This is a genomic window from uncultured Gelidibacter sp., assembly GCF_947500795.1.
Lineage (GTDB): Bacteria > Bacteroidota > Bacteroidia > Flavobacteriales > Flavobacteriaceae > Gelidibacter.
In genome coordinates this window covers 57,672-115,342 of the sequence record NZ_CANMTE010000007.1, presented here as the reverse complement: position 1 = coordinate 115,342, position 57,671 = coordinate 57,672, and the positions used below count along the sequence as shown (strand labels likewise).

The following is a 57,671-nucleotide window of genomic DNA, read 5'->3' as shown; positions in this document are numbered from 1 at the left end:
GGATTGTACTGTCCCGTAACAGGTTCATCACTTGTCCCGATAATGGACATCTTAATTTTACTGCCTTTATATGGATTGTTTGAAGGGAAGTAGGATAAGTAGTTCCAAGAATCCAATTCTGTAACACATCTGTGATATGTGGTTTTAGAGCCAATTTTCGAAGCTCTCATCAAATCCCTTCGGTTCACATAAAGTTCATCCGCAAAACGACTGCTGTTCCATTCCTGAAATAGCGCCATATACAAACTGATATGGGTAGGATTTAGGCGGTCATCGAAATAGAACTTTTCAAAAGCCGCATTAAGTAGCTTTATGTAGTTCATCTTTTAAGAATTTAGGCCGTGCTGCACACGGTTGGCATCCATAACTTTTTGAATTTCCTCTGCGTCATAGTAGATGATGCCACCAACTTTGTTGTAGGGTAAAGTACCATTGATACGAAGATTCTGTAAAGTGCCTGGACTTACTTGAAGTAAATCCATAACCTCGGAAGATTTGAGATATTTTTTAAGTTTTCCTGTTGCATGTTTGGATAATAATTTTTTGATGTCATCGAGCAATTCCATTTTGAATTCCCGAAGGTCGTCTGTGGTAATAATACTTGTTGGCATAATAGAGCGATTTTAATGGTAAAAGGCTATCGCATTGCTTTCAACTAATTTGATAGCCCCTGACCTGATTTGACTTTCGTTCTACAAATTTGGATAATATTATTGGATTTTTTCCCCCATGTCAACCGTACTACGGTCAAAATTTAACATTTTGAAATTTGATGCGTTTTGCGGTTATTTACTTGTTGTTTCTTCAGAGTCCATCATCAAATAGGTATAAATAAAATGGAAACAGCAGTGAAAAGATGATAACGGTAGGTCGACAGTACTACTGTCTTTTTAGAAGTCGAAAATAGGGACATATTAATACTATTCATGACTTTTTTTAATTTCTAATAATAAGGCTGAGCAGAGCGAATCTAAAAATAGGGTTTTACTGTTTTTTCGGTATTTAATATGCTGGAACGTTTTGTAAAGATCTTTGGGAATATAATCAAAAGTTTGTTGCAATGCTTTTGACACTTTTCTGATATTTAAATTGTTATTATGTGAGAGTCCGGCAAAGTAAATTGCATAAACTAGTTCCACCCAATCAGTGTTAGTAAATGGCCATGCCAATTTTTTCAGCTTATCACTAGTGTTCTCAGTACTTGGCAAAGTTAAAGTTAAATTCGCTAAGCGATTTTCAAGATAAATAAGAAACCAACCATACGCTCTAAATTTACCCAAAAGCAAATCTCTGGGGGTTGAAAATTTTGAATCTTGAAAATAGACTTTAGAAGTGACTATGTGGTAATTATCCAGAAACTCACGTGTATAGTATTCTCGATCAAAATGGTGGTAATCTGAATCTGTGTATTGTATAAAGTCCAAATTATAAATGAAAAATCGATTGATATTTTGAATTTTTTTTCTTGTAAATTTTCGTTGAATAACCTTATCGGCCTTTGGAAATTGAAGTTCAAATGAGAGTATTTCAGAAAAGTAGATTAAATGCTGTAAAGGCATTTGCTTTGTGAATTGGAAAAAATAAATTTCCTCGGGAACAGAGCTAAACCCATTTTTATTAATTTCTCGCTGAAATAGTTGTAAAAGTTTATTGCAAGCTACTATGGACCGTTTGCACCTTTCAATAATCGTATTTGAATTTTCATCAATATCCAGTAATTCTTGTTCTAAATTCTGTGTAAGTAGTTCTAAATCCATATCATATCTATTTAGAGTTTTAGGAGACTATAAATAGAGTCAATATTGAATAGTTGAGAGAATTTAGGAAGATGACACGCTATAAATAGTTGTATGAAAGAGATTACAAAAAGCATGCCTAACTATAATAACTTATTGATTTACATTATTTTGAGACTCGCTACATATCTCTAATTCTTTAGATTTTAGGATAGCCGAAATTTTCATTACCAACAAAGAACAAATGTAGGTAGTGGTTGAAGTTAAGATTAATGGCAGTGGAGTACAATAGTCTGGATATGAAAGCAGATAATACCGTGATAATTCATATTTGGAACCAAAATAGGTTCCACGAAACATTTTAAGTGCTTTTATTAATATTAAGTATGGTTAATTGATTCTATTTAGTATTTTTGCACCAGACGAAATCAAATTGTACCATAACCCACGTGTTTAAGGTCACAAATCGTCAACATAGAAAAAGAGATTTAACAAGAGTGTTGATATGGTTGGGATAATTGAACAAAGTTCGAGTCCCGTCCAGACCGCAATAATGCTAGGAAGCTCTAAAGAAATTTGGAGCTTTTTTTGGCGCCTTAAAGAAGTTGTGTTGTTTCCTAATCCCGATAATAATTGGGACGGAACGTAGTGATACCGAAGTGATTTGGTATTCCGATGAGAAGCTTTCCTTTTCTGTTTATAACAGAATCGGGATGCTTTTTTGTTTTAGGGGTGGTTTGTAAATCCCCATTTTTCTTCAAATAACTATTGCAAAAAGGTTTAGTATCTGGTAGTAATTGTTTGGATACCAGAAGCTAGTATTCTCCTTTTGTCTCTGACCGGCCGATTTCCACTATGTTTATAAGAATTATACCTGAATTTGGCTTTTAGTCGGATTTTTAACGCATTATATCCAATAAAAAGTTTTGTTTATAACTTTTTTATAATATATTTGTAGCTCTTATTGACTGATTAACAACCAATAAGAATATTTTAATCCATTTTATTGAAGACGTTATTGCAAGTCTTATTCTTCCCTCACTAAAAATTTGCAATGCTAGAGTGTAAAGCTCAAAAAATTAATAATCCATTCTTCCCTCGAATGGCATTTTAAATGCCCAAATTATTAATTAACTAAACTATTCATAATTCTTAAAATCGATTAAAATGAAAACCCTAAAAATTACTTTGTTACTAGCCTTATTTTTAACTGTTTCTAGCCAAACAGACAAAACACCTACTAAAAAAGAAGCAAATTCCTACGTGCCTGCTAAAACGCAATACGATTTGTTAGCCCACTCAAGAACGGGAATCCGTATTCCTTCTCAATCATAAAAAAAGTAGTGTTGAAAAAACATGAAGCCCTTATTTTAATTAATAAGGGATTTTGGTGTTGAATTAAATTAAACCTACTAGATTAAAGAATTTATCCTAAATTTGAGAATAACAACAAATCCAATCTAGTGTGTTGAGGTTACCTTTATCAGTCATACTCTTACTGTTCTTTTGCACAACTACTTATTCTCAAAATAAGTTAAGGTCACCTGAATACGATAGTGTTGTAAAATTTCGATTGCTTAGTAATGATCCCAAACGGTCTTTAGATAATCAAATCAGATTTGCTAAAAAGGCTGTCACCTTTTCTGAGCGATTGAAAATTGATTCCGTCATTATTAAATCCAACCAAATTTATTCTGGACTTTGCATTTATACGGGTAAATTCGATGAATTCAGACGGGTTAATTTTAAAAATTTAAGGCTATCTATTAAAGCCAATGATTCATTAGCATTGGCTATCGCTAATCATAATTTGGGATGGTATCATCATCGGAGTAGAACCCAAAACGATAGCGCCTATTACTACTACTCTAAAGCCTATAAAATTTCAGAACAATTGCAATTGGATTCTCGGCAGGTTGAAATTTTAATCAATATTTCAGAAATCCAAAAGCTTGAAAAAGATTATATCGGCAGTGAAGAAAGCGCCATTAAAGCGATAAAACTATCTGAAAACTTACCTAAAACCGATTATAACCTAGAGAGTTTATGGTTGCTCTACACGAGAATTGGTGACGGTGCCGTGACTTTAAAAATGTTTGACAAAGCCATTGAATATCATGAGAAAGCTTATGATATGGCCAAAAAAATGAATGACGGCTTTTTATTGCAACTGTCATCAGAGAACAATATAGCCTACGTATACAAGGAGAAAGGGGATGTAACAACCGCACTTACCATTTATGAAGGTATTTTAAATCAGAAGTTGCTATTTGATTTGGATCCTAATTTTTATGCGCTTGTTTTAGATAATGTCGCTTACGCCCGATTTCTTAATGGAAATGCCGATTACAATTCTTTAGAGAAAATGTTCGAACGCGCTTATCGTATTTCTGATAGTTTGGACGATGCAATTAATAAGCTAAATGTCTCGATTGATCTTTCAAAATTTTATAAGGGACAAGGGAAGCGGGATCAAGCTTTGCGTTACGCTGAGGAGTCTTATCAGTTAGCTGGAGAGATTTCTTCTAATGATATTTTATTGGAAGCGATGATTATTCTTTCTGAACTTAAAGGCGGTGAAGAGGGAAGCGCTTATTTAAAGGAACATATCAGATTAAGTGATAGTTTGCTGGCAAATGAACGGAGAATCCGAAATAAATTCGCTCGTATAGAGTTTGAAACGGATCAGCTTGAGTTAGAAAAAGAACGGATTGCCACTGAAAAAATGTGGTGGATTATCAGTTCAATTGTGCTTTTGCTAACCTCCTTGTTGCTGTACATCATCATTACACAGCGTAATAAAAACAATGAATTAAAGTTCAAAAGAGATCAACAGGAAGCCAATGAAGAGATTTACAATCTCATGTTGTCGCAACAAGACAAGGTTGATGGTGCAAGGGCTGAAGAGAAGAAGCGTATCTCTCAAGAATTGCATGATGGTGTTTTGGGAAGATTGTTCGGAACACGATTAAGTTTGGATAGTTATAATTTTAATGAAGGTAAAGAAGCGGTGCAAGTGCGCGCAAAGTATATTGCGGAGCTCAAAAACATAGAAAATGATATCCGAAAAATTTCGCATGACCTGAATGCTGATTTCGTGTCGGGTTCTGGCTTTATGGATATTTTATCTGAATTGATAGACAAACAGACCCAGGCGTATCAATTGGAATATCAGTTTGATTTTACTGATGACATTAATTGGGAAACCATCTCCAATAAGACCAAGATTAATATTTATAGGATGGTTCAAGAATCGCTTCACAATATTTATAAGCATGCCAAAGCTAAACATGTCAAAATTAGTATTGAACTAAAAAAAGCTGTAATTTGGTTATCTATTACTGATGATGGCGTCGGTTTTGATCTGAATAAAAGTAAAAAAGGTATCGGTCTTAAAAACATTAATTCTAGAGTACACGAACTTGATGGGACTGTAGAGTTCCAATCGGTAATAGACAACGGTACCACCATACTAATAAAAATTCCATACACAACTTAAAAAAACTATGCAGCACATTCATATTTTAATGGTAGATGATCATCCTATTATTATTGAAGGTTATGAAAATACTTTAATGGCCACTAAGCAAGGAGATCAAGTTTTGCAGATAGAAACTGCAAATGATTGTGATACTGCTTATGAGCTGTTGCAACGTGCTTCTAATGAAAAGCCATACGACATTTGTTTTTTTGATATCAGTTTACCGAGTTCATCAAATGGTAAATTTAACTCCGGCGAAGATTTGGCGAAGTTGACACGAGACATTATGCCCAATGCCAAAGTGGTTATTTTGACCATGTTTAATGAGTCGTATAGAGTGCACAATATCATCAAAGAAATTAATCCTGACGGATTTTTAATCAAAAGTGATATGACCTCCAGTGAACTTGCAGAGGCTTTTCAACATATATTAACATCGCCACCATATTATAGTAATACGGTGAGCAATTATCTTAAAAAATCAATCTCTGCCGATATTTATGTGGATGATATCAACAGGAAAATTCTACACCTTCTTTCTCAGGGCATCAGAACAATTACCTTGCGTGAGCACATTAATTTATCGATGAGTGCCATCGAAAAACGTAAAAGACAATTGAAGCTGTTGTTCTCTGTTGAAGATGGAAAGGATGAAACACTGATTGAAGAAGCAAGGAAAAAGGGATTTGTTTAATTAAGTGTTAAATTTTCGCATTTTAAGGCAATTCCAAAATGCGCTTATCCTTGACTATAGTTGTATTCTACGGTTTTGCCGTAAAAAGTTTACGGATATCCCGTAACTTTAATTCATTTCCTTTATTTAATTTTATCGAGTCAACAACAATTAATTAATCCCTCTAAAGTTATTTGTTGCGCTAATAGCACAATGGAATAAACCTAATAACTGCCCCAAATCTGGATGTTATTAGGTTTTATTTTTTTATAACAACCCTTCTTTTGTAAAATTTATAACTAAAAAATTAGTTTGAACTAATATTTTAGTTATATTAGCGTATGAAAGTGAGTGAGTTGCAAGATTTCCTACTCTTATTTCTAAAAAACATTATTCATATTAAACTAAAAACTACTGCAGCAAATTTGCCTGTCGGCAGACGCAGTTTTAAAGATGAAACAACTTACAAAAGCAGAAGAGGAGATTATGCAAGTGCTATGGCAACTAAAAAAAGCTAATGTAAAACAGATTATTGAGGAGCTGCCAGACCCAAAACCCGCCTATAATACCGTGTCTACTATTGTGCGGATATTAGAAAGCAAAGGTTTTGTGGATTATGAAAAGCAAGGTAAGAGCCATATTTATTTTCCCATTCTTTCGAAAACGGACTACAGCAACCAAAGCATTAATATGCTGGTGAATAATTATTTTCAAGGGTCATTTAAAAGTATGGTGTCATTTTTTGTCAAAAAGAATGATCTCAGCCTGAATGACATGGAATCTATACTCAAGGAGATTAACAAAAAAGAGGACTGATTATGCTGCACTACATTTTACAAATCGTTGCATTTCAGATCTTCTTTCTGATTATTTACGACGTTTTCTTAAAGAAAGAAACTTTTTTTAATTGGAATCGTGCGTATTTAATAGGTACAGCACTCTTGTCAATCATCTTGCCATTTATAAAATTCGAAAGTTTTAGAGCTATGGTCCCAGAGCCCATGGTGGTCCGATTGCCCGAAGTTATCATTGGAGAGGTGTCGTCAGACGTTAGTTATAGTGCCGAAATGATGCCTGTAGTGCAAATTTCTGAGCAGGGTATCAACTTTTCTTGGACACACCTTTGGATATTAGGTGTTATTGTAACTGCGCTAATTTTAGGATATAAAATTTTCAAGATTAGCAAGCTGTATTATGCAAACCCAAAACGATGGCAAGGTGATGTGCTTATTGTGTATTTATGTAACAGTAGTGCTGCCTTTTCATTTTTTCATAATATTTTTTTAGGAACCGATATTCAGGAAGAAAAGAAGGAACACATTGTACAGCACGAATTGGTTCATGTTAAGGAAAAGCACAGTATCGATTTATTAATTTTTGAAGTGTTGCGCATCGTTTTTTGGTTTAATCCAATGGTGTATATGTATCAAAACAGGCTTTCCAATTTGCACGAGTTCATCGCCGATGCAAAAGCTGTAAAGTACAAAGGCAAATCGGCCTATTATCAAAGCTTGCTGTCCCAAGTTTTTGAGACCCAGCACATCTCATTCATCAATCCATTTTTTAAACAATCATTAATCAAAAAACGAATCGTTATGTTAAGCAAATCAAAATCAAAACAGATCCATCTTGTCAAATACGCACTATTAATTCCTATGGTGATAGGAATGTTGTTGTACACCTCGTCTTACGCCAGTGAAATTAGTGAATCATTGCCGTTAGAGCACAATGACGTGGTAGCCCAGGAAACGCCTTTTACAGAACTTGTAAATAAGTATTACAATGCTGTTATGGGCCTAAATGATCTTCCTGACGATTATTACAAAGCCTATAAAAACTATGGCGACATCGGTGAGAATTATATGCAAAGTAAGCATGATGTCGCGAAAGCCCAAGCGCTTATAAAATACAAACACACAAAGTTAATGGAGAAAAAGAAGGCCAATGGAAAGCTTAATGAGGAAGAGAAACGTGATTTGGAATTTTATGGACAAAAACAATATAATTATGACGACTATGTAGCCTATAAAAAAACACAAAAAGCTAAAGACGCTTGGGAAAATTCCGCAGGAGATGGAGAACTCCGGTTGGTGGTTGAGGATATGAAAAATTTATCAGAAGCAGAACAAAAGGCGCGGAAGCAAAAAATAGCTTTAATAACAAAAAGTAACCAATTTAAGGTGCTAAAAATCACGGATGGTAAAATCACCACTTTGTTAGATACGGATACGAATATCTCCAGGATTAGTCTACAAGATAACGAATCTTCCAAAGTGCAGGAAGAAGCTGATATTGAGGTGCCATACGCCGTAATTGATGAGGTGCCATTATTTGAAGGATGTGAAGCAACTGGATCTAAGGGTGATGACAAAGGATGCACCACTAATCAGGTAGCGAGGTTTGTCAATAAGAATTTTAATGTGGAATTAGCAACTTCCTTAGGATTGATTGGGATACAGCGGATCAGCGTTGTCTTTAAAATTGGTAAGGATGGAAAAGTTAAAGATGTCATGGCAAAAGCGCCACATCCAGTCTTAGAAGCTGAAGCTATAAGAGTCATTAAAGCAATGCCAGATTTCACACCTGGGAAACAAAGAGGTAAAAACGTGACCGTACCATATAGTTTGCCGATATTGTTTAAGGTTCAATATGAAGAAGAAGAGATTGTTGAATCTAAAACAACGGATAAAGAGATACCCGATAATGCAAAAGAGATTAAGGAGATTATATCGGAGCGCCCAAATTATCCTGATGGTTCTGAAGTCCCTTTTGCTCATGTTGAGGCAGCCCCATATTTCCCATCTTGTAGCGACATAAGCGCTGAGAAGGATCGAAAAAAATGTACTTCGGATGAAATCAGTCAATTTGTAAACAAAAATTTCAACGTTGATTTGGCCAATGATTTGGGCTTAAAAGGAATGCAACGTATTGTGGTTATGTTCAAAATAGGCAAAGACGGCTCTATTACCGATATAAAATCGAAAGCGCCGCATTCAGAGTTGGAAAAAGAAGCCATTCGTGTAATTGAACTATTGCCAAAAATGAAACCGGGCAAACAAAGAGGGAAAGCTGTAGATGTACCGTATAGTTTACCTATTTTTTTCCAGGTATATGAAACGTCACCAAAAGCTAAAAACTAATTCATACCCATATGCCCAAATCCTTTAGGTTTTTAATTGTGGCGCTGCTCACATGGTCTATACAGGCACAGGATGCCAGCTTAAAACGCGCGGACAGCTTGTATGCACATGGCAACTATGCGCAAGCTATAACTGTCTTCAAATCTCTTGAGCAGCAAGAGCAAGTCTATGAAAAATTGGCCAAAGCCTACATGGCGCTTGGTAATTACGACGAAGCTTTAAATAACTATGAACGTGCATCACAGGAATTTCCTGAGGATGCACTTCTTAAATATGATTATGCAAAGCTACTGGCTAGGAGCAAAAAATTAAAAGTCGCAGAGGCCTTATTAAATGAGTTGGCATCTCAGGATGATAAAAACCCAAATTACCATTATGAACTTGGATTGCTTTTAGAACAACAAGGAGATTCTACAGCTATGAAGAGGTTTCAATCCGCCTTTCAACTTGATTCTACGCATCAAAAAGCCATATATAAAATAGCCAAACACTTATTGGTAAAGCGCAACCATGAGGCTTCTTTACAATATATCAACACTGGATTGGAGAGTTATGGGAATAATACAGAATTGATTAACCTAAAAGCACTGAATTACTATTGGAAGAAAGATTATGAGTCTGCTGTACAATGGTTCGAAAAGCTGTTGGGTTTAGGCGAAGATTCACAGTTTATACACGAAAAATTAAGTTTTTGCTATGCTGAGCAGATGGCGTATGAAAAAGCTATTGTCCATGCCAAGCGTGCCGTAAATTTCGATCTTAAAAATGCAACCAATCTTTACATTTTAGGCCAATTGTATGAAAAGATAAATGATTTCGCTTCCGCAGAAGAATGGCTCACCAAGGCATTAGACATTATGGATCAACCATTAATTGTAGAATATACAACTTTGGCAACGGTGCTAAATCAACAGAAAAAACACAAGGAAGCCATTATCGCACTTCAAAATGCCATAAAGGAAAATCCTAAAGATGAGCGGGCGCAGTTCTTTCTGGCACGCACAAAAGATGGATATTATGCTGACGCCGATTCTAAAATACAGGCTTATGAAGTGTTTAAGGAAAAATTCCCCAAAAGTATGTTTGTTTACTTTGCAGATAGGCGCTTACAAGAGTTAAAGGAAGAGAAATTCATGAAATCTGAATAGCCTATTAGCACTCTTTATAGAAATTGTATAACAGAACTATGCGAAGTGAACAAATTCACTAAAAAAATTGTATTTTTCAGCTTCAGTTACATTATTAAATGAAGCCATTTTTACTTGTTTTCCTTATCTTACTGACGTCTTGCGATTATTTTCAATCTAAGAAAGTATCGACAGAACAACTTCTTGAAGAAGAAATCCAAGCCATCAATTGGAATGATGTGGATGACTATCCTACCTTTTCTGATTGTGATGACGCCACCACTAACCAAGAAAAGAAAGCTTGCTTTGAAAGCTATTTACACGATTTGTTGGCCTCACATTTAGGGAAGCAAAAAATTGTAGTGACCGATGATGTTTCGGACACCGTCGTTTTAAAGATTCATATCGATAAAAAAGGACAGTTTTCAATCAGAAACATTGATATGGACTCGATGACGAAAGCTCAAATTCCGCAATTGGACAGTATTTTAAGACATAGTTTTGATTCGCTTCCTAAAATTTATCCGGCCATTAAACGCAGCCAACAAGTAGCTACAGAATTCAGTTTACCAGTTATTGTCAATATCAATTAGAATTACCTAGTTGTTATTTTTGGTAGCGCCTGTCTTTCCATTGATAGCCTTTAAATACAGCGATAATTACTACATAAACGCTGAAAAAAGGATATATAAATGCTGCTAATGCATAATGCTTGAGGTGTTTTGTTTGATTAAAAAACACAGCCGATTTAGAGATGAGAATACCATCAACACTGACTTTAATGAGGAAACCAAACAATAGGACTTTAGGGTTTAGAGCTCCAATTAATGTGAGGCAAAGACAAACAATCAACAGCGCATTTTGAGCAAAAACAATGCTCCCAGCAAACTTCCCGAATCTGTTTTTATAAGCACTCGTTTTAGCAGCCCAACGTACCCGCTGATCTATCAAATCTGAAATTGTGCTCAGCGCTTTTGTAGTCACAATAGCCTGTTTGCTTTTTAAATAATGCACCTGGTTTGGGTTGTTTTGATAGGCTTTTTCCAAAAGGAAGACATCGTCACCACTCGCCACTTCTGAATTGCCTTCAAAACCATTAACCGAATTAAAAAGGTGTTTGGTATAGGCTAAATTCGCTCCGTTACACAAAAACGGTTTTTTAATTCCGAAACCGCCAATGGTGGCACCCTGTAAACTCAAGACATCCAAAAGTTGAAAATTTTGTAAAAATCCGTTGATGTTATGATAGGTTACTGGAGCAACAATGAGTGATGGAGCATGTTTTTGAATGTACGCATCAAAACTATCCAACCAGTATTTTGGAAGTATACAATCGGCGTCCGAAGTTATAATCCAGTCAGCGTTTGCTTTTGAAATGGCAAGTGAAATAGCGTCTTTTTTAGGCGAATTTGTAGTTCTAATGGTGTTTATCACCTGAATGTTGGTGGCACCGTCTGTATTACTCTTCAGTAGATTATCTAGAACTTTTCTTGAGTCGTCATCAGATTCGTCATCGATTAAAATAACTTCAAACAGTCCCTTCGGATAGTTCAGACGAAAAATGGATTCCAAGAGTTCTGGGAGTTGGTTGGCTTCATTTCTGAAGGGAATAACAATACTAAAGCGTGTTTTTGGCTTAGGAGTGTTGCTTACAAAATGTTTTACGCGATTAAATCCCAAACAAAAGCTTCCGATCAGTACCACATAAAGGACGCTAACAATTATAGCAATAACAATCATACTGAAGATTTGGGGAGTTTATATTGAAGCACATGGTAACTTCCAATGATACTTGGCAGCACAAAATTTAAAATCCACATCAATGTTACAATGGCTAAAACAATGGTTTGCGAAATGTCAAGCAATCCAAAGATATAAACTGCGATGCCGCCTTTAATGACCACATCAAAAATAAAAACAGATGGAATTATTGACGATAAAAGATACATGCTTGAGATAGCGGCCATAGCTTCTAAATAGGTAAGATTGACCCCAAACAACGTCAGTAAAAAGTAGAATTGAAACGAAAAAATAAGATAACGGAGCACAGAGTATCCAACCGTTTTTAGAATCGTTTTTTTGGATATGGTTTTTATAAAGTTGATGAGTCTGCCGTACAAACGCTTTTGTTTTTGGAAGCCTTTAATTCTGAAGAAAGCAACAAGTATAAGACTTATAATCCCAATTATAGAAAACCAGATGATAATGCCCTTATAATTGAAATTTGGCTCAAAATGAAGGCTGAAATAGATGAGGCCTAAACTTCCGAAAATCGTGGTAATCGCCATCTGTACGGTATTTCCCAACAAATTAAGAAGCATTATTTTTTTACGAAATGGAGCTGTGTAATACATCGCTTTTGCACCATAATCGCCAATGCGGTTTGGTGTTAGTAAAGAAGCGGTAAGGGCGCCCAAACTTTGTTCCTTTGCGTCTTTAAACGAAATTACACGGACGGATGAGACTAAATTCTGCCATTTTAGAATCTCAAAAAACCAATTGCTAATACTCAACATCACTAAAAAAAGCACTGTTTTATAAGATAGAGCGCTGAAATTGGTCAAGACATGAAAGAGGTCGTTAAACTGAAAATCGCTATTCAGAAATAATTTGTTGTATATGAGGTAAAATGCGCCAACAACAAGACCTATTTTTATAAGTGCAAGCGAGAATTGCTTAGATTTGTAGTAGATTGCTATTAACATAGTTACAAATTAAAGATATTTAACTTATGGCGACTTATATTAAAACACAAAACTTTGTTTGGCTCTTATTTTTAACCCTCATGACTACCTCTATGAGTTTCGCTCAAAGAGATGTTGAACAATGGAAGCTTCAGGCGAGTGTTGGCTTTAATAATCCTATTGACAATAACGATAATGATGGTTATTTCACAAAATATATCAACTTCCCGACCATCAATCTTGGCGTTCAACACATGTTTTCTGAAAATTGGGGAGCTAAGCTCGATTTAGGATACAATAGGTCTGAGTCAGCCGAAAAGTCTAAGCCATTTAAGCTGAATTTCACCCGTATCAATGCGCAATTAGTATATGATTTTAAAGATGTTTTTAGATTTTTGCCTCCTGCCATTGGAGTTGTAGGTCACGTCGGACCGGGTGTTAGTATGACAAGGCCGTTAGGTAAAGACGTACTTAATACGTATAACTATCTTAATTTATTAGGCGGCATGGAAGTGCATTATAGACTGAGCGAGTCTTTGTCTGTTTTTGTTGATGGATCTTATGCCTTGGGCTTGTCTGGGAGTGATAAATATAATCCAGCTATCGACGGATATTCATTTAATGGCGATTTAATGTATGTAGCTCTTGGCGTATCCATATCTTTGAGCGGATGCAATTATTGTTATTAAATGATTAAAGAACGAATTATTTTAGGAATAGACCCAGGAACGACCATCATGGGGTTTGGCCTAATTAAAGTGGTGGGTAAAACCATGACTTTCCTGCAAATGAATGAGCTCGATCTCAAAAAATATGATGATCATTATCTGAAGCTTAAACTTATTTTTGAGCGCACCATAGAACTTATTGACACGCACAATCCAGACGAAATTGCTATTGAAGCCCCGTTTTTTGGAAAGAATGTGCAGAGTATGCTCAAACTTGGGCGTGCGCAAGGTGTTGCTATGGCGGCAGGGTTAAGCCGGGAAATACCTATTACTGAATATTCTCCAAAAAAAATTAAGATGGCTATTACCGGTAGTGGTAATGCGAGTAAAGAGCAAGTAGCAAAAATGCTACAAAGTGTCCTCGGATTAAAATCCTTGCCTAAAAATCTTGATGCAACTGATGGATTGGCCGCCGCTGTTTGTCACCATTATAACGAAGGTAGGGTTGAAGTAGGGAAGAACTATACAGGTTGGGCTGCTTTTGTGAAGCAAAACGAAAGTAGGGTTAAGAAGTAAAAGGTTTCTGTTGTTTCAGGTTTCTTGGTTTCAAATTTTGTAGTTTTAGGTTGATATGTTTTTAAAAGTTTGAGGCACTTCTAGAGGCTGTTCTGAATCCATTTTTTACTTTCGTTATTCGTTATTCGTTATTCGTTATTCGTTATTCGTTATTCGTTATTCGTTATTCGTTATTCGTTATTCAAACTAAATGTCAGGAATTTACATTCATATCCCATTTTGCAAACAAGCCTGTCACTATTGTGACTTTCATTTTTCAATTTCATTAAAAAAGAAGGATGAATTAGTGGGGGCCTTAGTTAAAGAGTTGGAATTACGAAAGGACGAATTTAAAAATCAGGTCATTCAAACCATTTATTTTGGTGGTGGGACCCCTTCGTTATTGTCGATTGAAGAGTTAAGATTGTTGATTGAAGAAGTGTATACGCATTATGAAGTTACCGAAAATCCTGAAATAACACTTGAGGCCAATCCGGATGATTTATTTGATAGCACGTCCAAATCTATATTTGCGGATTATAAAAGCATCGGCATAAACCGTCTGTCTATCGGTATTCAGTCCTTTTTTGAAGAGGATTTAAAATTGATGAATCGCGCGCATAATGCCGAAGAAGCTAAAAAATGTTTAGAAGAAGCAACACAATATTTTGATAATATTTCCATCGATTTAATCTACGGTATTCCAGGTCTGACCAATGAACGTTGGCTTCAGAATATAGAGTCTGCATTGGCATTCAATATTCCTCATATTTCGAGTTATGCGTTGACTGTTGAGCCTAAAACCGCTTTGGATACCTTCATTAAAAAAGGCATCATTAAAAATGTTGATGATGATTTGGCGCAAGAGCAATTCCACATTTTAATAGAGAAATTGGAAGCCGAAGGATTTATTCATTATGAGTTATCCAATTTTGGAAAGGCAGAGTATTTCAGCAGAAACAATTCAGCATATTGGCAAGGAAAACCGTATTTAGGTATTGGTCCTTCTGCCCATTCTTTTGATGGTGAACACCGCAGTTGGAACGTTCGAAACAACACCAAATACATCAAAGCTTTGGATGAAAACATACTGCCGATGGAGATTGAAACGCTTTCAACCACTGATAAATACAACGAATATGTAATGACCGGACTGCGCACTATTTGGGGCGTTTCCATCGAAAAAGTTGAAAAAGAGTTCGGAATTGAGTACAAAAAATACCTTTTAGAACAATCTCAAAAACACATTCTTGAACATTTATTGTATCTTGAAGATGGTAAATTACTGGTCACTAAAAAAGGCAAATTTTTGAGTGACGGTATCGCTTCTGATCTCTTTAAAATTAATGCATCTTGAAAACAACCATTGAACATCATTCAGGTAAAATCCAAATAGACCTTTCAAATCCGCTTGACATTTCCATCCCTTTGCGTGCCTCAAAAAGTAATGTAAATGCCTGGTATATTAGTGAGCCTAAAATAGAGCCTGTAAAGAATAAAGATTGGATTGGTAGTGTGGAAGAAGGTGCTGATGTCAATTTCAATAATATTTATTTCAATCCGCATGCGCACGGTACACATACGGAGTGCATTGGACACATCACCGAGGAGTTCCATTCCATCAATAAAAATTTAAAACAATTTTTCTTTACTGCAGAATTGATTTCAGTGGCTCCCGAAAATTATTTGAAGGACACTATCATCTCTAAAAAGCAAATAGCATCTTTATTAAAGGATAAAACACCCGAAGCCTTGGTCATCCGTACCATGCCAAATACTAAGGATAAAAAAAGACGTCAGTATTCTGAAACCAATTGGACTTATCTGACTGAAGAAGCCATGGTGTTTATCAGAGAATTGGGAGTGCAACATGTACTCATTGATCTTCCTAGTGTTGATCGAGAGCACGATGGCGGAAAATTACTCGCGCACAAAGCCTTCTGGAATTTTGATGGAGAACGTCGCATGCAGTGTACCATTACAGAGTTCATCTATGTAAGGAATAAAATAAAGGATGGTAGTTATATGTTAAATCTGCAAACTGCACCCTTTGAGAATGATGCAACTCCAAGTAAACCAATTCTTTATAAAATTTTGGTTTAAGTTGAATTTCCAATCTTCAAAATTGAGCGATCAAAGCAAAATTCGTCTATAATCCTACTTGATTTAATACATCCTCCCTTAAATGTAATTTTATTTTATAGTATATTTATGTGTTAACCGACTCGTTTTTATGAGGATAGCTTGATGTTGTAACGCTTTAAACACACAAATTTTGTTGTTTAAATTAGGATTGTCGGGCTAAAACTTTGTGCAAACTGGTGTGAATCACATCAAATGAATATGCCATTACATATAAAAGGGTTCCATGCGTATTTTGCTTGCTTTGTGGTATGCGCTTTTAGTCTTGTTCAGGTGTTTGGCCAATCTCAGGTTTCATTTAGGCAACTATCAGTTAATGATGGCCTTTCCCAAAATAGTGTGATCTCGGTTACTCAAGATAGTATTGGATACTTATGGCTAGCAACGCAGGATGGCCTCAATAAATTTGATGGTAATAAATTTGATGTTTTTAAATCGCTTTTTGTAGATATTACCAGGCCTAACTATAGCTATCTAGGTCAAGTGTATACTGATAGGAAGGGTAATGTTATTAGCATTCCCATTTCCAAAACACCTCAAATTTATAATGTTAAAGAGCAGCATTTTATTCCTTTTACAGATTTAGAAGATGTCAGTGTCGTGTTTCAAGACAGCAATATGACCTATTGGTTTGGTACTTACGGTTCTGGTGTGTATCGAATGGAGGAAAACAACACTCATGTTGTGGCTTCGCTTTCTTCTGAAGATATCAATACGGTGTATGCAATTACAGAAGATGCCACAGGCACTATTTGGATCACGAGCCAAGGTAAAATCATCGGTATAAAACAAACTACAAATGCCACTAAAATTTATCATCCAGATAATAATCCGCAATCGACAGTAAACTATAGCAAACTCATAATTGATGCAGATGGAAATATGTGGTTGGGTTCTTACGGCAGCGGATTGTGGTTTAAAGCGTACAACGATGATAAATTCACCAATAAATTCAGCGGAGAATTAGGTGAGTTGCCAAGTAATCTTAATATCCTGTCCATGCATTTAGATAAGAAAAACCGATTATGGATGGGGACCTTTGGAGGCGGACTCTATAAAATCAGATTGAATACCAACGAAATTTTACACTATGAGGTAAAAAAACATAACCCAAGATCTATTCATTACAATGATATTTTATGTATTTATGAAGATTACACCGGCACACTTTGGTTTGGGACAGATGGGGCCGGCGTGAGTTTCTATGATGAGTTTCTTGAGAAATTCAATTTTACCAATAACAGTCAAACTCCAGAAGGCATCAATATTGACCTTGTTAGAGCGATTGAGGTTGATGCTGATGATAATGTTTGGATTGGTACTAGTGGGAAAGGATTGTCGAGGTTTAGTCCTAAGACCAATAGTTGGAAAACCTACACAAAATCGCAAAACGGTTTAAGTTCCAATAGGATCGTTAGTTTATTTATAGATGATGATGAAGATGTGTGGATAGGAACACAAGATGGTGGCTTAAATATTTTAAAAGCTGATGGAACAATTAAACATTATCATAAATCTTCCTCTATTGCGTTGCCATCTGAAACCATTTGGAATATTTTTACTGATGATAATCGCCGTATTTGGTGTTCTACAAGAGACTACGGATTACTTTTATTTGACAAGGAGAAGGGTGTTTTAAAGCAATTTAACACCTCTAATGGATTGTTGAGCAATAATATTAGAGTCACCATTCAGGGAGAAAAGGACTTGCTTTTTATTGGAACAGAAGAACATGGTCTATTCTCATTAAACACAAAAACCTATTCCATAACTGATGTGTTGAAAGACTTTCAGATTCGTGATCAAGAATTATTCAAAAAAATAAAATCGTTGTATTATGATGGCGACGGATTTTTATGGGTTGGTACCAATGGCGATGGATTGGTGGTATTCGATTTAGATAATAAAGTTTACAAGAATTACACTCTGAGTGACGGGTTGCCTAATAATGTGATTTACGCTATCCTGCCAGATGCAGAAAACAATCTATGGCTAAGTTCCAATAGAGGTATTACCGTGATAGTGCCGTCAAAAGATTTTAATAGAGCGCCAACCATTGTTAATTATGATAACTATGACGGCTTAGCAACTGAATTTAACACCGGGGCTTATTTTAAAGCGGACGATAACAATCTGTATTTTGGTGGATTAGAAGGGTTTTATTGGTTCAATCCAGCAGATATCAAAAGAAATAATGTCATTCCTAAAACGGTTTTAACGGGTTTTGAGGTTTATAATGAAACTTACCCATTGGTAGATAATACCGCCTTAAATTACAAACAAAATACGGTCTCATTTACATTTTCAAGCTTACAATTTTCACTTCCCAAAAAGAACAACTACGCTTACAAATTAGAAAATCATGATAGCGATTGGATAGATTCCAAAAATACCAATAGGGTGAGATATACGAATTTGCCGTCGGGGGATTATAGGTTTTTAGTAAAATCCAGTAATTACGATGGCCTATGGAATGAACATCCGGAGAGTTTTTCCTTTACAATTTTGAGGCCATGGTATTTAAGTAATTGGATGTTTATAGTGTATGCGTTTCTGTTAATGGCCTCCGCCGTTTTAACCTATTATTATTTTAAATGGCGTTGGAAAATGACATTAGACTTAAAACATGAAAAAGAGGAGTCCATAAGGTTAAAGCGTTTAGATGAATACAAAACGAAACTTTATACCAATTTGGCGCATGAATTCAGATCGCCATTAACCCTAATTTCAGCGCCCATTAAAAAACAATTGTTGAGCAACGAATTAAATATAGAGTCAAAAAGCGACTTGCAATTAGTGGAACGCAATACCAATCAGCTTTTGAATTTAGTTGATCAACTATTGGAACTATCGAAGTTGGAGTCAGGTAATTTACGATTAAAAGTGAGGCAGAATGATTTGGGGTTGCATTTAAAATTACTCACAGAATCTTTCCAGTTTTTGGCAGAACAGCATGGTTTAACACTTAAAGCTTCAATTCCTGATGTCGGAAAAGCCTGGTTTGATGCGGATATAGTTGAGAAAATAGTAAATAATCTTTTTTCTAATGCCATAAAGTATACTTCGCTGGGAGGTGAAATTTCTTTTAATGTTGAAGTGGATGATGCTGATGATTTAAGATTGACTTTTATAAATGATATTAATGGCATTGTAGAAGAGAATATCTCCAAAATTTTTAACCGATTTTACCAAATTAATGAAACTTCAGAAGGTTCAGGAATAGGGCTTTCCTTGGTTAAAGAGTTGACAACGTTGTCTCATGGTATTATTGAAGCCTCATATCTGGGCACTACAAAAATGAAGTTTGTGGTTAAACTGCCAATTGCCCGAAGTGCATTTACTGAACAGGAAATTGATAATTCAATAATACATCAGGTCGAGGACGTTGACGCAGATAGAGATCTTACAACTGCTGATAAAGGAGAGAAACCAATTGCTTTGGTTGTAGATGATCATAGAGATATTAGGAAGTTCATCAAATCATTGCTCATCCAAGAGTTTAAAGTTGTAGAAGCTAAAAACGGATATGAGGGCGTCAATAAAGCCCTTAAAATTATTCCTGATATAATTATTTCTGATGTTATGATGCCGGTTAGGAATGGCTTTGAATTATGTGAAATTTTAAAAAAAGACGAAAAAACCTCCCATATTCCAATTATACTTTTAACGGGAAAAACTGAAGAGTCCGAAGAAATCGCGGGATTAAATACTGGCGCTGATGATTATATTACGAAGCCATTTAATCCAATAGCGCTTCAAATTAAAGTCCGTAACATTATTAAAAATAGAAATAAAAGACACAAACGCTACCAACAGGATAATCACTTTAAACCTAAAGAAATTGCTGTGACTTCGGCAGATGAGGTTTTTCTTCAGAAAGTACAGCAAGTATTGGATCAACACTTAAATGACCCAGAATTTAACGCTGAATCGTTTAGTAAACATGTGGGGATGAGTAGAATGCAATTGCATCGAAAAATGTTGGCATATACGGGGCTTTCAACATCCAACTTTATAAGATTACAACGTTTAAAACAAGCGGCTTCTATTTTACAATCTTCACAATACACCATTAATGAGGTGGCCTATATGGTGGGTTTCAGTACGCCTTCTTATTTTATTAAATGTTTTAAGGAAACTTACGGTAAAACACCTTCAGAGTACCAGCACCAATAGTATTTGACTCTCATTTTAGTGTCTATGTTACAATAGTTCTACACCTTGTTACATATCACCTATCCCTTCTAGAACATCAGTCTTACTTTTGTTTAAGCACTGATAGTCAGCGCGATGTGAATTATAGAATTAGGCGTTATGAAAACCAAATATATCATCAGATCACTAGTCATTTTTCTGTTTCTATATCAAACTGCGCAAGCACATGTTAGTAAAAATCTTAAAATTCCGTTAGAGCAGATACCAACAGTGCAGAAAACTAGAGAGGAAACCTCTCAAACTACGGATTCTACTTATGTGGATGCAAACCGCAATATGGACAACAATTCATCTTCTAAACGAAGTAATGGAAACGGAAAAGGCGACACGGCTGCCGAAGCTCAAAAATCGTCCAATGCAAAAAAGTCTGGCGTAAAACAAGAATTTGGGGTGTACAGCAAGTTCACTTTTATACCGGGAAATAAGCTGCTGTTTTATGACGATTTTGAGAATGATGCCATTGGCGATTTTCCAGCACATTGGGAAACTGGAGGCTCGGGGGAGGTTGTCAAAATCAGTGGCTATGAAAATAAATGGCTCTCTATTGTCAGACGGTCTGGCTATTTACCGAGTATGGAACAAACGCTTCCTGAAAATTACACCATAGAGTTTGATTTGATTACCAATGGCTATACTAAAGATGCTAACAGCAGTAAGCTCGCATTTCTATTCATGAGCAAAAAGTCTTACGCCGGAGGAAGTGGCGGGACCTTAGCAGACGTGGAACTCTTATTTTCCCGGAACGGCTTTAATGTGAGACATGTGTCAAATTTTGGCGGTGAACTTGAGGTTAGAGTGGCGAGCAATATCAATAGAGAATTTCCAGAATATTTGAATAACACGGTGCATATTTCTATGGCGGTGAATAAGAAACGATTGCGGATGTGGGTCAATGAAGAAAAGTTGGTGGATTCGCCCAATTTAATTCAGGCAAACATTGGTAAATATTTTATTATAGAAGCAATGGATGTTTTGCCTGAGCAAGGACATTTCGTGGGAATTTCCAATTTTAGGATCGCTGAGTCTACTACCGATTTACGCTCGCAACTTTTAAAGGACGGAAAATTTAGCACCACAGGCATTTATTTTGATACCGCCGCCGCCAAGGTTAAAAAACAGTCGTACGGTATACTTTCAGATATCGCCACTATGCTTCGCGACAATTCTGAGGTCAGCTTAAAAATCGTAGGACATACGGACAATCAGGGAGATGACGCTTACAATCAAACCCTTTCAGAACAAAGAGCATCCGCCGTGAGAGACATCCTGATCAACGAATTCGGAATTGCTGAAGCACGCTTGCAATTTACCGGGAAAGGTGAATCTGACCCTGTTGCTGATAATGCTACTGAAAACGGAAAGGCAAACAATAGAAGGGTGGAATTTGTCAAAATTTAAGATACAAAATCAAGAAATTTTAAAAACTAGAAATTATGAAAGCTAAATATGTATACACCACAATCGTCGTTTTTTTCTTAATGTTTCAATCTGCCGAAGCACAATTTCTGAAAAAACTCAAAAAGCGGGTAGAACAAAAAGTCGAAAATGCGGTCATTGAAAAAACGGCCAATAAAGCAGCAGAAAAAGCCACAAAATCTATGGACAAGGTCTTTGAGGGAAATCCTTTGGGTGGTCTTGGTGGCGGGAAAAAAGGAGATCCTTCGTTAGTTGCAGATACTTATGATTTTACTTGGAAATATTCTCTAAAAATGAGCACCAAAGATGGAGAAATCGTTTTTGATTATTTTCTAAAACCTGGTGCAAGTTATTTCGGATTCACTTCAGCAATGACGGCAGATATATTTACGGTGATGGATAATTCTAAGAAGATTACAGCCATGTTTATGAAATCTGATAAAAATAATATAGGCATGGTAACCCAAATGCCTGACGATATTGATTTGGAGGATGTAAAGGATATGTCGGCCGAATTCTCCTATGAAGCATTGCCAGATAAAACCGTCAATGGCTTCCATTGTAAAGGAGTAAAGGCGACGAGTTCTGAGTATGAAATGATCATGTATTTTACGAATGAGGCAGAGGTGAGTTTTGACGATATCTACAGAAATAGAAACGCTAAGATTCCTGTGCAGCTTAAAGATTATTTTGATCCTAATGACAAAGTGCTGATGATATCCATGGATATGACAGACCTGAAAAACAATAAGAACAGTGCCACTATGGAATGTATTGGACTTGAAGAAGTGCAGTTTAGCATCAATAAGTCGGACTATAAATTTATGTAGATACTATATTTAGATACGTTTATGTTAGTCTGAAAGAAGTCATTCCACAGCTAATATAGCTCAATCGAAATTTTTGTGAGGACATTTTTATACAGGTAAGATAGCTTCTCCTGCTCAATGCTACGCGCTTAATCCTCATTCATTAAAATAATAACTAAAAACTATACGATTATGAAAACTTTAATAAGATTACTATCCATTCTTATACTTTCAGTGACCACCTATTCCTGCTCAAATGATGATGATTTGGTTGGAATTGAGGAACCAGAAACTGAGAAAGTTTTAAATGTTTATGCGTTGGTAAAGGAATCGAGCACCACCTCAACTCCTAAGCTTAAAGTATGGAAGAATGAAGTATCTACACCTTTAACTATAGAAGGCGATGCCTCTGTATATGGAGAAACCCTGTATGTGACGAGTACCGATGTGTATGTTGGCGCATCTGTGAGAAGGCTAGGGAGTAAATATGTAATTACAATTTGGAAAAATGGTGTTGCTACACCAATTACAGATGGTGCCAATGACGCTCTAATTTCGTCCATTTTCGTGAACGGGAATGATGTGTATGTGGTAGGTACTGAGAAAATCAATGGTATTACTACTGCTAGAATTTGGAAAAATGGCATGGCAACCTCTTTGTCAGATAAAAATAGCCATGTGAACTCAATTTATATTGAAAACAATAACATATATGCTGTAGGTGATATCGAAATTGAAGGAGAGGATATTGCGACATTATGGAAGAATGGATCAGCAACATCATTTAAGGAAGCTGGAATTTATACTTGGTTCAATTCACTTTATGTCATTAATGATAAAGTTCATATAGCTGGTGGCGAATACAAACCGGGAAATTCATTAAATCCTGATGTATTCTCTGCCAACGTGTGGGTAAATGGAGTAAAAATGAGCATGAAGGATACTTATTTTCCTGATGCTAACGCTGTGTTTGCTTCTGAAGGTAATGTCTATGTAGCAGGTAAAGACTTATTACCGGGTGGGACTGGGATGTCCATTGCGCAACTATGGAAAAACGGAGTTGGAATTCCGCTTACCGATGGTAGTAACAATGCCGGTGCAAATGATTTGTATGTTTTTAATAAAGATGTTTACGTGGGAGGTTACGAAAATAATGGTGCCATCAGCGTAGCTAAACTATGGAAAAATGGAGAGTCTGTGAGTTTGTCAGATGGAACAGTTAAGGCAGAAGTAAGTTCTGTTATTGTAATAGCACAATAACCAAATACGGCATCATGTTTACCAGCTTAACACAAATTCAAATTTCTGGGATATTGGCATTGCTGGTGGCAACACCCTTTTTAATAAAGTCCGTGCACAATTTATATCTCACAACTATTTCAAGACAATGGCCAAAAGTCAGTGGTACTATTAAAGAAGTGTCGGGTTTTGGGGTAAAACACAGTTTGCTGTATGAATACACGGTAAATAGAAATACTTATAAAAGCACTAACATCTGCTATACAAATACCAATTCGCCAAAGCACAGAAATGCTAAGGAATTTGAAAAAAGATACACGTTAAACCAAATTGTTGATGTTTTTTACAATCCCAATAAGCCAAAACAAGCGGTTTTAGAGCCAGGTAAAACAGATGGTCTTGTCCTTGCCGTTTTTATGTTGAGTGTAATATTTGTGGGAGGGTGGATAGCTGTTTTGCAGTAGTTCTCTGAAGTATTGGAGCGATACATTTGGTAGGTCTATACGTGGTTTTACATATAAATGGCTGGACACATTCCTTGATTTATAATGCAACACACTAAAAGAATATATTATGAAAAATCTAATAAAACTAACGCTTGCAATCTTGCTTTTAGCTTCTTGCAAGGACTCTCCAGAATCTTCAACCTCCAAAAATGCCGGAATAGTTGAGGGTGTGATGAACGAAGTATCTGGTAAGAATGAAGATGTAAATGCAAAATATGATCATTTGCTAAAGAAATTATCCGCAAAAAAATCACTGACCGATGAAGAGTTACTGAAGGCATTCCCTAAAAAAATAGGGCAACTTAAAATTGATACGAATGGCGATAATATGGGACCTAAGATTATCGGAGGTCAACTTGTGGCTGGAACTTTTGGCGATGGAACTGTACGGATGGAGATTTTAGATGCTGCAGGCGAAAAGGCCACCGGCGCCATAATTCCACTAAAAATGTTACACCTCAATAAGGTAATGTCAGAAATGAACAATACTATTCGCTATTCTAAAAAAGAGCGCAACGGCATATTCACCTTTGGGACGGACCGCGATGCTGATACTAAATCCGATTATCAAGCTGAACTTAGGTTTCTTTACTACAATCGTTTTTATGTCACATTGGAAGGAAAAGCAATGGATGTGGATCAACTTTGGAGTTCTCTAAATAGTAATGATTTGAGCGGTTTTAAAGCATATAATAAATAACCACTAATAAATAAAATGATTCACTAATCCTTAAAAAACAGAGAACCCATGAAAAACACACTTATACTTTTGGCCTTATTTTCGATCCAATTTAGTATGGCACAGCCACTTGCTAAAGTGGATAATCATAATTTGAGTGCCATGGATTTGGTGCTATTCTCTTTTGGCATGGAACAACCTGTTTCTATAGGTACCATTTCAAATACAGGAGAACTACATTTTAATTTTCCAAAAGATTTAAACTTTCTCTCTGATGAGGTGACGACAAATTTTATGAATGATACCGCTTTTACCTTATTTTCTAAATGTGATAATAGTTATGATATCCTCTCTGAGGATGAAAACATAAAAGCTGCTCCTGGCGGTTATATATCCTTAAGTTCGAAAGATAATCCATATGCCGGTCTGTTATTTATGGTGACTGATGAAAACCTAGTGCCTTGGATTGAGTCCTACGGTGATGTTGACGCAGTTTTAGGATCCTATTTTGAATTGGTGTATGTAGAATCTGAGTTCAATTACCAGGGAGATTGTACCGCCACAGTCACCTATACTGACGATGATACCCTCGTAACCACCTACAGTTATAATTTGAATTTAAAACCCGGCTTTAACTTTATTGAATATAAAATTGAAAGTGTCGAGGAGCATAACATTCCAAGCATGTACGTAGAAAATACATTTGATAAAATTAAGAAGCCTACTAAAGTAGTGGTGTCTTCATCTCAGTCTACCACACCAAATACAAAGTGGATTGGAAAATACTTTTAAAAATGAATACTTATGAAACCGTATAAACAAATTCTCGTCCTGCTGATATTCATGATAGGACACGCCACTTTTGCTCAAACTTCGGAGCAACAAAAAATGATAGATAAAGCGGCCAGAATGCGTGATAGTCTCATGGAATGCATCAATCTTGATGAGGTGATGCAGCAAGCTGAAGCGCAGCACAAAAGAATGGAGAAGGACATAAATAAAACTGATAAAAGTAAGAAAGCCAGTGTAGTCACTGTAAAAAATAAAATGTTATCTAGTACTAACAATAAAAAATTGGCTAATTGGAATCTTGGAATTGCTGACCTGGTATTTAATCATGGCTACGATGTAAGAAAGAATAAAGTCAATTATGTTAAGGTTGGGCTCATAGAAGCCGATGGAACAATTATCCTGAATCCGTCGGAAAAAATACCAACTTTAAAACCTTTGAATAATTTCAAAAACAGCAATATATTTTATGATATCCATAATCCAGATGTTTATGAATATACTAACGGCGAGGCGGGGTTTCAGCTTAACTCATATCTTTTAGTGTATCAAAATGATCGAAAAATTGGAGTGCTAACGGTAGGGAATTCCGAGAAGGTGACCTCGAATTTATTAACCCCTGGGAATTTGTATTTTGGTGATGAAGGGTATCTATTGTCATGGGTTTATGCAGAAAAAGATTGCGCCATAAAAGCTAATGAAGAGTGGAAAGGCGATTTAAGTAATACGGGGACACCGTTAATCGTAGCAACTAATGTGAGTTATGACTTAAATTTTAAAGCAGGTTGGAATCTGGTTAAAACGGAAGTTATCGGAACATATCATTTTCCAGATGCACCAGAAGAGGATCGATCGCGTTACAAAAAACACCAACATACTAGTGTAGCCGCCATTCCTAAGGATGCCACGTATTACTTTAGACCTTCTTCTTATTAAAATTGATGCTATTTAAGAAATACTCTTGTTCCATAATTTTCGTAATTTTAAGCTCGGTCAACCATTTAGTTTGATCGTATTCTGATATGAACATTGAACAACTCCGTCAATACTGCCTCAACAAAAAAGCGGTTACTGAGGCTTTTCCGTTTGATAAGGATACTTTGGTGTTTAAGGTGTTGGGTAAAATGTTCGCTTTATTTCCATTGGAAAAATGGGAGGCCGGAGAAGGATGGGTAAATCTAAAATGTGATCCGGACTATGCGATTGAGCTACGTGAAACCTACGAAAGTATTCAACCTGGCTGGCACATGAGCAAATCAAATTGGAATTCTGTGCTCATCTATAAAGGCGAATTGTCGCCCGCACTCGTTCTACAATTAATAGACCATTCTTACGATATGGTGGTTAAAGGAATGACTAAAAAGATGCGGGAATCTCTCCAATAAAATTGGTATCTTCGCGCCGCAGAAGGCTTATTTCTGCCGTCAAAAACCCGCCTGCATCAATAAGATGTATTCGGGCAAGTCATTTAATCAGCAATCATAAATTAAAAATCAACAATCCCATGAGCGTTCTTCAAATGCTTCAAGATAGAAGCAACAACACTTGCGAACTATGTGGTTCCAAAGAAAATTTATCACAATATACCATTCCGCCATCGCTGAATGAAAATGTAGCCAATGATGTATTGGTTTGTAAAACCTGTCTGGATCAGATTGAGGGTAAAGTGGAAATGGACACAAATCACTGGCGTTGTTTGAATGACAGTATGTGGAGTGAGCATGTTGCCGTTCAAATTATGTCTTGGCGTATGCTGCAAAGATTACGTGCTGAAGGCTGGCCTAAAGATTTAGTAGACATGATGTATCTTGATGATGAAGCATTAGCATTGGCAAGAGCAACTGGCGAGCATGAAGACGAAGCCAATAAAATCATCCATAGAGATGTAAATGGTGTGGTTTTAGATCATGGAGATTCTGTAGTCCTTATTAAAGATTTGAAAGTAAAAGGCTCCAGTATGGTAGCAAAACAAGGTACTGCAGTTAGAAATATTCGCCTAGATCATGAAAATGCGGAATATATTGAAGGTAGAGTGGATGGACAGAATATTGTTATTATTACAAAATATGTAAAGAAGTCATAGACTTAAAAGTGTATATAGAAAAAAGAGCCTACAGTTATTTGTAGGCTTTTTGCATTTAATAAATATATGATAATCAAATATTTGCGATAATTTATTCGTACATTTAATCCCCTTCACTATACTTACACAGCCCTTTTTCTGATTGCCTCATTAAGATTGTCCTAAATCTTGGTTTTAAAATTTGTAATCAATTTAAAATAACCAAAATTCAATTATTATGAAAACAATCAATAGATTTTTCGTGGTTTTGGCAATAGCGCTATTACTCAGCAACACTTCAACTATTGCCCAAGAACAAACAAGGCCTGAATTTGTAACCATAACCACCATGCATTGGAATATGGACAATAAAGATTTTAAAATGGAGGACTGGAAGGCTGTAGAAAAGGAATTCTTAGATAAAATAACCATGAAGAATGAGCATATAGCTGCTGCTTCCTTTTATTTACATCGGATGACGCCTGACAATACAGAACTCGTATATGTCCAATCTTATCCTTCTTGGGAGGCTATAGGTAACGCAGCTAAAAGAAACGCCGAACTTGCAAAGGCAGCTTGGCCAGATGAAAAAGCCAGGAAAGCATTTTTTAAGAAAAGAGACGCCTATTATTCGCCAAAGCATGCCGATGAAATTTATGCAACCATGCCAAACGCTAAACCAATGACAGTAAAACCAACTAAAGATATGATATGCTATGTGAGAAAAGGGCATTTCGCATATGGTGAAGGAACCGATGAAGAATTTGATGCCATCTCCAAAGAATATTTTGATAATGTGACCAATAAAAATGAGTTTGTCAAAGCCTATTACCCAATGGCGCATGCATGGGGTTCGGACCGTACAGAGTTCCTTGAGGCCTATTTTTTTGATTCTATGGCCGATTTAGAGAGTATGTTCGATAGAGATACGGAATTATTTGAAGCCCATTGGAAAGATGAAGCTTCACGAAAAAGTATGGGAGAAAAAGGGAACAAATATTTTGATAATAGACATGGTGATTATATTTACACCTATGTGGCAGGGCTCGCCAAATAAAAGAGAGCCTTTCAAAACTTACAGACTTACTTTAATTAGTAAGTCTTTTTTTGTTTTTAAATTCTTTCGGACTTAAATGTTTGACGGCTTTAAATTGCCTGTTAAAGTTAGAGATATTGTTAAAGCCTGACGCTTCGGCAATTTCAGCTATGGTTGAATCATTGGCTACTAACAAAAGTCTGCTGGCATGCTCAAGTCGCAATTCATTTAAAAATTGGATATAGGTTTTATTGGTCCGCTTTTTAAAATATTTACAAAAGGCGTTTTTGGTCATATTTGCTACTTCAGATACCGCGTTTAAGGTCACTTCCTTATCAAAATTATTCATGGTATACTCAAAAACATTGCGCATCCGTGTCCCTTCATTATCTGAGTATTTCTTGTCGTAAACAAATGAAGAGAGGCTTTGGTACTCTGCATTGGAGGTGATTTTTAATAATTGAAGTAAAATCAAAAATTGATTCAACTTTGAGGCATCTTCCAGCTGTAAAAACAAAGTTTTCAATGCTCTGTGGTTGGAAGTTACTTTAAATCCGTGTAGGGATCGTTCAAAAAAAGGTTGAAATTCCTTCAATTCCTCAAGCTTAAAAAAATCAGGTCCAAAGGAGTGTTTGGTGAAAAAGAGTGTTAACATTTGAGAAGAAACACTAGTGATTACATCACTTTTAAACACGTGAGGCAGATTGCTGCCTATCACCAAAACATCACCTTTAGTATAGTAATTCACCGTATCACCAACTAATAATGTGCCTGTGCCTTCCAGGATAAGGCTTAATTGAATTTCTTCATGTTGGTGCAGTTTGTCATAAAACGCCACTTCCTTATCATATTGAAAAATAAATGCGTCGTCGTTAGGTTTCGGTATTTTGAATGGAAGGACTTTCATGGTTTAAAAATAGGCATATATTATTCGTTATAGTAGAAAGAGATAATAAATATGATAATATAATATCAGTTTTGGATAAATCTCTATTGAATTTCTTTAAGCTCCGCCCTCTAAATTTACAGTATCTAAAATTATAATTTATGAGCATTCAATGGAAGGGCATTATGCCAGCAGTCACAACCAAGTTCACTGATAATGATGAACTGGACTTAAAAAATTTCGAAATCAATATCAATGCACAGTTGGAAGCAGGTGTTCATGGTATTGTTTTGGGCGGAACTTTAGGCGAGGCGAGTACATTATCAGATCAGGAAAAACGAAAATTAACCACCGCTACAGTGGACATTGTTAAAGGTAAAGTCCCAGTATTAATTAATATTGGTGAACAAACCACAAAAAATGCCATTCTCGCTGCGCAAAAAGCAGAAGAAGATGGCGCCAAAGGCTTGATGGTGTTGCCGCCAATGCGTTATAAATCTGGAGACCGGGAAACTGTAGAGTTCTTCAAGGCGATTGCCAATAACACGTCCTTACCAATTATGGTTTACAATAATCCGGTAGACTATAAAATTGAAGTGACTTTAGATATGTTTGAAGAACTGCTAAAGTGCGACAACATTGAAGCTGTTAAAGAATCTACTCGAGATATTACCAATGTAACGCGTATTAAGAACCGTTTTGGCGACCGACTCAAAATAATGACCGGTGTTGATACTATAGCGCTTGAGAGCTTAATTATGGGCGCCGATGGTTGGGTGGCTGGCTTAGTTTGTGCTTTTCCTGCAGAAACTGTGGCAATATACGAGCTTCAAAAGGCCGGTAGGATTAAGGAAGCTATTGAGATATTCCGTTGGTTCATGCCATTATTGGAGTTGGATATAATCCCTACATTAGTACAAAACATAAAACTCGCGGAGGTTTATACAAAATTAGGCACTGAAAATGTTCGTGCGCCGCGATTGCCATTACAAGGTGACGAGCGCAAAAACGTGGTAAAAATCATTGAGGACGCCTTAAAAAACAGACCTAATCTTCCAGATTATAAAAATTTATAAGGAGGGCAAAGGCGATAATTAAAAGCTACATGGGGTTTGTTTTTAGGATTTGCCACCTAATTATTAGTTGGTAATTGGGGTATGAAAATAATTGCGTTTTCTTTCTTGAATAAAAAATGATGTGGAAATCGTAACACATCTACATGTCGTTATAAACGAAAGTCATGAATGTGCGATAAAATAAAATAAGTATGATTACAGGAAAAAACTATATCGGAAATCAACAATCTGCAATGGGGAATAAAACGTATAAAACGTTCAATCCGCAGTTGAATCTTGAAAACGAATGGGATTTTACAGAAGCTACGCCAAAGGAAATTGATGCAGCTATTGCATTGGCTTCCGTAGCATTTGAAACATATAAAACCATCTCTGGGGCAAAAAAGGCGGAATTTCTTAATACTATTGCTGATGAAATATTAGCCTTGGGAGACACGTTGATAGAAACCTATTGTGCCGAATCGGGCTTGCCATCAGGGCGGGCCATAGGCGAACGTGGCAGAACTATGGGGCAATTAAAAGCATTTGCTACAGTATTGACCGAAGGGTCTTGGGTAGAAGCTACTATTGATACCGCCCAGCCAGAACGTGAGCCTATGCCAAAATCTGATCTTCGAAAAATGTTGATTCCAATCGGTCCGGTAGTTGTATTTGGCGCTAGTAATTTTCCGCTTGCGTTTTCAACCGCAGGTGGCGATACGGCTTCAGCATTAGCGTCCGGTTGTCCGGTAATCGTGAAATCGCATCCTATGCATTCGGGCACTGGAGAGTTGGTGGCTTCAGCTATTTTAAAAGCAGCAGAAAAAACCGGCATGCCAAATGGTGTATTTTCTAATCTGAATAGCAGTGGGATCGACGTTGGGCAACAGTTGGTGCAACATCCAAAAGTTAAAGCCGTCGGGTTTACAGGTAGTTTTAAAGGCGGTAAAGCACTATTTGATTTGGCGGCACAACGCGACGAACCTATTCCGGTATTTGCTGAAATGGGGAGTGTGAATCCGGTCGTGCTGCTTCCCGAAGCCTTAAAAACTAAAAGCGAATCTTTAGCTAAAACCTATGCGGGTTCTATAACTGTCGGGACAGGTCAATTTTGTACCAATCCCGGGTTGCTGTTAGGAATTAAAAGTGATGCGCTATCAAATTTTATCCAACAGCTCTCTGGTGAAATTCTAAAAATTGAACCTTCATGTATGTTGCATCCCAACATTTATGACGCTTATAACAAGAACAAAAACACTGCAATTTCTCAAAACGGAATTGATGTGCCTGCCGATTATCCATCGGATACCAAACCAAATTTTGCCAAACAAACGGTAGCCACGGTAGATGGCGCTACTTTTTTAAAGAATGTCACTTTGCATCAAGAAGTATTCGGGCCTTATTCCATTGTTGTGCAATGCGACAATGAGAGTCAATTAGAAGAAGTTATTTTAAAATTGGAAGGTCAACTTACTGGCACTATTATGGCGGATGCGGCTGAAGTTTCAAAGTATCCAGATATTGTTTCAGCCTTGCAAAATAGAGTGGGGCGAATCATCTTCAACGGAGTTCCCACTGGTGTTGAGGTCTGTCCGTCCATGATGCATGGCGGTCCGTTTCCGGCTTCAACTGATAGCAGGTTTACAGCCATTGGTGCACACGCCATAAAACGTTGGGTACGTCCTTTTAGTTACCAAGATTGGCCAAAACAATTGTTGCCAGAAGCCTTAAAGGATGATAATCCGTTGGGGATTATTCGTAATATTGATGGAATTCAAACTCAAGATAAATTATGAAATTACTAAAACCTCTTTTCATTTTAATGCTGTCACTTTTGGTAATGCCTTTAGGCTATTCTCAAAATGCGTCAAGCACATTAGAAGAGTTGATTAAAACGTACGAGCAGCACGAAGGGTACGATAGGAAGCAGTTTCCTTTAGGGTTATATACGGCGGAGTATTTTAAGTCAGAGGCAGATTTCGCTCAGCAAATCTTAACAGAGTTATCTAAAATTGACACCTCACAATTGCCAGAAACACAGCGTATTTCAGCAGAACTCTTGGCGTTTATATTACAAGATCAGATTGATTATTACAAGTTTGAACACTATTTGAATCCGTTACTTTCTGATTCCGGGTTTCATAGTAGTTTAAACTATGGCGTAATTCCGCTATCAAATTACAAACAAGTTAAATCTTATCTTAATAGTCTGAATGCCATTCCGGAGTTTGTCAATCAAAATCTTAAAAACATACGCTTAGGATTGCAAAAGGGCGTATCGCAACCATTAGTGATTTTTAAAGGATACGAATCCACCTATGATGAACATATTGTAGCAGATTATAAAGAAAGTTTTTTCTATTCGCCATTCAAAAACTTACCGAATGATTTAAGTCAAGCCCAAAAGGATTCTGTATTACAAGTGGCTAAACTTGCAATAGAAACAAAGGTAACACCGCAATTTCAACGCATCAAAACGTTTTTTGAAACCGAATACTTTCCAAAAACCAGAACAACTTTAGGAGTTTCTGAAACACCAAACGGCAAGGAATTCTACCAAAATAGAATTAACTATTATACCACAAGTACCCAATACACGGCGGACGCTATTCATCAAATTGGGTTAAAAGAAGTGGCCCGTATCAAATCAGAAATGGAACAGATTATTAAAGAGCTGGATTTCAAAGGAAGCTTCGCCGATTTTCTTCATTTCCTCAGAACTGACAAACAGTTTTATGCTGAAACTCCAGAGCAATTGCTAATGATTGCGCGGGATATGTCTAAACGTGCGGATGCACAACTACCACGGTTTTTCAAAACCTTGCCACGTAAACCTTATGGTGTTGCGCCAGTACCAGATGCTATTGCGCCAAAATATACGGGTGGTCGTTATATCGGAACTTCCAAAGAAAGTACTGAGCCGGGTTATTATTGGGTAAACACTTATGATTTACCGAGTAGAACCTTATATACGTTGCCTTCATTAACAGTACATGAAGCAGTGCCAGGGCATCATTTACAAATGAGTTTAAACAACGAATTGGGCGATAGTATTCCGCAGTTTAGAAAAGATTTATACCTATCAGCTTATGGCGAAGGTTGGGGGTTGTATTCTGAATTTTTAGCTGATGAAATGGGAATGTACACCACGCCTTATGAGCAATTTGGAAAATTAACTTACGAAATGTGGCGTGCCTGCCGATTGGTGGTGGACACAGGAATTCATGCCAAAGGATGGACGCGTGAGCAGGTTATAGACTACATGTCTGCTAACACCGCCTTGTCATTACACGAAATCAATACAGAAACCGATCGTTATATTTCTTGGCCAGGACAAGCGTTGTCCTATAAAATTGGCGAATTGAAAATAAGGGAATTACGCAAAAGAGCTGAGAAGGAACTAGGTTCCAAGTTTGATATCAGAGATTTCCATGAAATTATATTAGAGCAAGGCACGGTCACTTTGTCGATTATGGAGGAGCGTGTTGATAATTACATTCGCAAAGTTAAAAAGCAAATTTGATCACTTCTCAACCTATGTTCCGAGAAACAAGTTGAGAAAAAAACAAAGGTGTTCACATGGCAAATAAAATTATACCATATCGATCAGATTTAAGAGAGCGTTCAAGATGTTTACGCAACAATGCGACGCAATCTGAGGTTTTGCTTTGGAAGAAAATTAAGAATAAGGCTTATAGTGTTCAGTTTCATAGACAAGTGCCAATGTTAGATTATATTGTTGATTTTTATTGTCATGAAATTGGGTTAGCTATTGAAATAGACGGTGGAAGTCATGATCATAAATTTCTATACGACGCAAAAAGACAAGGTCGATTGGAAGACCAAGGAGTGAGATTTGTAAGGTTTTCGGATAAAGAAATAAAACAAGATATGATGAATGTTTTGCTTGTGTTGGAACATGAAATTAATGAATTATTGAGTGAGTAACACCCACCTAAATCCTCCCTCGAGGGAGGACTTTTGATTCGTTAGAGAACAGAAATATACTTAAACTTCATCATTAAGAAGGGTTAGTTAGTTATTGAACATGTATTTATATTGTAAAATTTAATAAGAAGTCACAATCAATTCCCTCCTTGAGGAGGGTTAGGGAGGTGTAAGACACATTTTATGAAACACGAATTCATCTGCATCGACGCGCACACCTGCGGAAACCCAGTCAGAGTTATCAAAGAAGGTGGACCAACACTCATCGGCAATACGATGAGTGAAAAGCGTCAACACTTTTTAAAAGAATATGATTGGATACGAAAAGGTTTAATGTTTGAACCACGAGGTCATGACATGATGAGTGGTTCCATATTGTTTCCACCGCACGATCCGGACAATGATTTTGCTATTTTGTTTATCGAAACGTCGGGTTGCTTGCCGATGTGCGGGCATGGCACTATTGGAACTGTAACTATTGCAATAGAAGAAGGTTTAGTGCAGCCCAAAACGCCAGGCAAAATAAGAATGGAAGCGCCTGCAGGACTGGTAGAAATTGAATATCAGCAAACGGGAACTAAAGTAGATTGGGTGAAACTGACCAATATAAAAAGTTATTTGGCTGCCGAAAATCTAACGGTCGAGTGCCCAGAATTAGGGATGATTACTTTTGATGTGGCCTATGGTGGAAATTATTACGCCATTATCGACTCGCAAGAAAATTTTTCTGGTGTTCAGGATTTTTCTGCGTCAAAACTTATCCAATATTCGCAAGTGGTAAGGCAGCGGATCAATGAAAAATATCCGAATCAATTTATTCATCCGGAGAACGATACCATCCGGGATGTAACCCATATGCTTTGGACGGGAACCCCAATAGATGCGGCTTCGTCAGGTAGAAATGCGGTGTTCTATGGGGATAAAGCCATCGATAGAAGCCCGTGCGGTACTGGAACATCGGCACGTTTGGCGCAACTATACGCAAAAGGAAAGCTCGGCGTAGGTGAAGATTATATTCACGAGAGCTTCATTGGGAGTAAGTTTGTGGGCCGTGTAGAAAAGGAAACCACATTAGGCAGTAACTTAGCCATTATTCCGAGCATTAAAGGCTGGGCTAAAATTTATGGACATAATACAATAACAATAGATTCTGAAGACGATCCGTACGCTTTCGGATTTCAGGTGATTTAAATATTTGAGAATGAAAAAGGTTTATTATGCAGTCCTATTGCTGTTGGTGACAACACAAATTCAGGCGCAAAAATTGACTCAAGAGGATTATAAAAGGGCCGTTAGTTTTATGCCCGATAATTTAACCAACAAAACAGTATTTAACCTCTACACTGATGTGCAGTGGTTTAAAGATAACTCCGGGATTTGGTTTGTTGATCATAGCAAAACAGGAAAAACGTATCAATCTGTGGCTTTCAAAAACTATAAAGTCAACCCTTTATTTGATCACCATAAAGTAGCGCACGGGTTATCGAAAGTTACCGAGAAGGAGGTGGATGCAAATCAAATGGAACTTTCAAAAATTGAAAGAACAAAAACAGATCAGCTCACTTTTAATTTTGAATCCAAAACGTATACGCTCGATCTTAAAACGTATCAAATTCAAGTTGAAACAGCAGAAATAAAGGAAGAAAAGAATCCGTTTGAAACCAAATCGCCAGACGGAAAGTGGATAGCCTTTTCTAAGGATTATAACTTATTCATCAAATCGACCACTACTGACCAGGAATATCAATTGAGTCATGATGGCGTTAAAGATTATGAATACGCCACCTATTACGGTTGGTATGATATTATTGAAGGTAAAAATGGTGAGCGTCCAAAACATTTTAAGGTCAATTGGTCTAAAGATTCAAAATGGATTGCCGCTGATGTTGTCGACTTCAGAACTGCGGAAAAGATGTATTTGTTAGACCACAGTATCGATTCCCTATACCGTCCAAAACTATTGTCCTATTACAGAGGCTCGCCTGGAGACACAACAATGGTGCATGTAAAACCTGTATTTTTTAATGTTGAAAGCAAGCAAGAGGTAAAAACCAACTTGCCAAAAGGTACCCATATCAATTCAGTAGCTATAGAGTGGTTGGAAAAATCAGGGCAGCTATTGGCGGGATATTCAGAGCGAGGGTATCAAAAGGAATTTTTAAAACTTGTGGATCTGAATGCTCAAACAGAAGAAGTTCTTATTGAAGAAACAAGTGAAACCAACATTGACAATTTCTGGTTCAGGTCGTTCAAAGAAAAGCAAAAAGTAATCTTTTTATCTGAGCGTAGTGGTTGGCGACAACTCTATATGGTGGATGTCAAGACCAAGGCAATAACACCCTTGACTAACGGAAATTATTACATCAATTCGGTTGTACATACCGATGAAGATAAGGAGGACATCTATTTTTTGGCTTCAGGAAAAGATGCGAACATGAATCCGTATCGTGAACAACTCTATAAAGTTGATTTTAAGGGAACTATAAAGTTATTGACACCAGAAAATGCACACCATTCCATATCATTTTCAAAAGATGGACAGCATTTTGTAGATAATTATTCCACAGTCAATAGTCCTACACAAACAGTGTTGAGAGCGGCTAAAACCGGGAAAATTGTAGCGAAACTCACATCAGCAGATGTTTCTAATGTGGTGTCTAAGGGATGGCAGGCGCCAGAACCATTTCAACTCATAGGAAAAGATGGCAAAACCACTATCTATGGCGCCATTTGGAAACCTTCCAATTTTGATGCTACAAAATCATATCCAATTATAGACCATAGTTATACGGGACCACATACTCAAGTATTTCCTAAATCTTTCAATAACGCCTTTACAAATCAGTCTTTAGCAGAACTCGGATTTATCGTAATGATGGTTGATGGATTAGGATCCTCCGGTCGTTCAAAAGAATTTCACAACCATTCCTATAAAAATATGGGTAATAATCTTGAAGATCACGTGTTGGCAATTAAATACTTAGGTGAAAAATTTTCATGGGTTGACACCAATCGTGTGGGGATATTTGGGCATTCGGCTGGAGGCTTTGATACAGGAAGAGCCATGTTGGCTTTTCCTGACGTGTACAAAGTTGGGGTGGCGAGTTCCGCAGACCACGATTTTAGAATGGAGAAAGCTTGGTGGCCTGAAATGTATCAAGGTTGGCCTGTTGATTCTACCTATCATGAGGTTTCCAACATCACCAATGCCAAAAACTTAAAAGGAAAATTATTATTAGTGCATGGTGGGATTGATGAGAATGTGAATCCTTCGGCAACGTTTAAATTAGCCGAAGCATTAGTGAATGCCGATAAAGATTTCGATTTGTTGATATTTCCAAGTCAGCGGCATGGGTATCAAGGAAAAGTTAGAAATTACTTCACCAAAAAGAGATGGAATTATTTTGTGGAGCATTTGAAGGGCGAGGAGCCAATCTGGGATTTTAAATGGGAATAAATGAGTAAAGAAGTTATAGTTATTGGTGGCGGAATTATAGGATTAAGTTCTGCATATTACCTTCAAAAGGAAGGGCATCAAGTTACAGTTATCGACCAATCCAATATGGATGCTGGCGCGTCTTATGTCAACGCGGGGTATTTGTCGCCAAGTCACATCATTCCCTTGTCTGCGCCTGGTGTTATGAGAAAAGGTTTGAAATGGATGTTCGATTCAGCAAGTCCGCTTTATATTAAGCCACGTTTGGATCCTGATTTTTTGAAGTGGACCTATGCGTTTAATAAATCCTGCAATCCTAATCATGTTAAAAAAGCCATTCCGGTAATTAGGGAATTGGCGGTTTTGAGCCAGGAATTGTATGCTGATATTAGAGAAAATGAACATTTTACGTCTCATTATCGAAAGGATGGGATATTGATGTTGTGTCAAACCGAAAAATCACTTCAAGAGGAACTGCATACAGCGAAATTAGCAACTGCGGAAGGATTGGAGGTCAATGAGGTCACGCTGGCCGACTTAAAACTATTGGAGCCTAATGTCAATTTAAATGTGATTGGTGGTACTCATTTTAAATGCGATGCACATACCACTCCCAATGAGTTTATGACCGAAATGAAAGCCTATTTAAAATTGAAAGGGGTCGTGTTTTATGCGAATGAAAAAGTTGAGGATTTAGAAGTCAGCAATCAGAAAATAGTAGCGCTTATCACCAAATCACATAGGTTTACTGCAGATGAATTTGTCTTGGCGGCTGGGTCATGGAGTGCATTCTTAAGTAAAAAGTTAGGGATTAACTTATTGTTGCAGGCGGGAAAAGGTTATAGAATTAACACCTCACGTCCTACAGGAATTAAGTTGCCTGCTATTTTAACAGAATCGAAGGTGGCGGTGACGCCGATGAACGGATTTACGCGTTTTGGTGGTACAATGGAAATTGCAGGTATTAATGATAACATCAATAAAACGCGTGTGGATGCCATCGCCAATGCCGTTTCAAAATACTATCCCGATATCGCGTTAACTGAAGATGAAAAAGACGGTGCGGCATCAGGTTTGCGTCCGGTGTCTCCGGATGGGTTGCCGTACATAGGGAAGTCTGCAAAATGCTCTAATTTAATTGTTGCGGCAGGCCATGCCATGATGGGTTGGAGTATGGCTACGGGAACAGGTAAACTGGTAACTGAAATGATTTCTGATAAAACATTGAGTCTTGATGTAAAGATGTTCCATCCAGATCGAAAATTTTAAGTAAGTAAAATGCTGATATAGTGTATTTTGTCGAGTAAATGCGACGTGAATTCGCAATAATCCTTATAGCGTGTCATTGGTCGAAATTATAATGATGTTCTATTATTTTTGTCGAAATTTGAGGTGTTCCTGTTTGATTAATAGCTATTTACAGACTCTAACATTTAAATGATGCTATTATGGATTTACAAATTACTAATCAGAACAACATCTTTCAAGTAGAAGGCACCCTTCACAAAGGCAACATTCATTTATTTAAAAGTGAATTTTCGAATATTTTCGATACTAAAAATTCGTTGATTATAAATATAGAATGCCTGACGAGCATTGATCGTTATGGGGTGAACGCTTTAGCCCAATTACATAATGAATCCTTGAGAAGAGGGAAGGATCTCTCTATAATTGGTATGGGTTGCGACGACTTATATGAGCATTTCAAATCTGAGGAAAACGCCGCTTAATTAACAAGTCATATCCGCAATAATCTTCCATTGCCCATCAATGTATTTAAAAATGATGGTAAATATGCCGTTTGCATTGCCTATGCTGCGTTCTAAATGGAATTCGCCAAAGACGATATAGGAATTATTTTCAATTTTTGAAATATCATTTATTACAAATTTAAGGGTGCCACTCTCAGCTTGGGTAGGGTACCCTTTTTTATAATTGGCCAAAGTTTGGTCCCATCCGGTAGTCAGTCCTTTGCTGCCGTAGAATTTTAGAGAATCATTCTTCCAATAGCCTTGCATAAACCCTTCTAAATCGTGACGATTCCACGCTATCTCCTGATCGGCAAGCACTTTCTTTATGGCCGTTACAGTTTCTGCTTCTGAAGGAGCATGCTGATTTTCAATATGTGGTTTACAGGAAAATGTAAGCAGTATTAGGCAAGCATAGATGAGTTTCATGATAAGAATTTTAGTGAAACTTAAATATACTGACTAATTCTTAAAGTGCGTTTTTCTGATGATTAAAAAATGCATCCGCTTGAAGCTGCATGAGCGCTCTTGCTTTTTTACGTTTGTATTGGTAGAGCTCGTCTTCTTCGGCAATGTCATTATAAACTTTGTTGTTAATAGCCATATCCGTTTGCAAAAGCGTCTTACGTTCATTTACTTTTTGCTCCACCCAAGTTTTAATGGCGGTTTCAGCATCTTCTAATTTATAATCGTATTCTGCTTTAGGCGATAATAATTTGGCGAAAATGGGCGAGGTTTCTATGGCTAGGAACAAAAGAAAAATGAAAAGCGAGGGCAGCAAAGGCAAGGTGTTTAAAGCATTAACCCGAGCCATTAACCCATCAAATCCATCAATAATAGGTTGTGTATTGGCAACTTTGGTGGAATAATCGGTCTGTAATTGTAACAGTTGATTTTCAATACCTGCAATTTTTTCAGTGTTGCTCTGTTTTAACTGTTGTAATTCGGCCAATGCAGCATCATGCTTATCACGTTTTTCTTTGTAAACAGGGCCTTTTCCTAAACGTTGTGTGCCAGCAGTGCCTTCTGCTTCAGAAATGTACGTGCTATAGAGTGCATTTACATCTGCTTCTTTGGTCTCAATTTGCGATTGTAACGCGATAATATCATTCTGCAAAGCTGTCTGAGCGGGCGTAAATTGTTGTGCGATTTGATCTTTATTGGCGAGTGTCAAATCGTTCTTTTGTTCTAACAACACTTGATTGATTTCCTTTTCAAAGATTTTCAATTCTAAAGGTTTAGAAATGACTACTGCAATAATAATGGCTAAAATGAGTCGCGGTGCCGCCTGAATCAATTCGTCAGTAAAACGACCCTTTTTTTTTATGGTAGAAACAATAAAACGATCGAGATTAAAAATGAGCAGACCCCAAATTAAGCCAAAGCCTATGGAAATATAGGGGTTGTCAAATACAGTAAAGAGGGCATAACTGGCCGCAATGGTAGCCATAAGTGCGGTAAAGAAAACGGTAGCGCCAATACCTGCATATTTATTTTGTTCGCCGTTGGAACAATGGTCCAGAATATCAGTATCTGAGCCGGAGCACAGAATGAAGAAATTTTTTAACATAAGATGATTCGATTTTTGATTGATCCTTCGTCTACGCTCAGGACAGGTTGATTATTAGAACGTTATGGTTGGTGATTTGTTACAAATTATTTCCAAAAAAAACACCTCAATGTTTTTTGATTCATTGAGGTGTAGGAGATTTAAAAAGTTATGTAAACTATTTTGCAGGTTGTAAAGTACTTAATACATGTTTAAATTTAAGTATGTTTTCATTCAAGTCGGAACTTTTACAAGTGATTACATATTTGAATTTACTCATTAATGAATCATTTAATAAAACTGGTTTATTGTAATTAAATTCTACGGATACCATAGTCTCAGGTTGGTTTTCTGAAAAAATCTTCATCAATCCATCAAAGTCAAAAGATTTTAATTCCTCTAATGTATCAGCATCGACTACTAAGTTGGTTACAGCGGAATGTATTGTATAGTTTTTACCCGGAGACACCTTGTATGAATTGGTGTTTTTAGTTTTAATAGGGTCTTTCGTGATATGCACTAGTGGTTTGTTGGTATCTGATTGCGTTGTTGAGATATTGAGTGATTGGTCTTTTCTCAACATTGCAATGGCCTCGTCAGACGTTATCGATTTGCCTTCATAGAAAAATTGTGCATCTTTCTTCGCCATATTGCTGGCGTGAACTAACGGAGAAGCTGGAGGTGGCGGAGGTGGCGGGAGGTGAACATCGGTATCCTGAATAACTAATACCTCTATTTCCTTTCCGTCCTCAGTTTTGTGCTTATAGGTATACTGGTGTTGCTCCATATGTTTTTCTACCGACTTTTCAACAGCCTTTTCATGAGCTTTTATTTGTTCTCTGGTTGGATTTGGTGGTAATGGTGGCGGTGGTGGTTGGCGCATAGCTTGTTTCGCAATAGGAGCGGCTGGTGGCGGTGGTGGCGGTGGGAAATTAGGTAAAGTCTCGGCGTTTGCCTTTTGCTCAGCACTCAGTTTATCATAGAGCACTTTAATTCGTGTCATATCTTTTAGCTTTATAACGCGGTTGTCGTCTGATTGGGTGTTGTAGTGTTTCGCTAACTTATTATATTCGGCTACTTCTTCAGGCGTTGCTTTTTTCTGATCCGTCTCTTGTGAAGTATCTTGGAGATAAACTTCCTTGACAATTTCTTTTTTCTCACTAAACCCATAAAGTGTTAGTGCCAATAATGGTAAAAGTACCAGGCTTTTTGACCATACTTTTTGTTTTGTGGTGTGTGTTTTCATGACTGTAAATCGTTTTTTGACCTGTCCGAATGAATTGAAAAGCGTGATTCGTTTTCCAAACACCTTAAGGCGGATTGATGAATAATTGATGGCGTTTGCCATTCCGATTGGTTCTGTAGCATTTGATGAGAATGCCAATAAAATGTGTTGGTAATTTACGGCGTTGACGCCTTTGTTTAATACGGCCCGATCCGCTAAGAACTCGTGGTTCATTTTTATGGAATGCTTGGCAAAGAAAATAATTGGGTTAAACCAGAAGATCACTTGTAATAATTCTACAAACAATAAATCAATACTGTGCTTTTGGATGGCATGGGCTTCTTCGTGCCAAAAGACTTCCTGTGGTATTTCCTTATTTTCAAATTTCTGTTTGTTCAAAAAAATGTATTTAAAAAAGGTGTGTGGTGTGATCATGTCCGATAATAGCACATGAACAATATGATTTGATTTTTTCTTAGGATTCCGGTTGATTTTGAAAATTATCTGATAAAGATTCCGCAAAAATTTCGTTCCGAATAACACTAAGCCCAATCCGTAAATACTCCATAAAATCAAAGGAAGGTAGTTTGTCTGTTCTATTTGTGGAGCGTTTTCAACATAATGCACTGTTGCTTCATTGGTTCCGGGGATAGTGAAGACCTCAATGGTTTGCGTAAAGGTTACCAATGGAATGGTGAAAGCAAGCACTAATGCGCCTAATAAATAGTAGCGTTTAAAAACATGCATATTTTCTTTCTCTAAGACATACTTATAGAAGACCATAAAGATGGCCAAACATGCGGCGGATTTTAGGAGATAGACTAACATGTTACTTTTTTTTGATTTCGCTGTCTATGAGTGCTTTTAAATCTTCCAGTTCTTCTTTTGTAAGATTGGTTTCCTTCGTAAAAAATGATGCAAATTGCGAAGCGCTGTCATTAAAAAAACTTTTGATCAGGCCGTTTACATGTTTGCTGAAATAGTCCTTCTTTTTAACCAATGGAAAATATTCTCTCGACTTTCCATAAAGTTTGTAACCCACAAACTGTTTGTCATGCATTCGCTTTAATAATGTTGCCACCGTGGTTGGTGCTGGCTTTGGATCAGGATACGCTTCAAGGAGGTCTTTCATAAAGGCTTTTTCCAATTTCCAAAGATGATTCATCAAGTCTTCTTCTGTTTTTGTGAGTTGCATTGTTCTACATGTTTAGAGTGTGTTCTACAAATATAGAATAAAAAATGATACGACCAAATTATTTTTTGATTTTAATTGGTTAGAAAGTCTATATTTGAGGTGTTTAACACCTATAGGAGTCGGTTCCAACTTGAATACATATGAAAAAATTAATCTTGATTATTGCATTAATTTGTTTTAATAATCACAGCAATGCGCAAATTGGTAACTATCCTGAGGGAATTTATATGGATCTTCAAGAGGTGTTGGACAAAGCGCCCTCCAAAACTGCTCATGTAGAATTAGAGCACAGAACCCCAGGGAAAATAAAAATGAATGGGGGTAACGATTACCAAATTAATGCCCTTGATAAGGATGTGAAAAGGTCCTACTTTTTAAAAGAGGTTTTTGCGTACTCTGACGGAACTGACCTTTATATGAATTGTTTTAAGTACGAGCTACAATATTGGTATAGTAAAGTAGAGGGTGAGAATGAGAACTTCTTCTTTTTCAAAGCGGGAATTCCGATGAATCCAAAAAAGTTCGGACTTGAAAATTCTGATGTCTCCTATATGTTTGGGGGAATCGTTGGCGCGTTCGGTGCAGCCAAAAGAGCCCTTATTCGATTGCCTTATGTGTTGGATAAGCATACGAAAGCGCCCATATTAGTATCTCAAAAAAATATTAGAGACTATATAGGTGGTTCCCCTGGATTAGTTGAGGCTTATAATAATGAGACGGAAAAGGATGCTATTGAAGTCCTTTCCAAGTACCTCCTAATGTGGATAAATGAGCACTAGTGGTGTTATTAGTTAATGTGCTAATGAGGATATTGTAATTTATTAATACATAAAAAAGCCACGAACCCCTGATTATACCTATAATCATGAGTCTGTGGCTTTATTTTTTTGACCTATCTAAAATTTTGTTTCTTATTTAGAAAGCTCTGTAAAATATTTATAGAACAACGGAATTGTCGAAATGCCTTTTAAGTAATTCCAAACTCCAAAATGCTCGTTAGGGGAATGGATGGCATCACTGTCTAAGCCGAAGCCCATTAAAATGGTTTTACTCTTCAATTCTTGCTCAAAAAGCGCTACAATTGGAATACTACCACCACTACGTTGTGGAATCGGGGTTTTACCGAACGTTGCTTCGTAAGCTTTTGAAGCAGCTTGATAACCAATACTGTCAATTGGGGTGACATATCCTTGTCCACCATGATGAGGTTTTACCAACACTTTTACACCTTCAGGAGCAATACTTTCAAAATGATGTTTGAATAACGAGGTGATTTCTTCCCAATCCTGATTTGGCACCAATCGCATCGAAATTTTTGCAAATGCTTTACTTGCAATTACCGTTTTTGCGCCTTCGCCTGTATAGCCTCCCCAAATTCCGTTTACATCTAATGTTGGTCTAATAGAATTACGCTCATTTGTAGTGTATCCTTTTTCGCCATAAACAGCGTCAATATCCAACGATTTTTTATAGTCTTCTAATGAAAATGGTGCTTTAGCCATTTGTGCGCGCTCGTCATCAGATAGCTCTTCAACCTTATCGTAAAATCCAGGAATGGTAATATGGTTGTTTTCGTCATGCAATGAAGCAATCATTTTTGTCAACACATTAATAGGGTTGGCAACCGCACCACCGTATAAACCTGAGTGTAAATCTCGTTTTGGTCCTGTAACTTCTACTTCTACGTAGCTGAGGCCTCTTAAACCTGTTGTAATTGATGGTGTGTCCTTAGAAATCATTCCAGTATCTGAAATAAGAATGACATCGTTTTTCAGTTTCTCTTGATTTTGCTTCACAAAAGTAGATAGGTTCACACTGCCCACTTCCTCTTCGCCTTCAATCATAAATTTCACGTTACATGGCAACTGATTTGTAGAAGTCATAAACTCCAACGCTTTCACGTGCATGTACATTTGCCCTTTATCATCACAAGCGCCACGTGCAAAGATGGCACCTTCCGGATGTATGTCTGTTTTTTTAATAACAGGTTCAAATGGTGGGGAAGTCCATAAATTGATAGGATCCGCAGGCTGAACGTCATAATGCCCATAAACAAGGACTGTTGGTAAATTTTTGTCAATTATTTTTTCGCCATAAACAATTGGATAACCCTCAGTTTCACAAATTTCAACATGGTCGCATCCTGCTTTTTCTAAGCTTTTCTTGATTTCACTGGCTGTTTTAAGCACATCTTTTTTGAATGCAGAATCGGCGCTAACAGATGGAATTTTGAGCAAGTCAATCAGTTCGTTTATAAATCGGTCTTTATTTTGTTCTACGTAACTATCTATGTTTTGCATGTTTTGATATTTAATTATTTGTAATTGATTGTGTGTTGTTTTTTAAGATATTCAAAAGTACAAAATTTGAAGTGAATTTTCTTTGACAAGTTATTTGTATATTCAAAGGAATGTTTATATTTGCATCCCGATTCCGAGAATATTTCGGAACATAAGTTGCAGGTGTGGTGGAATTGGTAGACACGCTAGACTTAGGATCTAGTGCCGCGAGGTGTGGGAGTTCGAGTCTCCCCACCTGTACAGAAATCAAAGCTTCTCTTTTTAGAGAGGCTTTTTTTGTGGGGTAATCTGAGGTAGGTAACCAATAAAAAAAAGATGTTAGCGGCATAAGTATGAGCCACTAACATCTTTATTGTTTTTAATCTATTTGAAAGACTTTTTTAAGTCAGTCCTATAGATGAATTTTGCAAAACTTAAGCATGGGTAGGTTTTGGTGCCCATCTATCATACAGCGTCATGTCAAAACTATTCACTTCGTCCATCGTTAAGCCGAGTGCAGTTGCAACACCTTCTCCATATTCTGGGTCTGCTTTGTAACAGTTTCTGATATGGCGCACTTGGATAAATTTTTCTGCGCCACCTACTTGAGCGGCCGTATTTTTAAACAACACGTCGGCTTTACCATCGGCTTTGATAATGCGGAACAAATCACCTGGCTGTGTGAAGTAATCTTGATCATCATCCCTGAAATTATGTGCATACGCATCGCCACTCAATTCTAAAGGCGGTTCTTGCGCTTCAGGTTGTTCTTGCCATTGCCCATAGCTATTTGGTTCGTAATGTTTGGCCGCGCCATAGTTGCCGTCTACACGCATAGCGCCATCTCTATGAAAGGCGTGGTATGGACATGTCGGTTTGTTTACAGGAATTTGATAATGGTTAACTCCTAATCTATAGCGTTGCGCATCGCCATAAGAAAATAAGCGTCCTTGCAGCATTTTGTCTGGAGAGAAGCCGATTCCTGGAACAATATTCGTTGGATTGAAGGCTGCTTGCTCAACATCTTGGAAATAGTTTTCAGGATTTCTATTCAATTCAAATTCGCCCACAGGAATGAGTGGAAAATCCTTTTTAGACCACACTTTAGTCAAATCGAACGGATGAAAACGGTATGTTTTTGCTTGTTCTTCCGTCATCACCTGAATATACATTTTCCATTTCGGGAAGTCCTTGTTTTCAATGGCATCAAAAAGGTCTCTTTGAGACGATTCCCTATCCATTCCAACCACTTTTGCAGCTTCCTCGTCAGTAAAGTTTTCGATGCCCTGTTGGGTTACAAAATGAAACTTGACCCAATGTCTCACATTGTCTTTGTTGATAAGACTATAGGTATGGCTTCCAAATCCGTGCATATGTCTATAGCCTTTAGGGATGCCACGGTCGCTCATAATAATGGTTACTTGGTGCAATGCTTCCGGAAGTAGTGTCCAGAAATCCCAATTATTATTGGCGCTCCTTAGGTTAGTTTTAGGGTCACGTTTTACGGCATGGTTCAAATCCGGGAATTTCATCGGGTCGCGGAAGAAAAATACCGGCGTATTATTCCCTACTAAATCCCAAATGCCTTCTTCGGTATAAAATTTCAGTGCAAATCCGCGGATATCACGTTCCGCATCGGCAGCACCGCGTTCTCCGGCAACAGTAGAAAAACGACTAAACATTTCGGTCTTTTTTCCTATTTCGCTAAAAATTTTCGCTTTAGTGTATTTCGTAATATCGTGCGTTACGGTAAACGTTCCGAAAGCGCCTGAGCCTTTCGCATGCATTCGCCTTTCGGGGATTACCTCGCGATCAAAGTTTGCCATTTTCTCAAGAAACCATGCGTCCTGCATTAACATTGGCCCGCGTGGTCCCGCTGTTTGCACATTCTGATTATCAGGAACAGGTGCACCTGTCTGTCTGGTGAGTTTTGAATTTTTATCGTCCATTACGTATACTTTTTTTAAGGTGATTTTTTATGGCAATCAAGTTACAAATATTTTTCATACTTCTTAAATGGAATTCTAAATATTAGGAGTGTCGAAAGCGTGTGGAACTAAAAATTTGTCAGTTTTTAAGAGTGCAAGGTCTGTAAGATTGGGCACGTAAATTTAACATTTAAAAATTGGGGTTTAAGGCGAACAGAGGCTCAATGCGCTGGTAATTATAATGGTTATGTTTTGTGGGACAGCCTAAATTTTTGAGGGAAAAGTTAATATTATCTTAACGAAAACCTTTGAGAAGTGAAAAATTAATCATAACATTGCATTATGTATAACATAATACTTTTATACATAGCATGACTAATTTAACCTAATTCATCAAAATTATTTAGTATGAAAAAAAGAGAATCCAATATCATTTATATGATATTTATTTTGCTTTTCGCTCTTCCGGCCATGGTTTTTGGTCAGGAAAAGATAATCACAGGGACGGTAGTTTCGTCTACGGATAACATTCCGTTAACGGGTGCCACTATTATTGTGAAAGGAACAACCAGCGGAGCAATTACAGATTTTGACGGAAACTACAGCATTAAAGCAAATACGGGAGATGTTCTTGTATTTAGTTTTGTTGGGTTTCAAGCAAAGGAAGCGACTGTCGGTAACCAGGCAGTAATCAATGTGTCTTTAAAAGAAGATGCAGCAATGTTGGACGAAATTGTAATTACAGGGTACGGCCAACAAAGTAGAGCTAAACTAACTACTTCAGTATCTAAATTAGATACGCAAGTGTTAGAAACGTCAACCAGATCTAACGTTGCTACAGCGTTACAAGGAACAATTGCTGGTTTAAGAGTAACCAACACAACTGGTCAGCCAGGTGCAACGCCGCAAATTGTTTTACGTGGTGGTACTGGTTTTAATGGTACAGGGTCTCCGCTTATCTTAATTGATGGTATTCCAGGGTCATTTTTCGCTTTAAACTCAGACGATATTGAGTCTATTGAGGTTCTTAAAGATGCAGCTGCAACCGCTATTTATGGTGCAAGATCTGCGGATGGTGTCATCTTAGTAACTACTAAAACTGGTAAAGTTGGGAAATCTTCTATCAACTACAAGTATAAGTATAGTATGAACCACGAAAGAAACGATCAGAAGTATCTTAACGCGGCGCAACATATTGACTATAACAGACAGTCTATTGCTTGGAACAGACAAGTTGCTGGTAACGCGGGTGCTTTCGGTGCTTTCTTAGATGGGAATAATGGAGCAGGTACTGGTAACAATGCGACAAATGATCCGTTTACAACGCAATTTTTATCGGCATCAAATAGCTACTTGTTGAATACACCAGGATGGAAAACGATTCCAGATATTTTAGATCCAACCAAAGAAATCTTATTTTATGACAACCCAGAAGTAGGAGATCGTATTTATCAAACTAGCGCATCTAAAGATCACTATTTATCTTTTGACGGTGGTAACGAGAAAGGGACTTACTATTTAGGTTTAGGTGCATTAGATAATGATGGTTTAGTTTTAGGGTCAGGATTTTTAAGATACTCGGGTAAATTCAGCGGATCTTATAAAATTAGCGATAAATTTAAAGTAAACTCAAACGTACTTTACTCGCACTCTAACTTCACAAGAAGCCCATTAGGTGGAGATGATACAGTGTTTAGAAGATTCCAAGGTCAAGCGCCAACTTCTAGAACCTTTGATAGTAATGCAGACGGTACATGGTCAGATCAATATGCTCCAGGCCAAAACGAAGGTTTCGGTAACCCATTATACTATCAAGATAAATTTGTCAGAAAAAATTTAGAGCAACGTTTGTCTGCTTCTGTAGGTATCGATTGGGACATTCTTAATGACTTGAAATTTTCTTTAACAGGAAGTCATTTTACAGTTAATAATCATAACTCAAGCTTTAACAGAGCATATAGAACTGGTAGTAACTCAGGTCCATTACGTACAGGACGTGAAGCAGCAGTGAGTTTAGGTAGAACATTAAGAAACCAATTGACAGGAACTTTAAACTATACTAAGAAAGTTGGTGAGCACAGTTTCAACGCATTAATTGGTGCGGAGTACTATAAAGATAATTATTTCGGAACCTCTGCAGGAACAAGAAATTCTCCAACAGATTTAATTGAAACTCTAAATGCTGGAGCTGAAGCTGATGGAATTCCTTACAGTTTTGAAACGGAATATGTAATCACGTCTACTTTTGGTAGATTGTTATATGATTTTGATGATCGTTACTTATTCAGCTTTACCTATAGATATGATGGTTCTTCAAGATTAGGTAACAATAAATTCGATTTCTTCCCTGGTGTATCTTTCGGATGGAATGTACATAATGAAACATTCTTCCAAGAATCTTCACTTAAGAATGTAGTTTCTAGAATCAAGCCAAGATTAAGTTATGGTGTTAACGGTAACCAAGACGTCTTAAGTAATTACGGTGTATTTGGATCTTATGGAGGACAAGGTGTTTACAACGGTCAAACCGGATATGCCAATTCTTCATTACCAACACAAGACCTATTATGGGAAAAATCAACAACGTTTAATGCTGGTTTAGATATCTCTTTCTTTGATAACAGAGTGTCTATTATTACAGATGTATATTCAAGAGACATTAAAGACAAATTAGCATACTTAACATTACCATACTACACTGGGTTTAGCGGTATCTTAACTAACAACGGAACCATCAGAAACAAAGGTTTTGAATTGCAAGTTAATGGTGATATTGTTAGAAACGAAGATTTTACATGGAACATGGGTGCGACGTTTACAACAAACAAAAACTACGTTGTTAAACTTCCTGAAAATGATAACGACTTAAACAGACAAGGTGGTACATTGATTTGGAATGCATCAACTGGACAAGAAGAATGGGTTGGTGGTTATCAAGAAGGCCAACGTTCAGGTCATGACTTAGTGGTTGCTTTTGAGCAAGCAGGTATCTATAAAACGCAAGCTGAAGCTGATGCTGACAATGCAATTACTGACAATTACATGCCAGGTGCTAGCCGTAACAAACGTTGGGCTGGAGATGTTAAGTGGGTAGATCAAAATGGTGATGGTGTTATTAATCATTTAGACAGAAAAGTTATCGGACGTACAACTCCTGATTTCATTGGAGGTTTAACAACAAGTATGACCTATAAAAACTTCAACTTATTTGTGAAGACTGATTTTGCAACCGGACATTTAGTGTGGAACCACATTAGAAACAAAGGTTATGGTCAAACGCAAGGTAACTTAGCACAGCCAATTGAAGTAGCTGATTCTTGGACACCAAACAATACTGATACAGATTGGCCACGTTTCGTTTTCGTTAACGGATCCAAAAACGTTTGGAGAGGTGGAGAAGGTGCAACAGACTTACAGCACTATGGTAACGAGAAATTCTGGGAAAAAGGAGATTATTTAGCATTACGTGAAGTAACCTTGAGTTATAACATGCCAAGTAAATATTTTAACGATGCTATCCAAAGATTAAGCATCTACGTAACAGGATCAAACTTGCATTACTTTAAGAGTCTGAGTGGAGATACACCAGAAGAAGGTGGGGTTCAATATGGGTCATTCCCAGTGCCAAAAACGATTACATTAGGTCTTAACGTAACATTTTAAATTTTAGAAGATGAAAAAGTACATTTATATATTTATAGCTCTGGTCACTTTCAGTGCTTGTGAAAACGAGCTAGAATTGACAAGTCCTAGCGAATTGACAGCCCAAGGTTTTTGGGATACTGAAGAAGGTGTAAAAACTGCCCATACTGGTATGTTTGCCAATCTAAGAGGAACAGCAGGAACATTCTGGCAGTTAGGAGAAATGAGAAGTGATATTTGGGGTGGAAGAACCTTCGAATCACCTTTCAGTGAGAATTTAATCGAATCTAATATTACAGTTGCTACAGCGCCATTTGGAGGTTGGGCAGGATTGTATACTAGAATCCATAGAGTTAATGATTTTATCAAGAATGCACCAAACGTAACGTTTGTTAATCCAGCAGAGAAAAACCATTTAATGGGTCAGGCTTATGGTTTGAGAGCGTTATACTACTACACGTTATTGAAAACTTGGGGTGATGTGCCAATTATTTTAGAGCCTTTGGCTGAAGTTAATCCAGAAGGATTAAGTAGAGCAAGATCTCCTAAAACAGAGGTTATGGCGTTGATAAAATCGGATATTGCAGCGTCTTTAAACGCTTTTGGATCTGATAATAGCTATTGGGAAGGAAGCAGAGTGTTTTGGTCTAAAGCGGCTACACTAGCACTTAAAGGTGATGCTTATATCTGGTCTGGAAATTTACTAGGTGGCGGAAGTGCAGATTTTACTGAAGCTAAGACTGCGTTACAACAAATTTCTTCTTTAGGAGTTAGCTTGGCGCCAAATGTTAACAGCCTTTGGGGTGTTGACAATGAAGGAAATAATGAGTTTATTTTTGCTTTTCAATATAAGCAAGATGAGGCTGAAAACTTCTACAACAGTTTAACAGGTAGATCTACGGAGATTAACCCTCAATTTAATGATCAGGGAGAGTCCATGGGTGCTTTTGTTATTGCAGGTGCAAATAGATATGGTCCTTCAGAAGAAGTGCTTATGCTATTGGATGATAATAAAGACCAAAGAAAAGATGCGACTTTTATCAGATTATATAAAGATGATAATGCTGGATTAGGATATCCAACGTATACAGAGTCTAAATATTTTGGAGCTATTTTCAATAAGTTCTTAGGAAAAGTTATTGGTTCAGAGCGTATTTTCGAAAACGACGTGCCTTTATACAGATATGCTGACGTGGTATTAATGTTGGCCGAAGTGAAAAACTTGTTAGGTGAAGATCCATCTGAAGAAATCAACCAAATCCGTGCAAGAGCTTACGGATCTAATTACAATCCTTTAATCCATGGCTATGTTAACGGTTCTCAAGCAGAAAATACGAATGCTATTTTAGATGAGCGTTACAAAGAGTTTATTGGTGAAGGTAAAAGATGGTGGGATTTAAGACGTGCAGGAAACAGTTATGTTATCAATAACATCGATTTCCTTAACCCTGGTGATGAGTACAAATTGGAATTGCCTATCACAGAAGATATGATTGGTAGAAATCCATTATTGACGCAAACAGCAGGTTATACCAATTAATTAGAGTAAAGTTTGAGTTAGCCAAAAAGGAGAGTTATGTTTGAAATCTTAACTCTCTTTTTATTAAAATTCACACTATTCGTTAAAAAGCATATATGAAAATAAATAATTTAATAGCAGCTACCTATGCGCCAATGCACCAAGATGGTTCATTAAATACCAGTGTTATTAAGGCCTATGGAGAATTTTTGGTTAAAAATAAAGTAGCCGGAATTTTTATGAATGGCTCCACAGGAGACTTCGTGTCCTTATCTACTGAAGAGCGCAAGGAAATAACCAGTGCTTGGGCTAAACATAAATCGTCAGATTTATATTTGATTGACCACGTTGGAGATCCAAGTTTGAAGGTGGCAAAAGACTTAGCGACATTTGCTGCAGATAAAGTAGACGCCATTGCTGTATTAGCGCCTTACTATTTTAAATTAAATAGTATTGATAAGTTGGTGCACTATTGTAAAGAAGTTGCCGCTTGTGCGCCTAATTTACCGTTTTACTATTACCACATTCCAGTGTTGAGTGGCGCCAATTTAAACATGGCTGAGTTCTTAAAAGTGGCCTCTAAAGAAATCCCGAATTTAGAAGGCATCAAGTTTACCAATAACAACCTGATCGATTATTTGCATTGCAAGAATTTTGAAGGCGGTAAATACAACATCCTTTTCGGATTTGATGAGATCTTTCTTTCAAGTTTACCATTAGGAGCTGATGGATGGGTAGGAAGTACTTATAACCATTTAGCACCGGCATATTATAAAATAAAATCTTTGTTTGAAGAAGGCAAAATGGCTGAAGCAGCTGCATTGCAAACAAAAGCAATACGATTTGTTGAAATATTAGATGGTTACGGTGGATTTAACGGCGTTGCTAAAGGCTTTATGAAGACTTTGGGCATCGATTGTGGACCAAGCAGATTTCCACATGCCACGCTTTCTGATGATGTTTATGTTGAAATCAGGGCAGAATTGGAGCGTATCGGATTATTAGAACATTTAAGTAATTAATAGCAATAATTAATTTTGAAAGAAACCAAGTTTGAATTTACTTTTGAACTTGGTTTTTTTATGTTTAAAACAGATTTAATATGATTGTAGATAAAATTGAAAACATAGGCCTATACAAAGGCCTTCACAAAGGGATTGATAAGGCGTTAGCGTATATTAAAAACACCAATTTTGATGCCTTGCCAGTAGGCAAACATGAGATTGATGGCGATGCTGTCTTTGCTATTTTAAAGGAATACCCAACAAAGCCAATTGAAGATCAACTTATGGAGTCTCACATCAAATATATTGATGTACAATATGTAATTGAAGGTGTTGAGCATATGGGCGTCACTATGAAATCAGGACAAGACCCTAAAAAAGCCTATGATCCAGAAGATGATTACATGCTATTTGAGGAGCCTTATGACATTATCACGGTTAAAGCAGGAATGTATGCCATCTTCTTTCCAGACGATATCCACATGCCCGAAGTGACTACTGGAGCTCCATCAAACGTGAAAAAAGTAGTGGTTAAAGTTAAAATTCAGAATTCATAAGGACTCTCTCAAAATGAGGTTCTAAATGCTGCGCCAATCCTTTTCTGAATTTTTTAATGTCGTCATCCTTTAGGTAATTTAAAAGATCGCGATGCGTGACGAATTTCTTGGAATACTTATAGGTTTTGGCATCTGATAATTTGTGGTCATGCACGTATTGAAACACCGGTAACAAAATATTTTGTACGCGTTGCAAAGTTCTGTTGCCTGACATTTCGTAAAGTTTTCCGTGAAATGCCACCTCATTTTTCAAACTAAAAACACTCGAATGGGGAGACTTTTTCTCCATTCTATCTACTATTTTGGTCAACTCTTCCAAGTCTTCGGCTGTTTTTCTGGCGAACACTAAATCGACCATCCCCATTTCTAGAATCAAACGCATTTCAAAAATATCCTTTAAAGCTTCATCGCCCATTAAGTTAAGGCTCATCACTTTCTCAAAATTCAAAATAAAGTCCGGCTGGCTTAAAACCATGCCTTTATGTTTTTTTGAATCGATAATGCCAATCGTGCGCAATCGGGTAAGGGCTTCTCTAATCACCGTTCTACTCACCCCCAAAGTCTCAGCAAACTCCGTTTCTTTTGGGATCGCATCACCAACCTGAAGCTTATTATTTTTAATATATTCTGTAATACTTATTTCTACCTTATCTACTAGGCTTAAATTAGTTAAGGGCTTTATGGCAATGCGATTTTTCATTGAATTTTAATTTGTGCAAATGTAATTTATCAATCTAAATTTGCTAAGTTTGTATTATGTATTACATATACACGAATATAACAATTTTTTTGGACTTTTATCGGGCTTTTATTTTTCCATAAATATAATACAATGAACTATACAACACTTTATAAAAACACTTTGTTGAATGATGTCATCCCTTTTTGGGAACAACACTCGATTGATACAGAGCATGGTGGTTATTTTACATGTTTGGATAAAACAGGTAAAGTTTATGATACGGATAAATTTATGTGGCTTCAAGGTCGTCAAGCGTGGACCTTTTCTATGCTTTACAATACTGTCGAAAAAAATGAAAACTGGTTGAAGTTAGCCAAACATGGTATTGACTTTATCATTAAACACGGTATGGATAAAGATGGCAATTTCTATTTCTCGACAACCAAAGAAGGAAATCCGTTAGTACAGCCGTATAATATTTTTTCAGATTGTTTTGCAGCGATGGCTTTTAGTCAATACGCTATGGCATCTGGTGATGAAGAAATTAAACAACTCGCCAAGCAAACCTATTTGAATATTCTTAAAAAGAAAGACAATCCAAAAGGGAGTTACGAGAAAACGACCAGTGAGCGCCCGTTGAAAAGTTTTTCCTTGCCAATGATTTTGTCCAACTTAGTGTTGGAATTGGAAGGGGTTTTGGATGAAGAGGAAGTGAACAAAACCATCGATTTCAGTATCAATGAAGTCATGAATGTGTTTTTAGATAAAGAATCCGGACTTGTGTACGAATTTGTCCGTCCTGATGGCACGCATGAGGATAGTTATAACGGCCGACTTATAAATCCGGGTCACGGTATTGAAGCCATGTGGTTTATGATTGATATTGGGGTGAGAAGAAATGATAAGGAATTGATCAATAAAGCTGCGGATACCATCCTAAGAATTTTGGACTACGGATGGGATAAAAAGTATGGCGGAATCCTATACTTTATGGACGTCATGAACAAACCGCCACAACAGTTGGAGTGGGATCAAAAACTATGGTGGGTACACTTAGAAGCTTTGGTCGCATTATCTAAAGCGTATGAACACACAGGGAGAAAAGAATTGATGGATTGGTATGAAAAGGTTCACGAGTATGCGTGGTCTCATTTCTCAGATCCTGAAAATGGCGAATGGTATGGTTATTTGAACCGCCAAGGCGAGGTGTTATTAGATTTAAAAGGTGGCAAATGGAAAGGATGTTTCCATGTGCCAAGAGCGATGTACCAATGTTGGAAATCGTTCGAAAAAATAGAACAAAAGAAATAATACGATGACGAACGCTATACGACCTTATGTGTTGGCAGAAACCAATTGGAAGTCAGTTAAAGACACCAATTATACGGTAGCTATTTTGCCATGGGGCGCTACGGAAGCCCATAATTACCACCTGCCGTATGCCACTGATAATATTCAAGCAGAATATGTGGCTATCGCTGCTGCGGAACAAGCCTGGAATAAGGGTGCGAAGGTGGTGGTGTTGCCAACCATTCCTTTTGGAGTGAATACAGGTCAGATGGACATTTCGTTATGTATCAATATGAATCCAAGCACACAATATGCTGTTTTGAGAGATGTGGTTGAGGTGTTGGATGGTCAAAACATTCAAAAATTAGTGATCGTCAATGCACACGGCGGCAATAATTTTAAGCAGATGATTCGCGAACTGAGCATAGAATTTCCAAACGTGTTTGTCTGTGCCCTAAACTGGTTTCAGGCAGCCAATGCTAAAGACTATTTTGATGAACCTGGAGATCATGCCGGCGAGTTGGAGACTTCTGCAGTGATGCATATTGTGCCAAATTTGGTATTACCACTTGAGCAAGCAGGAAGTGGAAGTGCCAAACAATTTAAAATTAAAGGCCTTAGAGAAGGTTGGGTGAGCTCGCAACGTCAATGGACACAGGTAACTGAAGATACCGGTGTGGGTAATCCGATAAAAGCGACTGCAGAAAAAGGCAAAGCATTTTTAGACGCTGTAGTAAGCAACATCGCTGATTTTTTTGAAGAATTACATCA

50 protein-coding genes and 1 tRNA gene (2 of these 51 cut by a window edge) are annotated in these 57,671 nt (G+C 37.1%); 38 read left to right on the top strand and 13 right to left on the bottom strand.

From position 1 onward, the window contains the following. The 3 genes from Q0947_RS14100 to Q0947_RS14090 form a co-directional block, all read right to left on the bottom strand. A protein-coding gene (locus Q0947_RS14100) for a hypothetical protein (protein WP_027125871.1) crosses the window boundary here: on the bottom strand, positions 1-323 show its 5' end (the start). The gene continues 430 nt to the left of window position 1, outside the view; the window shows 323 of its 753 coding nt (coding positions 1-323); the start codon lies at positions 321-323; the stop codon falls past the left edge of the window. Positions 324-326: 3 nt separating this feature from the next. After that, complete coding sequence (locus tag Q0947_RS14095) at positions 327-611, bottom strand: helix-turn-helix domain-containing protein (RefSeq protein WP_246923124.1); 285 nt, start codon at positions 609-611, stop codon at positions 327-329. Between the two features lie 309 nt (positions 612-920). Further along, the gene (locus Q0947_RS14090; protein WP_246923121.1) at positions 921-1,757 is read right to left on the bottom strand and encodes an RteC domain-containing protein; all 837 of its coding nucleotides are present in this window, start codon (positions 1,755-1,757) and stop codon (positions 921-923) included. A gap of 1,146 nt (positions 1,758-2,903) precedes the next feature. Here Q0947_RS14090 and Q0947_RS14085 point away from each other — a divergent pair. From Q0947_RS14085 to Q0947_RS14055, 7 genes are all read left to right on the top strand, one after another. Then, positions 2,904-3,071 carry a hypothetical protein gene (locus Q0947_RS14085; protein ID WP_299399048.1) on the top strand — a complete coding sequence of 56 codons (168 nt, stop codon included), beginning with the start codon at positions 2,904-2,906 and terminating at the stop codon, positions 3,069-3,071. Between the two features lie 238 nt (positions 3,072-3,309). Next, a complete protein-coding gene (locus Q0947_RS14080; protein ID WP_299399045.1) occupies positions 3,310-5,235 on the top strand; it encodes an ATP-binding protein in 1,926 nt (641 codons plus the stop codon). Positions 5,236-5,242: 7 nt separating this feature from the next. Then, on the top strand, positions 5,243-5,911 hold the full coding sequence (locus Q0947_RS14075) for a response regulator (protein ID WP_299399041.1): 669 nt from the start codon (positions 5,243-5,245) through the stop codon (positions 5,909-5,911). 432 nt (positions 5,912-6,343) lie between these two features. Then, entirely contained in the window at positions 6,344-6,706 is a 363-nt protein-coding gene (locus tag Q0947_RS14070; protein WP_299399037.1) for a BlaI/MecI/CopY family transcriptional regulator, read from the top strand. Positions 6,707-6,708: 2 nt separating this feature from the next. Next, positions 6,709-9,030, top strand: coding sequence for a M56 family metallopeptidase (locus Q0947_RS14065; RefSeq protein WP_299399034.1), 2,322 nt, complete (start codon positions 6,709-6,711; stop codon positions 9,028-9,030). 11 nt (positions 9,031-9,041) lie between these two features. Beyond that, positions 9,042-10,178 (top strand): tetratricopeptide repeat protein, encoded by a 1,137-nt coding sequence (locus tag Q0947_RS14060; RefSeq protein WP_299399031.1) that lies wholly within the window; start codon positions 9,042-9,044, stop codon positions 10,176-10,178. Between the two features lie 98 nt (positions 10,179-10,276). Beyond that, a complete protein-coding gene (locus Q0947_RS14055) occupies positions 10,277-10,750 on the top strand; it encodes a hypothetical protein (RefSeq protein ID WP_299399028.1) in 474 nt (157 codons plus the stop codon). A 13-nt stretch (positions 10,751-10,763) separates the two neighbouring features. Here the strand turns inward: Q0947_RS14055 and Q0947_RS14050 are convergent, their stop codons facing one another. Continuing rightward, complete coding sequence (locus Q0947_RS14050; RefSeq protein WP_299399024.1) at positions 10,764-11,897, bottom strand: glycosyltransferase; 1,134 nt, start codon at positions 11,895-11,897, stop codon at positions 10,764-10,766. Continuing rightward, entirely contained in the window at positions 11,894-12,862 is a 969-nt protein-coding gene (locus Q0947_RS14045; protein ID WP_299399019.1) for a lysylphosphatidylglycerol synthase domain-containing protein, read from the bottom strand. Before Q0947_RS14045 ends, Q0947_RS14050 begins: the two co-directional genes overlap by 4 nt. A 26-nt stretch (positions 12,863-12,888) precedes the next feature. Between Q0947_RS14045 and Q0947_RS14040 the strand changes: the two genes are divergently transcribed. The 15 genes from Q0947_RS14040 (at position 12,889) to Q0947_RS13970 (ending at position 28,978) form a co-directional block, all read left to right on the top strand. Further along, positions 12,889-13,530 carry an outer membrane beta-barrel protein gene (locus Q0947_RS14040; RefSeq protein ID WP_299399015.1) on the top strand — a complete coding sequence of 214 codons (642 nt, stop codon included), beginning with the start codon at positions 12,889-12,891 and terminating at the stop codon, positions 13,528-13,530. After that, on the top strand, positions 13,531-14,085 hold the full coding sequence (ruvC, locus tag Q0947_RS14035; protein ID WP_299399011.1) for a crossover junction endodeoxyribonuclease RuvC: 555 nt from the start codon (positions 13,531-13,533) through the stop codon (positions 14,083-14,085). It begins immediately after the preceding gene. 190 nt (positions 14,086-14,275) lie between these two features. Continuing rightward, positions 14,276-15,421 carry a radical SAM family heme chaperone HemW gene (hemW, locus tag Q0947_RS14030; protein WP_299399006.1) on the top strand — a complete coding sequence of 382 codons (1,146 nt, stop codon included), beginning with the start codon at positions 14,276-14,278 and terminating at the stop codon, positions 15,419-15,421. Further along, on the top strand, positions 15,418-16,167 hold the full coding sequence (locus Q0947_RS14025; protein WP_299399001.1) for a cyclase family protein: 750 nt from the start codon (positions 15,418-15,420) through the stop codon (positions 16,165-16,167). Before hemW ends, Q0947_RS14025 begins: the two co-directional genes overlap by 4 nt. 240 nt (positions 16,168-16,407) lie before the next feature. Further along, on the top strand, positions 16,408-20,382 hold the full coding sequence (locus Q0947_RS14020; protein ID WP_299398998.1) for a two-component regulator propeller domain-containing protein: 3,975 nt from the start codon (positions 16,408-16,410) through the stop codon (positions 20,380-20,382). A 138-nt stretch (positions 20,383-20,520) separates the two neighbouring features. Beyond that, positions 20,521-21,819, top strand: coding sequence for an OmpA family protein (locus Q0947_RS14015; protein ID WP_299398994.1), 1,299 nt, complete (start codon positions 20,521-20,523; stop codon positions 21,817-21,819). A gap of 35 nt (positions 21,820-21,854) precedes the next feature. Further along, on the top strand, positions 21,855-22,667 hold the full coding sequence (locus tag Q0947_RS14010) for a DUF4412 domain-containing protein (protein WP_299398992.1): 813 nt from the start codon (positions 21,855-21,857) through the stop codon (positions 22,665-22,667). A gap of 171 nt (positions 22,668-22,838) precedes the next feature. Then, complete coding sequence (locus tag Q0947_RS14005; protein WP_299398988.1) at positions 22,839-23,906, top strand: hypothetical protein; 1,068 nt, start codon at positions 22,839-22,841, stop codon at positions 23,904-23,906. 14 nt (positions 23,907-23,920) lie between these two features. Further along, a complete protein-coding gene (locus tag Q0947_RS14000) occupies positions 23,921-24,349 on the top strand; it encodes a DUF3592 domain-containing protein (protein ID WP_299398985.1) in 429 nt (142 codons plus the stop codon). A gap of 109 nt (positions 24,350-24,458) precedes the next feature. Continuing rightward, positions 24,459-25,091 carry a hypothetical protein gene (locus tag Q0947_RS13995; RefSeq protein ID WP_299398981.1) on the top strand — a complete coding sequence of 211 codons (633 nt, stop codon included), beginning with the start codon at positions 24,459-24,461 and terminating at the stop codon, positions 25,089-25,091. Between the two features lie 48 nt (positions 25,092-25,139). Next, a complete protein-coding gene (locus Q0947_RS13990) occupies positions 25,140-25,862 on the top strand; it encodes a hypothetical protein (protein WP_299398977.1) in 723 nt (240 codons plus the stop codon). Between the two features lie 12 nt (positions 25,863-25,874). Next, a complete protein-coding gene (locus Q0947_RS13985) occupies positions 25,875-26,795 on the top strand; it encodes a hypothetical protein (protein ID WP_299398974.1) in 921 nt (306 codons plus the stop codon). A gap of 86 nt (positions 26,796-26,881) precedes the next feature. Continuing rightward, positions 26,882-27,244: an MmcQ/YjbR family DNA-binding protein gene (locus Q0947_RS13980; protein WP_299398969.1), complete on the top strand. Its 363-nt coding sequence runs from the start codon at positions 26,882-26,884 to the stop codon at positions 27,242-27,244. A gap of 119 nt (positions 27,245-27,363) precedes the next feature. Then, positions 27,364-27,942, top strand: coding sequence for an alkylphosphonate utilization protein (locus Q0947_RS13975; protein WP_299398963.1), 579 nt, complete (start codon positions 27,364-27,366; stop codon positions 27,940-27,942). A 217-nt stretch (positions 27,943-28,159) separates the two neighbouring features. Then, positions 28,160-28,978: a hypothetical protein gene (locus Q0947_RS13970; RefSeq protein ID WP_299398958.1), complete on the top strand. Its 819-nt coding sequence runs from the start codon at positions 28,160-28,162 to the stop codon at positions 28,976-28,978. Between the two features lie 31 nt (positions 28,979-29,009). On the opposite strand, the gene Q0947_RS13965 is transcribed toward Q0947_RS13970, so the two are convergent. Continuing rightward, entirely contained in the window at positions 29,010-29,864 is an 855-nt protein-coding gene (locus Q0947_RS13965) for an AraC family transcriptional regulator (protein WP_299398953.1), read from the bottom strand. 140 nt (positions 29,865-30,004) lie between these two features. Between Q0947_RS13965 and Q0947_RS13960 the strand changes: the two genes are divergently transcribed. From Q0947_RS13960 to Q0947_RS13925, 8 genes are all read left to right on the top strand, one after another. Further along, positions 30,005-30,919, top strand: coding sequence for a dihydrodipicolinate synthase family protein (locus Q0947_RS13960; protein WP_299398951.1), 915 nt, complete (start codon positions 30,005-30,007; stop codon positions 30,917-30,919). A gap of 191 nt (positions 30,920-31,110) precedes the next feature. Further along, positions 31,111-32,694 carry an aldehyde dehydrogenase (NADP(+)) gene (locus Q0947_RS13955; RefSeq protein WP_299398947.1) on the top strand — a complete coding sequence of 528 codons (1,584 nt, stop codon included), beginning with the start codon at positions 31,111-31,113 and terminating at the stop codon, positions 32,692-32,694. Beyond that, a complete protein-coding gene (locus tag Q0947_RS13950) occupies positions 32,691-34,421 on the top strand; it encodes a DUF885 family protein (RefSeq protein WP_299398943.1) in 1,731 nt (576 codons plus the stop codon). The genes Q0947_RS13955 and Q0947_RS13950 overlap by 4 nt, the downstream gene beginning before the upstream one ends. A 56-nt stretch (positions 34,422-34,477) precedes the next feature. Further along, the gene (locus tag Q0947_RS13945; RefSeq protein WP_299398939.1) at positions 34,478-34,846 is read left to right on the top strand and encodes an endonuclease domain-containing protein; all 369 of its coding nucleotides are present in this window, start codon (positions 34,478-34,480) and stop codon (positions 34,844-34,846) included. Between the two features lie 183 nt (positions 34,847-35,029). Continuing rightward, positions 35,030-36,037 (top strand): 4-hydroxyproline epimerase, encoded by a 1,008-nt coding sequence (locus tag Q0947_RS13940; protein ID WP_299398935.1) that lies wholly within the window; start codon positions 35,030-35,032, stop codon positions 36,035-36,037. A gap of 10 nt (positions 36,038-36,047) precedes the next feature. Further along, positions 36,048-38,303, top strand: coding sequence for a prolyl oligopeptidase family serine peptidase (locus tag Q0947_RS13935; RefSeq protein ID WP_299398930.1), 2,256 nt, complete (start codon positions 36,048-36,050; stop codon positions 38,301-38,303). Next, a complete protein-coding gene (locus Q0947_RS13930; RefSeq protein ID WP_299398927.1) occupies positions 38,304-39,551 on the top strand; it encodes an FAD-dependent oxidoreductase in 1,248 nt (415 codons plus the stop codon). It abuts the gene before it with no gap. A gap of 179 nt (positions 39,552-39,730) precedes the next feature. Continuing rightward, positions 39,731-40,012: an STAS domain-containing protein gene (locus tag Q0947_RS13925; protein ID WP_299398923.1), complete on the top strand. Its 282-nt coding sequence runs from the start codon at positions 39,731-39,733 to the stop codon at positions 40,010-40,012. Here the strand turns inward: Q0947_RS13925 and Q0947_RS13920 are convergent, their stop codons facing one another. The 4 genes from Q0947_RS13920 to Q0947_RS13905 form a co-directional block, all read right to left on the bottom strand. Then, entirely contained in the window at positions 40,013-40,459 is a 447-nt protein-coding gene (locus Q0947_RS13920) for a nuclear transport factor 2 family protein (protein ID WP_299398919.1), read from the bottom strand. A gap of 40 nt (positions 40,460-40,499) precedes the next feature. Next, positions 40,500-41,600, bottom strand: coding sequence for a DUF4407 domain-containing protein (locus tag Q0947_RS13915; RefSeq protein WP_299398916.1), 1,101 nt, complete (start codon positions 41,598-41,600; stop codon positions 40,500-40,502). A gap of 157 nt (positions 41,601-41,757) precedes the next feature. Beyond that, positions 41,758-43,632, bottom strand: coding sequence for a M56 family metallopeptidase (locus Q0947_RS13910; RefSeq protein ID WP_299398913.1), 1,875 nt, complete (start codon positions 43,630-43,632; stop codon positions 41,758-41,760). A gap of 1 nt (position 43,633) precedes the next feature. Beyond that, entirely contained in the window at positions 43,634-43,999 is a 366-nt protein-coding gene (locus Q0947_RS13905; RefSeq protein WP_299398908.1) for a BlaI/MecI/CopY family transcriptional regulator, read from the bottom strand. Between the two features lie 140 nt (positions 44,000-44,139). Here Q0947_RS13905 and Q0947_RS13900 point away from each other — a divergent pair, with 140 nt between their 5' ends. Then, the gene (locus Q0947_RS13900; RefSeq protein ID WP_299398903.1) at positions 44,140-44,778 is read left to right on the top strand and encodes a DUF6563 family protein; all 639 of its coding nucleotides are present in this window, start codon (positions 44,140-44,142) and stop codon (positions 44,776-44,778) included. Between the two features lie 132 nt (positions 44,779-44,910). Here the strand turns inward: Q0947_RS13900 and Q0947_RS13895 are convergent, their stop codons facing one another. Beyond that, positions 44,911-46,299 (bottom strand): dipeptidase, encoded by a 1,389-nt coding sequence (locus Q0947_RS13895; protein WP_299398900.1) that lies wholly within the window; start codon positions 46,297-46,299, stop codon positions 44,911-44,913. A gap of 158 nt (positions 46,300-46,457) precedes the next feature. Between Q0947_RS13895 and Q0947_RS13890 the strand changes: the two genes are divergently transcribed. Continuing rightward, positions 46,458-46,539 (top strand) — tRNA-Leu (locus Q0947_RS13890). 173 nt (positions 46,540-46,712) lie between these two features. Here the strand turns inward: Q0947_RS13890 and Q0947_RS13885 are convergent. Then, a complete protein-coding gene (locus Q0947_RS13885; protein ID WP_299398895.1) occupies positions 46,713-48,227 on the bottom strand; it encodes a catalase in 1,515 nt (504 codons plus the stop codon). Positions 48,228-48,614: 387 nt separating this feature from the next. Here Q0947_RS13885 and Q0947_RS13880 point away from each other — a divergent pair, with 387 nt between their 5' ends. From Q0947_RS13880 to Q0947_RS13865, 4 genes are all read left to right on the top strand, one after another. Continuing rightward, the gene (locus Q0947_RS13880) at positions 48,615-51,869 is read left to right on the top strand and encodes a SusC/RagA family TonB-linked outer membrane protein (protein WP_299398890.1); all 3,255 of its coding nucleotides are present in this window, start codon (positions 48,615-48,617) and stop codon (positions 51,867-51,869) included. A gap of 10 nt (positions 51,870-51,879) precedes the next feature. Next, positions 51,880-53,388 carry a RagB/SusD family nutrient uptake outer membrane protein gene (locus Q0947_RS13875; RefSeq protein ID WP_299398886.1) on the top strand — a complete coding sequence of 503 codons (1,509 nt, stop codon included), beginning with the start codon at positions 51,880-51,882 and terminating at the stop codon, positions 53,386-53,388. 95 nt (positions 53,389-53,483) lie between these two features. Beyond that, a complete protein-coding gene (locus tag Q0947_RS13870; protein WP_299398882.1) occupies positions 53,484-54,389 on the top strand; it encodes a dihydrodipicolinate synthase family protein in 906 nt (301 codons plus the stop codon). 80 nt (positions 54,390-54,469) lie between these two features. Continuing rightward, the gene (locus tag Q0947_RS13865) at positions 54,470-54,928 is read left to right on the top strand and encodes a YhcH/YjgK/YiaL family protein (protein WP_246923014.1); all 459 of its coding nucleotides are present in this window, start codon (positions 54,470-54,472) and stop codon (positions 54,926-54,928) included. Here Q0947_RS13865 and Q0947_RS13860 read toward each other — a convergent pair. Next, a complete protein-coding gene (locus tag Q0947_RS13860; protein ID WP_299398874.1) occupies positions 54,909-55,628 on the bottom strand; it encodes an FCD domain-containing protein in 720 nt (239 codons plus the stop codon). The two genes, Q0947_RS13865 and Q0947_RS13860, sit on opposite strands and share 20 nt — an antisense overlap. A gap of 132 nt (positions 55,629-55,760) precedes the next feature. Between Q0947_RS13860 and Q0947_RS13855 the strand changes: the two genes are divergently transcribed. Next, positions 55,761-56,921 carry an AGE family epimerase/isomerase gene (locus Q0947_RS13855; RefSeq protein ID WP_299398870.1) on the top strand — a complete coding sequence of 387 codons (1,161 nt, stop codon included), beginning with the start codon at positions 55,761-55,763 and terminating at the stop codon, positions 56,919-56,921. Between the two features lie 4 nt (positions 56,922-56,925). Continuing rightward, on the top strand, positions 56,926-57,671 hold the 5' portion of the coding sequence (locus tag Q0947_RS13850; protein WP_299398865.1) for a creatininase family protein. The gene runs 28 nt beyond the window's last position; the window shows 746 of its 774 coding nt (coding positions 1-746); its start codon is at positions 56,926-56,928; its stop codon lies off the right edge, out of view.

Bases quoted from the DNA above. Each gene is read 5' to 3' on its own strand.
- Q0947_RS14085 (WP_299399048.1), top strand. From the start codon at position 2,904: ATGAAAACCCTAAAAATTACTTTGTTACTAGCCTTATTTTTAACTGTT.
- Q0947_RS13930 (WP_299398927.1), top strand. From the start codon at position 38,304: ATGAGTAAAGAAGTTATAGTTATTGGTGGCGGAATTATAGGATTAAGT.
- Q0947_RS14070 (WP_299399037.1), top strand. From the start codon at position 6,344: ATGAAACAACTTACAAAAGCAGAAGAGGAGATTATGCAAGTGCTATGG.
- Q0947_RS14020 (WP_299398998.1), top strand. From the start codon at position 16,408: ATGCCATTACATATAAAAGGGTTCCATGCGTATTTTGCTTGCTTTGTG.
- Q0947_RS13945 (WP_299398939.1), top strand. From the start codon at position 34,478: ATGGCAAATAAAATTATACCATATCGATCAGATTTAAGAGAGCGTTCA.
- Q0947_RS14015 (WP_299398994.1), top strand. From the start codon at position 20,521: ATGAAAACCAAATATATCATCAGATCACTAGTCATTTTTCTGTTTCTA.
- Q0947_RS13915 (WP_299398916.1), bottom strand. From the start codon at position 41,600: ATGTTAAAAAATTTCTTCATTCTGTGCTCCGGCTCAGATACTGATATT.
- Q0947_RS13870 (WP_299398882.1), top strand. From the start codon at position 53,484: ATGAAAATAAATAATTTAATAGCAGCTACCTATGCGCCAATGCACCAA.
- Q0947_RS13880 (WP_299398890.1), top strand. From the start codon at position 48,615: ATGAAAAAAAGAGAATCCAATATCATTTATATGATATTTATTTTGCTT.
- Q0947_RS14060 (WP_299399031.1), top strand. From the start codon at position 9,042: ATGCCCAAATCCTTTAGGTTTTTAATTGTGGCGCTGCTCACATGGTCT.
- Q0947_RS14090 (WP_246923121.1), bottom strand. From the start codon at position 1,757: ATGGATTTAGAACTACTTACACAGAATTTAGAACAAGAATTACTGGAT.
- Q0947_RS14095 (WP_246923124.1), bottom strand. From the start codon at position 611: ATGCCAACAAGTATTATTACCACAGACGACCTTCGGGAATTCAAAATG.
- Q0947_RS13990 (WP_299398977.1), top strand. From the start codon at position 25,140: ATGAAAAACACACTTATACTTTTGGCCTTATTTTCGATCCAATTTAGT.
- Q0947_RS13975 (WP_299398963.1), top strand. From the start codon at position 27,364: ATGAGCGTTCTTCAAATGCTTCAAGATAGAAGCAACAACACTTGCGAA.
- Q0947_RS13965 (WP_299398953.1), bottom strand. From the start codon at position 29,864: ATGAAAGTCCTTCCATTCAAAATACCGAAACCTAACGACGACGCATTT.
- ruvC (WP_299399011.1), top strand. From the start codon at position 13,531: ATGATTAAAGAACGAATTATTTTAGGAATAGACCCAGGAACGACCATC.
- Q0947_RS13855 (WP_299398870.1), top strand. From the start codon at position 55,761: ATGAACTATACAACACTTTATAAAAACACTTTGTTGAATGATGTCATC.
- Q0947_RS13910 (WP_299398913.1), bottom strand. From the start codon at position 43,632: ATGTTAGTCTATCTCCTAAAATCCGCCGCATGTTTGGCCATCTTTATG.
- Q0947_RS13980 (WP_299398969.1), top strand. From the start codon at position 26,882: ATGAACATTGAACAACTCCGTCAATACTGCCTCAACAAAAAAGCGGTT.
- Q0947_RS13995 (WP_299398981.1), top strand. From the start codon at position 24,459: ATGAAAAATCTAATAAAACTAACGCTTGCAATCTTGCTTTTAGCTTCT.
- Q0947_RS13960 (WP_299398951.1), top strand. From the start codon at position 30,005: ATGAGCATTCAATGGAAGGGCATTATGCCAGCAGTCACAACCAAGTTC.
- Q0947_RS14005 (WP_299398988.1), top strand. From the start codon at position 22,839: ATGAAAACTTTAATAAGATTACTATCCATTCTTATACTTTCAGTGACC.
- Q0947_RS13900 (WP_299398903.1), top strand. From the start codon at position 44,140: ATGAAAAAATTAATCTTGATTATTGCATTAATTTGTTTTAATAATCAC.
- Q0947_RS13920 (WP_299398919.1), bottom strand. From the start codon at position 40,459: ATGAAACTCATCTATGCTTGCCTAATACTGCTTACATTTTCCTGTAAA.
- Q0947_RS13895 (WP_299398900.1), bottom strand. From the start codon at position 46,299: ATGCAAAACATAGATAGTTACGTAGAACAAAATAAAGACCGATTTATA.
- Q0947_RS13860 (WP_299398874.1), bottom strand. From the start codon at position 55,628: ATGAAAAATCGCATTGCCATAAAGCCCTTAACTAATTTAAGCCTAGTA.
- Q0947_RS13985 (WP_299398974.1), top strand. From the start codon at position 25,875: ATGAAACCGTATAAACAAATTCTCGTCCTGCTGATATTCATGATAGGA.
- Q0947_RS14065 (WP_299399034.1), top strand. From the start codon at position 6,709: ATGCTGCACTACATTTTACAAATCGTTGCATTTCAGATCTTCTTTCTG.
- Q0947_RS13925 (WP_299398923.1), top strand. From the start codon at position 39,731: ATGGATTTACAAATTACTAATCAGAACAACATCTTTCAAGTAGAAGGC.
- Q0947_RS14000 (WP_299398985.1), top strand. From the start codon at position 23,921: ATGTTTACCAGCTTAACACAAATTCAAATTTCTGGGATATTGGCATTG.
- hemW (WP_299399006.1), top strand. From the start codon at position 14,276: ATGTCAGGAATTTACATTCATATCCCATTTTGCAAACAAGCCTGTCAC.
- Q0947_RS13935 (WP_299398930.1), top strand. From the start codon at position 36,048: ATGAAAAAGGTTTATTATGCAGTCCTATTGCTGTTGGTGACAACACAA.
- Q0947_RS13875 (WP_299398886.1), top strand. From the start codon at position 51,880: ATGAAAAAGTACATTTATATATTTATAGCTCTGGTCACTTTCAGTGCT.
- Q0947_RS14010 (WP_299398992.1), top strand. From the start codon at position 21,855: ATGAAAGCTAAATATGTATACACCACAATCGTCGTTTTTTTCTTAATG.
- Q0947_RS13885 (WP_299398895.1), bottom strand. From the start codon at position 48,227: ATGGACGATAAAAATTCAAAACTCACCAGACAGACAGGTGCACCTGTT.
- Q0947_RS13970 (WP_299398958.1), top strand. From the start codon at position 28,160: ATGAAAACAATCAATAGATTTTTCGTGGTTTTGGCAATAGCGCTATTA.
- Q0947_RS13905 (WP_299398908.1), bottom strand. From the start codon at position 43,999: ATGCAACTCACAAAAACAGAAGAAGACTTGATGAATCATCTTTGGAAA.
- Q0947_RS14075 (WP_299399041.1), top strand. From the start codon at position 5,243: ATGCAGCACATTCATATTTTAATGGTAGATGATCATCCTATTATTATT.
- Q0947_RS13940 (WP_299398935.1), top strand. From the start codon at position 35,030: ATGAAACACGAATTCATCTGCATCGACGCGCACACCTGCGGAAACCCA.
- Q0947_RS14045 (WP_299399019.1), bottom strand. From the start codon at position 12,862: ATGTTAATAGCAATCTACTACAAATCTAAGCAATTCTCGCTTGCACTT.
- Q0947_RS13955 (WP_299398947.1), top strand. From the start codon at position 31,111: ATGATTACAGGAAAAAACTATATCGGAAATCAACAATCTGCAATGGGG.
- Q0947_RS14055 (WP_299399028.1), top strand. From the start codon at position 10,277: ATGAAGCCATTTTTACTTGTTTTCCTTATCTTACTGACGTCTTGCGAT.
- Q0947_RS14050 (WP_299399024.1), bottom strand. From the start codon at position 11,897: ATGATTGTTATTGCTATAATTGTTAGCGTCCTTTATGTGGTACTGATC.
- Q0947_RS13865 (WP_246923014.1), top strand. From the start codon at position 54,470: ATGATTGTAGATAAAATTGAAAACATAGGCCTATACAAAGGCCTTCAC.
- Q0947_RS13950 (WP_299398943.1), top strand. From the start codon at position 32,691: ATGAAATTACTAAAACCTCTTTTCATTTTAATGCTGTCACTTTTGGTA.
- Q0947_RS14040 (WP_299399015.1), top strand. From the start codon at position 12,889: ATGGCGACTTATATTAAAACACAAAACTTTGTTTGGCTCTTATTTTTA.